The organism is Acinetobacter sp. YH12218 (assembly GCF_013417925.1).
GTDB lineage: Bacteria > Pseudomonadota > Gammaproteobacteria > Pseudomonadales > Moraxellaceae > Acinetobacter > Acinetobacter amyesii.
Window position 1 is genome coordinate 1 of record NZ_VPDB01000019.1, and the last position, 52,345, is coordinate 52,345.

At 40.8% G+C, this 52,345-nt stretch carries 63 protein-coding genes, 1 tRNA gene and 3 pseudogenes; 51 read left to right on the forward strand and 16 right to left on the reverse strand.

Features of this window, described 5'->3' with window-relative positions; all coding sequences use genetic code 11:
- The 5 genes and pseudogenes from FTV03_RS07280 to FTV03_RS07300 form a co-directional block, all read right to left on the reverse strand.
- On the reverse strand, positions 1–181 hold a 181-nt coding region (locus FTV03_RS07280; RefSeq protein WP_180040462.1), incomplete at its 3' end, for a helix-turn-helix domain-containing protein.
- Between the two features lie 45 nt (positions 182–226).
- Positions 227–361, reverse strand: a pseudogene (locus FTV03_RS07285) (hypothetical protein); the annotation flags it as partial.
- A 17-nt stretch (positions 362–378) separates the two neighbouring features.
- Positions 379–1,197: an NADPH-dependent 7-cyano-7-deazaguanine reductase QueF gene (gene queF / locus FTV03_RS07290; protein WP_111883994.1), complete on the reverse strand. Its 819-nt coding sequence runs from the start codon at positions 1,195–1,197 to the stop codon at positions 379–381.
- A complete protein-coding gene (locus tag FTV03_RS07295; protein ID WP_078190306.1) occupies positions 1,197–1,970 on the reverse strand; it encodes an ABC transporter permease in 774 nt (257 codons plus the stop codon). The genes queF and FTV03_RS07295 overlap by 1 nt, the downstream gene beginning before the upstream one ends.
- On the reverse strand, positions 1,967–2,902 hold the full coding sequence (locus FTV03_RS07300) for an ABC transporter ATP-binding protein (protein ID WP_168378014.1): 936 nt from the start codon (positions 2,900–2,902) through the stop codon (positions 1,967–1,969). The genes FTV03_RS07295 and FTV03_RS07300 overlap by 4 nt, the downstream gene beginning before the upstream one ends.
- 188 nt (positions 2,903–3,090) lie before the next feature.
- Here FTV03_RS07300 and FTV03_RS07305 point away from each other — a divergent pair.
- Together FTV03_RS07305 and FTV03_RS07310 are read left to right on the forward strand one after the other, a co-directional pair.
- Positions 3,091–3,166 (forward strand) — tRNA-Arg (locus FTV03_RS07305).
- A gap of 166 nt (positions 3,167–3,332) precedes the next feature.
- Positions 3,333–4,571, forward strand: a complete 1,239-nt coding sequence (locus FTV03_RS07310; RefSeq protein ID WP_111884028.1) for an integrase arm-type DNA-binding domain-containing protein — start codon at positions 3,333–3,335, stop codon at positions 4,569–4,571.
- Here FTV03_RS07310 and FTV03_RS07315 read toward each other — a convergent pair.
- From FTV03_RS07315 to FTV03_RS07350, 8 genes are all read right to left on the reverse strand, one after another.
- Positions 4,561–4,737 carry a helix-turn-helix domain-containing protein gene (locus FTV03_RS07315; RefSeq protein ID WP_111883997.1) on the reverse strand — a complete coding sequence of 59 codons (177 nt, stop codon included), beginning with the start codon at positions 4,735–4,737 and terminating at the stop codon, positions 4,561–4,563. The genes FTV03_RS07310 and FTV03_RS07315 overlap by 11 nt on opposite strands.
- On the reverse strand, positions 4,737–4,982 hold the full coding sequence (locus FTV03_RS07320; RefSeq protein ID WP_257220713.1) for a hypothetical protein: 246 nt from the start codon (positions 4,980–4,982) through the stop codon (positions 4,737–4,739). The genes FTV03_RS07315 and FTV03_RS07320 overlap by 1 nt, the downstream gene beginning before the upstream one ends.
- Positions 4,979–5,410, reverse strand: coding sequence for a hypothetical protein (locus FTV03_RS07325; protein WP_180040737.1), 432 nt, complete (start codon positions 5,408–5,410; stop codon positions 4,979–4,981). The genes FTV03_RS07320 and FTV03_RS07325 overlap by 4 nt, the downstream gene beginning before the upstream one ends.
- On the reverse strand, positions 5,407–5,598 hold the full coding sequence (locus tag FTV03_RS07330; RefSeq protein WP_180040738.1) for a hypothetical protein: 192 nt from the start codon (positions 5,596–5,598) through the stop codon (positions 5,407–5,409). The genes FTV03_RS07325 and FTV03_RS07330 overlap by 4 nt, the downstream gene beginning before the upstream one ends.
- 3 nt (positions 5,599–5,601) lie before the next feature.
- Complete coding sequence (locus tag FTV03_RS07335; protein ID WP_180040740.1) at positions 5,602–5,751, reverse strand: hypothetical protein; 150 nt, start codon at positions 5,749–5,751, stop codon at positions 5,602–5,604.
- Positions 5,748–5,972, reverse strand: coding sequence for a hypothetical protein (locus FTV03_RS07340; protein ID WP_180040742.1), 225 nt, complete (start codon positions 5,970–5,972; stop codon positions 5,748–5,750). Before FTV03_RS07340 ends, FTV03_RS07335 begins: the two co-directional genes overlap by 4 nt.
- Positions 5,969–6,286, reverse strand: a complete 318-nt coding sequence (locus FTV03_RS07345) for a hypothetical protein (protein WP_180040744.1) — start codon at positions 6,284–6,286, stop codon at positions 5,969–5,971. The genes FTV03_RS07340 and FTV03_RS07345 overlap by 4 nt, the downstream gene beginning before the upstream one ends.
- Positions 6,287–6,393: 107 nt before the next feature.
- Complete coding sequence (locus FTV03_RS07350; protein WP_180040746.1) at positions 6,394–7,035, reverse strand: LexA family transcriptional regulator; 642 nt, start codon at positions 7,033–7,035, stop codon at positions 6,394–6,396.
- A gap of 101 nt (positions 7,036–7,136) precedes the next feature.
- Between FTV03_RS07350 and FTV03_RS07355 the strand changes: the two genes are divergently transcribed.
- From FTV03_RS07355 to FTV03_RS07575, 45 genes and pseudogenes are all read left to right on the forward strand, one after another.
- The gene (locus FTV03_RS07355; protein ID WP_180040748.1) at positions 7,137–7,352 is read left to right on the forward strand and encodes a hypothetical protein; all 216 of its coding nucleotides are present in this window, start codon (positions 7,137–7,139) and stop codon (positions 7,350–7,352) included.
- Positions 7,353–7,365: 13 nt separating this feature from the next.
- Positions 7,366–7,869, forward strand: a complete 504-nt coding sequence (locus FTV03_RS07360; protein ID WP_178962200.1) for a phage regulatory CII family protein — start codon at positions 7,366–7,368, stop codon at positions 7,867–7,869.
- Positions 7,869–8,828 carry a primase-helicase zinc-binding domain-containing protein gene (locus tag FTV03_RS07365; RefSeq protein WP_180040750.1) on the forward strand — a complete coding sequence of 320 codons (960 nt, stop codon included), beginning with the start codon at positions 7,869–7,871 and terminating at the stop codon, positions 8,826–8,828. The genes FTV03_RS07360 and FTV03_RS07365 overlap by 1 nt, the downstream gene beginning before the upstream one ends.
- Complete coding sequence (locus FTV03_RS07370) at positions 8,825–10,723, forward strand: DUF5906 domain-containing protein (protein ID WP_180040752.1); 1,899 nt, start codon at positions 8,825–8,827, stop codon at positions 10,721–10,723. The genes FTV03_RS07365 and FTV03_RS07370 overlap by 4 nt, the downstream gene beginning before the upstream one ends.
- Positions 10,724–11,119: 396 nt before the next feature.
- Complete coding sequence (locus tag FTV03_RS07375) at positions 11,120–11,593, forward strand: hypothetical protein (RefSeq protein WP_180040754.1); 474 nt, start codon at positions 11,120–11,122, stop codon at positions 11,591–11,593.
- 146 nt (positions 11,594–11,739) lie between these two features.
- Positions 11,740–12,147 (forward strand): HNH endonuclease signature motif containing protein, encoded by a 408-nt coding sequence (locus FTV03_RS07380; RefSeq protein WP_178962207.1) that lies wholly within the window; start codon positions 11,740–11,742, stop codon positions 12,145–12,147.
- Complete coding sequence (locus FTV03_RS07385; protein WP_180040756.1) at positions 12,147–12,458, forward strand: HNH endonuclease; 312 nt, start codon at positions 12,147–12,149, stop codon at positions 12,456–12,458. The genes FTV03_RS07380 and FTV03_RS07385 overlap by 1 nt, the downstream gene beginning before the upstream one ends.
- On the forward strand, positions 12,455–12,727 hold the full coding sequence (locus tag FTV03_RS07390) for a hypothetical protein (protein ID WP_180040758.1): 273 nt from the start codon (positions 12,455–12,457) through the stop codon (positions 12,725–12,727). Before FTV03_RS07385 ends, FTV03_RS07390 begins: the two co-directional genes overlap by 4 nt.
- Before the next feature lie 249 nt (positions 12,728–12,976).
- Positions 12,977–13,150, forward strand: a complete 174-nt coding sequence (locus FTV03_RS07395) for a hypothetical protein (protein WP_180040760.1) — start codon at positions 12,977–12,979, stop codon at positions 13,148–13,150.
- Positions 13,151–13,447: 297 nt separating this feature from the next.
- Positions 13,448–13,951, forward strand: coding sequence for a terminase small subunit (locus tag FTV03_RS07400; RefSeq protein ID WP_180040762.1), 504 nt, complete (start codon positions 13,448–13,450; stop codon positions 13,949–13,951).
- 1 nt (position 13,952) lies between these two features.
- On the forward strand, positions 13,953–15,641 hold the full coding sequence (locus tag FTV03_RS07405; RefSeq protein WP_180040765.1) for a terminase large subunit: 1,689 nt from the start codon (positions 13,953–13,955) through the stop codon (positions 15,639–15,641).
- Positions 15,638–15,826 carry a hypothetical protein gene (locus FTV03_RS07410; protein WP_180040767.1) on the forward strand — a complete coding sequence of 63 codons (189 nt, stop codon included), beginning with the start codon at positions 15,638–15,640 and terminating at the stop codon, positions 15,824–15,826. Before FTV03_RS07405 ends, FTV03_RS07410 begins: the two co-directional genes overlap by 4 nt.
- 7 nt (positions 15,827–15,833) lie before the next feature.
- Entirely contained in the window at positions 15,834–16,448 is a 615-nt protein-coding gene (locus tag FTV03_RS07415) for an HK97 family phage prohead protease (protein WP_180040769.1), read from the forward strand.
- Positions 16,445–17,791: a phage major capsid protein gene (locus FTV03_RS07420; protein WP_180040771.1), complete on the forward strand. Its 1,347-nt coding sequence runs from the start codon at positions 16,445–16,447 to the stop codon at positions 17,789–17,791. Before FTV03_RS07415 ends, FTV03_RS07420 begins: the two co-directional genes overlap by 4 nt.
- Positions 17,792–17,861: 70 nt before the next feature.
- Complete coding sequence (locus FTV03_RS07425) at positions 17,862–18,080, forward strand: hypothetical protein (RefSeq protein WP_180040773.1); 219 nt, start codon at positions 17,862–17,864, stop codon at positions 18,078–18,080.
- Positions 18,081–18,090: 10 nt separating this feature from the next.
- On the forward strand, positions 18,091–19,365 hold the full coding sequence (locus FTV03_RS07430; protein ID WP_180040775.1) for a phage portal protein: 1,275 nt from the start codon (positions 18,091–18,093) through the stop codon (positions 19,363–19,365).
- Complete coding sequence (locus FTV03_RS07435) at positions 19,346–19,633, forward strand: head-tail connector protein (protein ID WP_180040777.1); 288 nt, start codon at positions 19,346–19,348, stop codon at positions 19,631–19,633. The genes FTV03_RS07430 and FTV03_RS07435 overlap by 20 nt, the downstream gene beginning before the upstream one ends.
- Positions 19,634–19,777: a hypothetical protein gene (locus FTV03_RS07440; protein WP_180040779.1), complete on the forward strand. Its 144-nt coding sequence runs from the start codon at positions 19,634–19,636 to the stop codon at positions 19,775–19,777.
- 104 nt (positions 19,778–19,881) lie between these two features.
- Positions 19,882–20,055, forward strand: a complete 174-nt coding sequence (locus tag FTV03_RS07445) for a hypothetical protein (protein WP_180040781.1) — start codon at positions 19,882–19,884, stop codon at positions 20,053–20,055.
- Positions 20,056–20,058: 3 nt separating this feature from the next.
- A complete protein-coding gene (locus FTV03_RS07450; protein ID WP_218950632.1) occupies positions 20,059–20,397 on the forward strand; it encodes a phage head closure protein in 339 nt (112 codons plus the stop codon).
- Between the two features lie 10 nt (positions 20,398–20,407).
- Positions 20,408–20,869: an HK97-gp10 family putative phage morphogenesis protein gene (locus tag FTV03_RS07455; RefSeq protein ID WP_180040783.1), complete on the forward strand. Its 462-nt coding sequence runs from the start codon at positions 20,408–20,410 to the stop codon at positions 20,867–20,869.
- The gene (locus FTV03_RS07460) at positions 20,866–21,222 is read left to right on the forward strand and encodes a DUF3168 domain-containing protein (RefSeq protein WP_180040784.1); all 357 of its coding nucleotides are present in this window, start codon (positions 20,866–20,868) and stop codon (positions 21,220–21,222) included. The genes FTV03_RS07455 and FTV03_RS07460 overlap by 4 nt, the downstream gene beginning before the upstream one ends.
- 74 nt (positions 21,223–21,296) lie before the next feature.
- Positions 21,297–21,776 (forward strand): phage tail tube protein, encoded by a 480-nt coding sequence (locus FTV03_RS07465; RefSeq protein WP_180040785.1) that lies wholly within the window; start codon positions 21,297–21,299, stop codon positions 21,774–21,776.
- Between the two features lie 5 nt (positions 21,777–21,781).
- Positions 21,782–22,219, forward strand: a complete 438-nt coding sequence (locus FTV03_RS07470; protein ID WP_180040787.1) for a hypothetical protein — start codon at positions 21,782–21,784, stop codon at positions 22,217–22,219.
- 50 nt (positions 22,220–22,269) lie between these two features.
- Positions 22,270–22,446, forward strand: a complete 177-nt coding sequence (locus tag FTV03_RS07475; RefSeq protein WP_218950633.1) for a hypothetical protein — start codon at positions 22,270–22,272, stop codon at positions 22,444–22,446.
- Between the two features lie 106 nt (positions 22,447–22,552).
- Positions 22,553–23,107, forward strand: a complete 555-nt coding sequence (locus FTV03_RS07480) for a hypothetical protein (RefSeq protein ID WP_180040789.1) — start codon at positions 22,553–22,555, stop codon at positions 23,105–23,107.
- 13 nt (positions 23,108–23,120) lie between these two features.
- Positions 23,121–23,300 (forward strand): hypothetical protein, encoded by a 180-nt coding sequence (locus FTV03_RS07485; protein ID WP_180040791.1) that lies wholly within the window; start codon positions 23,121–23,123, stop codon positions 23,298–23,300.
- 410 nt (positions 23,301–23,710) lie between these two features.
- Complete coding sequence (locus FTV03_RS07490; RefSeq protein ID WP_180040793.1) at positions 23,711–24,367, forward strand: ORF6N domain-containing protein; 657 nt, start codon at positions 23,711–23,713, stop codon at positions 24,365–24,367.
- Between the two features lie 88 nt (positions 24,368–24,455).
- On the forward strand, positions 24,456–25,169 hold the full coding sequence (locus FTV03_RS07495; protein ID WP_180040795.1) for a hypothetical protein: 714 nt from the start codon (positions 24,456–24,458) through the stop codon (positions 25,167–25,169).
- A gap of 115 nt (positions 25,170–25,284) precedes the next feature.
- On the forward strand, positions 25,285–25,623 hold the full coding sequence (locus FTV03_RS07500; protein WP_180040797.1) for a hypothetical protein: 339 nt from the start codon (positions 25,285–25,287) through the stop codon (positions 25,621–25,623).
- A 66-nt stretch (positions 25,624–25,689) separates the two neighbouring features.
- Positions 25,690–28,995 carry a tape measure protein gene (locus tag FTV03_RS07505; protein WP_180040799.1) on the forward strand — a complete coding sequence of 1,102 codons (3,306 nt, stop codon included), beginning with the start codon at positions 25,690–25,692 and terminating at the stop codon, positions 28,993–28,995.
- 24 nt (positions 28,996–29,019) lie between these two features.
- A complete protein-coding gene (locus tag FTV03_RS07510; protein WP_180040801.1) occupies positions 29,020–30,231 on the forward strand; it encodes a hypothetical protein in 1,212 nt (403 codons plus the stop codon).
- Positions 30,228–31,145 carry a phage BR0599 family protein gene (locus FTV03_RS07515; RefSeq protein WP_180040803.1) on the forward strand — a complete coding sequence of 306 codons (918 nt, stop codon included), beginning with the start codon at positions 30,228–30,230 and terminating at the stop codon, positions 31,143–31,145. Before FTV03_RS07510 ends, FTV03_RS07515 begins: the two co-directional genes overlap by 4 nt.
- A 9-nt stretch (positions 31,146–31,154) precedes the next feature.
- On the forward strand, positions 31,155–31,400 hold the full coding sequence (locus FTV03_RS07520) for a hypothetical protein (RefSeq protein WP_218950634.1): 246 nt from the start codon (positions 31,155–31,157) through the stop codon (positions 31,398–31,400).
- Positions 31,397–31,588: a hypothetical protein gene (locus FTV03_RS07525; protein WP_180040805.1), complete on the forward strand. Its 192-nt coding sequence runs from the start codon at positions 31,397–31,399 to the stop codon at positions 31,586–31,588. Before FTV03_RS07520 ends, FTV03_RS07525 begins: the two co-directional genes overlap by 4 nt.
- Positions 31,572–34,553, forward strand: coding sequence for a phage tail protein (locus tag FTV03_RS07530; protein WP_180040807.1), 2,982 nt, complete (start codon positions 31,572–31,574; stop codon positions 34,551–34,553). The genes FTV03_RS07525 and FTV03_RS07530 overlap by 17 nt, the downstream gene beginning before the upstream one ends.
- Positions 34,553–35,419 (forward strand): leucine-rich repeat domain-containing protein, encoded by an 867-nt coding sequence (locus tag FTV03_RS07535; RefSeq protein WP_180040809.1) that lies wholly within the window; start codon positions 34,553–34,555, stop codon positions 35,417–35,419. The genes FTV03_RS07530 and FTV03_RS07535 overlap by 1 nt, the downstream gene beginning before the upstream one ends.
- A 127-nt stretch (positions 35,420–35,546) precedes the next feature.
- The gene (locus FTV03_RS07540) at positions 35,547–35,828 is read left to right on the forward strand and encodes a phage holin family protein (RefSeq protein ID WP_034702970.1); all 282 of its coding nucleotides are present in this window, start codon (positions 35,547–35,549) and stop codon (positions 35,826–35,828) included.
- A complete protein-coding gene (locus FTV03_RS07545) occupies positions 35,825–36,571 on the forward strand; it encodes an N-acetylmuramoyl-L-alanine amidase (protein ID WP_180040810.1) in 747 nt (248 codons plus the stop codon). Before FTV03_RS07540 ends, FTV03_RS07545 begins: the two co-directional genes overlap by 4 nt.
- Before the next feature lie 3 nt (positions 36,572–36,574).
- A complete protein-coding gene (locus tag FTV03_RS07550) occupies positions 36,575–36,838 on the forward strand; it encodes a hypothetical protein (protein ID WP_180040812.1) in 264 nt (87 codons plus the stop codon).
- Between the two features lie 804 nt (positions 36,839–37,642).
- Positions 37,643–39,457, forward strand: a complete 1,815-nt coding sequence (atzF, locus tag FTV03_RS07555; protein ID WP_180007652.1) for an allophanate hydrolase — start codon at positions 37,643–37,645, stop codon at positions 39,455–39,457.
- Between the two features lie 19 nt (positions 39,458–39,476).
- Positions 39,477–43,076 carry an urea carboxylase gene (gene uca, locus FTV03_RS07560; protein ID WP_180040814.1) on the forward strand — a complete coding sequence of 1,200 codons (3,600 nt, stop codon included), beginning with the start codon at positions 39,477–39,479 and terminating at the stop codon, positions 43,074–43,076.
- 2 nt (positions 43,077–43,078) lie between these two features.
- Positions 43,079–43,768: a GntR family transcriptional regulator gene (locus FTV03_RS07565; protein WP_180040816.1), complete on the forward strand. Its 690-nt coding sequence runs from the start codon at positions 43,079–43,081 to the stop codon at positions 43,766–43,768.
- 159 nt (positions 43,769–43,927) lie between these two features.
- A pseudogene (locus FTV03_RS17940) lies at positions 43,928–44,329 on the forward strand (guanosine-3',5'-bis(diphosphate) 3'-pyrophosphohydrolase); the annotation flags it as partial.
- A 536-nt stretch (positions 44,330–44,865) separates the two neighbouring features.
- Entirely contained in the window at positions 44,866–45,003 is a 138-nt protein-coding gene (locus FTV03_RS07575; protein WP_180040818.1) for a hypothetical protein, read from the forward strand.
- A 30-nt stretch (positions 45,004–45,033) separates the two neighbouring features.
- Here FTV03_RS07575 and FTV03_RS07580 read toward each other — a convergent pair whose 3' ends face one another.
- Both FTV03_RS07580 and FTV03_RS07585 read right to left on the reverse strand, forming a co-directional pair.
- A complete protein-coding gene (locus tag FTV03_RS07580) occupies positions 45,034–45,729 on the reverse strand; it encodes a pirin-like bicupin family protein (RefSeq protein ID WP_180040820.1) in 696 nt (231 codons plus the stop codon).
- Between the two features lie 543 nt (positions 45,730–46,272).
- Positions 46,273–47,493: a L,D-transpeptidase gene (locus FTV03_RS07585; RefSeq protein ID WP_078191979.1), complete on the reverse strand. Its 1,221-nt coding sequence runs from the start codon at positions 47,491–47,493 to the stop codon at positions 46,273–46,275.
- Between the two features lie 205 nt (positions 47,494–47,698).
- On the opposite strand from FTV03_RS07585, the gene hemE reads away from it, so the two are divergent.
- The 4 genes from hemE to FTV03_RS07605 all read left to right on the forward strand — a co-directional run bounded on the left by hemE (position 47,699) and on the right by FTV03_RS07605 (position 52,206).
- Entirely contained in the window at positions 47,699–48,769 is a 1,071-nt protein-coding gene (gene hemE, locus FTV03_RS07590; RefSeq protein WP_180007657.1) for a uroporphyrinogen decarboxylase, read from the forward strand.
- Positions 48,770–48,809: 40 nt separating this feature from the next.
- Positions 48,810–49,601, forward strand: coding sequence for a DUF817 domain-containing protein (locus FTV03_RS07595; protein ID WP_180040834.1), 792 nt, complete (start codon positions 48,810–48,812; stop codon positions 49,599–49,601).
- 150 nt (positions 49,602–49,751) lie between these two features.
- Entirely contained in the window at positions 49,752–50,222 is a 471-nt protein-coding gene (locus FTV03_RS07600) for a DUF3015 family protein (RefSeq protein WP_078190276.1), read from the forward strand.
- Positions 50,223–50,331: 109 nt separating this feature from the next.
- Entirely contained in the window at positions 50,332–52,206 is a 1,875-nt protein-coding gene (locus FTV03_RS07605) for a DUF4105 domain-containing protein (protein ID WP_257220714.1), read from the forward strand.
- Between the two features lie 28 nt (positions 52,207–52,234).
- Here the strand turns inward: FTV03_RS07605 and FTV03_RS07610 are convergent.
- A pseudogene (locus tag FTV03_RS07610) lies at positions 52,235–52,345 on the reverse strand (IS701 family transposase); the annotation flags it as partial.

The following is a 52,345-nucleotide window of genomic DNA, read 5'->3' on the forward strand; positions in this document are numbered from 1 at the left end:
ATATTTGCTCTCTGCTAATTTTAGCTGGACGGCCAGGAATAGGTTTGTTTGTAGTGGACTTTTTCCAGTTCTGAATCGTCTGTATACAGATGTTAAAATGCTGTGCTGCTTTTCGCACAGACATTTCGTCTCGAATCATAATTTCTATGACTTTATCTTTAAAATCTTTTGAATATCCCATATCTCTATTGTTCTATAGTTTTTAGGATTTGGCTATAGTTGCACCAATGATTTCTTCATTAATCAGCAAAGCTGTTTTATCACGTAAAGGATAAAGTGGTTCACTCGAATTTTTTTTCGCGTGACCAGTTTGGATACTGCTTAGAAGTTCCTCAGAAGGAATAAAACCAAAAAATGGCATCACTAACCTCAATTTTTTTATTGTCGCGCCAATCGAATGGGGCGAGGCATCCATGTTAAATCCGATACACGACAAGGGTTGATATCCAATCCACCACGGCGTGTATAGGCAGCATATACCATCAGCTGACTTGGTTTTAAATGTTGCCAAATATCGGCAAACATTTGCTCCACACATTGTTCGTGGAAACCATTATGCTGACGGTAAGAAATAATATAAGCCAGAATACTACGATAACAAGGCTTAGTGCCTTTATACCTTATAAATACCGTTCCCCAATCAGGTTGACCCGTGACTGGACAGTTACTTCTTAATAAATGTGAATAAAGTTGAATTTCAACTTCTTCTTGCGCTGCATCTTCATCTAAAGAGAGTAAAGCTGCATTTGGATGATTTTCTAACTGGGTGGGTTCTAAGTCATCAATACAGATGCCTTGCGGTTTTGAAATTTCAACTTCATCAACATGAAATAGATCAATAGTCACAGCGGCATTGGCTGCAGCAGATAAGTCTTTTTCAACGGTTGCTTTAAACGCTGCCTGAGAATCAAATTTGGTAAAGTTCATACTATTAAAGTAGAGCTTTAAAGATTTCGATTCGATGAGGTTGTCTGAACTTGCAGGCAAAGTTAAACGGCCAATAGCGACTTGAGGCACACCAGAAGCATTTAACCAAGAAATTTCAAAAACATGCCACCAGTCTGTACCTTGGCGGATGCCTTCCACATGGGCATATTGTTCACGTGCAGTGGCACGTGCAATCGGAAACAGAATATCAGGTTGATATTCTGTTGGGTAGTTGGTGTCTTTGCCTAAAAGGGATTGTTCTACACTCATTATTCACGCATTCCTGAACCACGAGAAAGTAAATGATACGCCACGCCATAAAGTACAACGCAACATGCAGTAATAACTGTCAGTGAAATGCCGACATTCACATCGCTATGACCTAAAATACCGTAGCGGAATGCATTGACCATATACACAACAGGGTTGATTAAAGAGAGATTTTGCCAAAATGGACTCAGTGATGAGATGGCATAGAAAACACCGCCTAAATAAGTCAGCGGAGTCAGGACGAAAGTCGGGATAATCGAAATGTCGTCAAAAGATTTTGCATAAACAGCATTAATAAATCCGCCAAGAGAAAACAGTAGCGAAGTAATTAAAACTGTATATATAGTTACGAAGATATTGGTCAGGTGTAATTCAGTAAAAAATAGGCTCATGGCAGTAACAATAAAGCCGACTAAAACACCACGGCAAACGCCACCGATCACATAACCCCATAGCACCATATGTAACGGTACAGGGCTCATGATTAATTCTTCGATGCTTTTTTGAAATTTTGCACTAAAGAAACTTGATGACACATTGGCATAGCTGTTGGTAATGACTGCCATCATAATTAAGCCGGGTACGATGAACTGCATGTAGCTAAAACCACCCATTTGCCCAATGCGTGAACCGACTAAATTACCGAAAATCACAAAGTACAAACTCATGGTGATCGCCGGTGGAAGAAGGGTTTGCGGCCAAATACGCATGAAACGGCGAATTTCTTTATACACTAAGGTGTAGAGGGCAATACACAGTTGGTTAAAATTCATTGTGCTGCACCTTCAAGATTTTTTTCGACCATACGGACAAATAGTTCTTCTAGTCGGTTAGATTTATTACGCATACTTCGAACTTGAATACCTTGAGATTCCATGAGTTGGAATAAATCATTCAAGGTATGGCCTTTATCCATAGTGACTTCTAAGGTGACAGGATCTACTAAGTTGAAACGGACACCAATAATTTCTATATGGATCGGTTCAATGGGTTCGGCTAGATCGAAAATAAATGTTTCTTCATTCAACTGGCTGAGGAAACCTTTCATGCTGGTGTCTTCTTTAATCACACCACGATCAATAATTGCGATTCGACGGCACAACATTTCAGCTTCTTCTAAATAGTGTGTCGTTAAAATAATAGACGTACCTTTTTCGTTCATTTCTGTGAGGAAATCCCACATCGAACGGCGTAGTTCAATATCAACACCAGCAGTCGGCTCATCTAAAATCAGCAGTTTAGGTTCATGCATCATGGCACGAGCGATCATTAAACGGCGTTTCATACCGCCCGATAACATACGTGCTTGGGTACTGCGTTTTTCCCAAAGACCAAGCTTTTCTAAATATTCCTCTGCACGTTTCTCTGCTATCTTTTTAGAAATACCGTAATAACCAGCTTGAGTCACCAAAATATCAAATGTTTTTTCAAATTGACCAAAGTTAAATTCTTGAGGTACAACGCCCAAACACTGCTTTGCATGCGAGGGATGGGTATCTAAATTGTGCCCAAAAATTTCGACAGTGCCTGAAGTTTTACGGGTTAGTGAACTGATAATACTAATCGTGGTAGATTTTCCTGCACCATTGGGACCTAACAGTGCATAAAATTCACCTTCGGGTACTGTTAAATCAATACCTTTAAGCGCCTGAAACCCATTTTTATAGGTTTTTGACAGCTGCTTTAACGTTAGTGCATCAGTCATAAATAATTCACTCTATAAATAGTGTGAGTATTGTGCGATATCGGGGCAAATAAACCAAGTAAATCGTATGGAATTCTGCATTTTATAAATAGAACGTTGTATAAAGCTTAAGCAGAAAAAAGCCTAACATCTATATAGTTGCTTTACCTTACAGTTTTTTTTGTTATGATGTGCGCAATCCAAAATAAGCGCTCATAGCTCAACTGGATAGAGTACAGGTCTCCGAAGCCTGTGGCGTGGGTTCGAGTCCCGCTGAGCGCACCACTTACATATTTCAATACATACCAAAATAACCGCAAATCCTTATAAATACTGTATTATCGCTCCTTTCTTTGTTTCAACTTGTTCCATGTAGTACCGCTATAATCCGAATTTTTAGCAGTACATTTAGCAGTACAACATGGCAGCACTAAATAATGTACTACTAAACATGGCCAGAACTGTCGTAAGTCTCACTGATACCAGGATCAAATCAGAAATTACTAAACACAAAAAATCACCAGATAAGATTGTAAAACTGTCTGACGGTGGTGGTTTATTTCTACTTTTAGATAAAAAAGGTGGAACTTATTGGCGGTTTGATTATTTTAAGCCCATAACAAAAAAGAGAACCACGATTGGCATTGGTATTTATCCAGCGATGACGTTGGCGGAAGCGCGAAAACATCGTGAAGAGTATCGTGAGCTACTGTCACAAGGTATAGATCCATTCACGCATAAGCAGCAATTAGAAGAACAAGCGCGATTTGCGTTGAATAATACATTTGAAGCTGTGGCTCGCGAATTTATGCAAACAGAAAAACTGGCTGAATCAACGCGGCATCGTAATGAATTTGTTTATCAGTATTTATTCGATGCAATCGGGAAAAAACCGATTCATGAAATAACGGCCCGTCAATTATTAGATGTTTGTCAAATTTATGAGAAGCAAGGGAAATCTGAAACGGCAAGACGCATGCGCTCTAAAGCCGGTCAAGTGTTTAAATATGGATTGGTGCTTGGTCTTTGTGACAGAAATGTCGCATTAGATATTCAGGGATTATTGCAGCCACATCGGGCGACTCATCATGCTGCAGTAACAGATCCAAAATTGTTGGGTGAACTTCTAGTTGCGATTGATCAATACACAAAGCGTGGATCTATCGTCATGTGTTACGCATTGCGAATATTGCCACATGTTTTTGTGCGCCCTGGTGAATTACGTGCAGCCAAATGGGCGGACATAGATTTAGAAAATAGCACCTGGTCTTATACGCCGGCCAAAACAGAAAATGCGATTGGTACACAGTTAATAGTGCCTCTATCACACCAGGTAAAAAAGCTTTTTGAAGAACTCAAAATGGTGACTGGTAATAATGAATACTGTTTTGCGAATTATTGGGGAAAAACACGGCTTTTATCTGACAGTTCTATCAATAAAGCACTTAAAAATTTAGGTTGGGAAAATGGTGAAACAACAGGGCATGGTTTTCGTGCAACTGCTCGGACGTTGCTAGATGAAGTTTTAAAATTCCCGATTGAGCGTATTGAACAGCAGCTGGGGCATCAAGTGCGTGATATGCATGGACGTGCCTATAATAGGACAAAATATTTAGATGAACGTCGAGTAATGATGCAAGCCTGGTCAGATTATCTGGATAGCTTGAAAGAAAAAGCCCTTAGTTTATAAGGGCTTTTATTTGTTCTGCATATGCTTCCGAAAGTTTATCAGGTAATTTGACACGTACTGATCGGCCAAATTCAATTCGTTCAAGTTCACCGCGATCAAACATTCTATAAACTGTAGTGCGGCCAATATCTAAAAGTTTGCAAGTTTGACTAATCGTTAAAACCATTATTTAGCCTCCTTTTTATCCAGCAGCTGCGCAAGCAGTACTGCACCTGTACGAATGCGATTCACTAATTTCGTGACGTTAGCATCCTCGTAAGTCACTACATCATTTCGAAATTTAGGTAATGGTAGTTCTCGGCCAGCCTTTGAAAACTCATGATTAATATGCGCAACTATTTTATTTTCAAGCTTACGTTTGAAGTTGGGGTTTTGAAGCATTTCAATGTGAGTCATTAATTTATTTTTCATGCTGATGCTTCCTTTCTCAATTGCTTAGTGCGTTCACGGCATTCAACGCAGTGGCACTTTCCGCTTTTATATACTTTGTATACAGTCAAACCATGTAAATCACATTTACCCTCAAAATAGTTTTGACCGGCATCTAGAGCTTTGGTTTTGGCATCAAAGTTAAATTTGTGACGTTGCTGTTCTTTTGTCAGTTTCTTTTCAATAGTTTTCAATACTGGACGATTAACACTCACTGAACGTGTCATCATCTTCCGCATAGTTTCCTGACTTGTTGTATATGACTCAGGTTTCGATCGACTAACACCCGATTGGCCAAAAGGGATTTGTGTCACTTTGCCCTTAGCCTTAAGAAAGTCGTCGACTTGGTTAGCAAGGGCAATAGCTTTGCCCTGATTGATGTAAACATCATGTGCAAGATTCGAGTTCATTGATGCTCTCCCAATTCTTGAATCAAACGCGCTGCAGTAACACTGTCAACAGTCGCAGGAACGATATGGTTTCCCAGCATATGAAAGGTGATGACATGTGCATCATTGGTTTTGCGGTAGACCACATTTGTCATGTTTGCTAAATGGATCGTATGTTCTGCATTATTCAAATCAGTAAACTGAAGCATGTCTTATTCTCCAATTTTAGTTTTATGTTGCATTGCTTGCGCCTTCAGTTCACCAGCATGATTAATCATCAAGCGGAAAAATATTGACGCAGCCAAAACAGCGGGACAAACAATAAAAATGAACACGGCAACATGGCCATAATGTAAATTCATGGCACATACCCCACAGCGTCCACAGCATTGTTAAGGTGCTTGTCTTCATCAGATAGAGCAGCTGGAGTGTCTTGGATCAAACAATGACAGCATTGTTCGTCCGTATAATTTGGACATTTCCCTTGGCAAGCATGGCCACCTTTTTTTCGATGCAGTTTTGGCCATGAATCAATGACTGATTGCTCGGGTACGATGCTTTCAGGAGTAACTGATAAGTTCATACATACTCCTCGATCAATTGAGCACGCATAGCCTTTGCAACATCGTCAAGCCATTTAGCTTTTTCTGTTAAATCAATAAATTCGAAATTGATTGCAGCATCAATGAATGCATTTGCTTGTGCAATTGCAACTGTAAATTCGTGTTGATTGGTTGATTTGTAGATGCCGTGAATAGCGGTCTGTATCTGTGATACAGCACGTTCTTTGTAGAAAACAAAGTCTTTAATTTGGGGTAGACCAAAGTCGTCAGAGAGAAGACGACTAACAATGATTTGATCGAAATGATCATTTTTTTTGGGTTTTGCACTTTTCATAAAATAAACCTAAGCTTGATTAGATTGAAAATAATCTAACCTAGCTTAGGTTTTATGGCAATAATTATTTCTAAGTTTACTTAGAATATTTTATTTATATTTGATAATTAAAGAAATTTTTTCGAAGGTTCAAATCTACCTACATACTTTCCTTTATATAAGCAATTCTCTTTCAAATTTATGATATTGGGTTGGAAATTAGGATTAAGTGCTTGAAGATAAATATTATTGTGTTCACGTACTAAGGCCTTGAACGTGGCATCACCATCACATTGAGCGACAATCATTTCACCTGTTTGAACGGAATCAAAGTCTACATCAGGATCAATACATACATAATCACCATCTTTAAAATGTGGTGAATTGCTAGTTCCTTGGATAATCATATAGAAACTATTTTTACCTGCATTAGGTGGTGCTGGAAGCCATTGTTCTATTTCATAATTTTCTAAACAACGAATACTGGTCCAATTACCAGCTTGTACATAGCTAAGTACAGGGAGTAACCGGACTACTGGGCGAATATCACGCACAGATGGTTCTGAGCCTTCAACACCATATTTCAAATAATTAACTGTTGTATCAAGTACTTCAGCAACAGCCATTAAAGTCTGAAATTGTGGTTCATTAACATCACGTTCCCAATATCCAACGGTGACATCAGATACATCAACAAGATTTCCAAGTTTACCTTGAGTTAGTTTTTTACTTTTTCTCAATTTTTTGATTCTTGAGCCAAGGGTTTCCATGAGCTTTCCCATAAAAATAAATCTAAGCTATCTTAGCTATTGACGTTACGTTAAAACTTCGATTTAATAAATCTAAGTCAACTTAGATTTATTGGTGAATTATGAAACGCCGAGAAGCGTGCAATCTGCTTGGATGCAATCTTTTAGAATTATCAATCAAGCTAAATATTTCTGATTCTGCGGTCGCTCAGTGGGGTGATGATCGCGATATTCCAAAATTAAGGGAATATGAGGTATTGGAACTAGTCCGAATAAACAAAGCAGAAGCTATGTCAAATTTAGCTATGTCATCTGACTTAGAAAATATCCAAAATTAAGGACAAATTAGATATGAGTGATTTTTTATCAAATTTCGCTGCACAAAATGCTGTCTTGCCCTTGGATGTTGCGCTATATCGTGCTTGTAAAGATAGACATGGAAGTAAAGCCGCCATAGCTGAAATTCATGGGTTTAATCCAATGGTATTCAGCAAATGTGTTGATATACAAAATACGCAATATCATTTGCATCCTGAGCATGTCGAAGCAATTTTGAACTACACAAAAGACATCCGTATTTTGCAAAGTGCAGCTGCCGCGCATGGTAATGCAGTGGTTTACGAATTACCTGCCGTTATTGATATTCATGACACGGGTTTTTTGGCCAATATAGGTGCAATTTCAAACCGTGTAGGTGAATTATTCACAACTGTGAGTGATGCATTGAAAGATGGACGAATAGTCGATGTTGAATTGGCAAGCATTGAAAAAGATGCAATGTGTCTGATTGCAGCTGTGGCACAACTTAAAAAATTAGCCCGTCAAAAGGCAGAAAATGATGTGGAGACAAATTAATGGCTCTAACATTTGATCAAGTGCGTGATGCTGCAAATGGACTGTGGAAGTCAAAAATTTTTCCAGCATTTGGCATTCAGGTTCCTGCAACTAAAAATCAACATGGGCCATGCCCAATTTGCGCGAGAAATCCTTCAGCGTCCAATGTTTCTGGTCGATCTTCAGGCAAAGCAAGTAATGTGGACCGCTTCCGTTGTGATGATCAGCAGGGAAATGGTTCTTGGATATGTAATGTGTGCGGTGCTGGTGATGGTTTTTCACTTGTAGGTCATGCACGAGGTTGGGCTCGTAAAGAAGTTTTAAATGAAATTGGTACGGAGCTTGGGCTGAGTATAGAAGGTAAAACGAGTGAAGCTGACCGAAAAAGATGGCGAAAAGAAGCAGAAGAGCGTCGCAAACAAGCTGAATTAGATGAGCTAAAAGCTAAAGAAGCAGCAGCTAAACGTGCAGCACGTATTTGGGGAGCTAAATCTGTAGATCGTGATTGCCCGTACTTGGTACGCAAGCAGGTTCAAAACCATGGCTGTCGCATAAATGGCAAAGGAAATCTGATTGTTCCTTTGTTTGATAAAGACGGAAAAATTTGGAATATCCAAGAAATTCATGCGGATGGCCATAAGCCTTTTTTACCAGGCGGGCGAGTCAGCGCATGTTTTTACATGATTGGCCAGGTGACTCAGCAAGATCAAATTATCTGTATAGCTGAGGGCTATGCGACTGGTGCCAGCATTTATGAGGCGACCGGTCACGTCACGGTTGTGGCGTTTAATTCAGGAAATATAGACAAAGTGGGTAAAGAAATACGCATATTGCATCCGCATGCACGTCTTGTGTATTGCGCTGACGATGATAGCCATTCAACGCCACCTGATGCAGGCTTAAAAGCTGCGAATAAAGCTGTGGCTGCAACAGGCGGTATTGTAATTCTCCCCAAATTTAGTCAAGCGGTGAACGTATGAGTCAAGATGAAATTTTAGAGCAGCCACAATCAAATTCTCACCCATCTGACTTTAATGATCTGCATGTGAGTGAGGGTTTGCAGGTTGTACGGGAGCAGATCGCAAGCGGAATTTCTTCTCAATTTTCTGCTTTTGAAGTTCCCCCACACCCCCCTGAAATGGCAAGCCAAGATTCGGGGCGATTTTCAGCAGAGGATCAGGCATTTTTGGTAGAAGACGAGCCAAATACGCATAATCATGATGATTTTATGCTTGAAACGTATACCGAGCAGGACTTAGTCGAGCGTGAAAATCATTCTGGTGGGCAGCAGCAAGAGGGGGATGGGGAATCAGAAGACTTTGAGCGTCCAGATTTTACAGTTGAAAAATGTTTAAGTCGCTTCATGTTGGTGGAGGGTAAAACTGACGTATGGGATTCCTTCCGTAAAAAAACCATTAAAGCGGTTGCATTTACAAAAATGGTTGGAAAATCGGTTGCTGAGCGTTGGCAATCGCATCGCAATCGTAAAATGATTGATCAGGATACCTTAAAAACCGAAGTGGATAGTCAGACAGCAATAGAAATCACTGACTTGATTAAACGCTATGTGCATTTGGAGGGTACGCTAGAGTCTTGGGATACACTTCATCGTGAACGTGTTAAAAATGCAGCGATTCGAGAAGCATTTCCAAATCAATACGAGATCTGGTTTAAATCTCCGCATCGTCGCATGATTCATAATACTGATTTGGTATTTGACCCGACGAATTCATCTAAACCACATCAAATTAACCGGTTTACTGGGCTTGAGATCGTTGCAGCAACAGATCCTGATGCACCAGACATGTTGATGAACCGAAAAGACGCTTATGAAAAATGTAAAAGTTTTGACCAGTTATTGCGCCATTTGTGTGTTGGGGAGCCGCAGGCATACGGCTGGTTAATTCGATGGTTAGCATATCCGCTTCAACATAAAGGGGCCAAAATGGCCACGTCAATACTCATGCACGGTAATATTCATGGTGCAGGTAAATCGCTATTTTTTGGCGGCATTATGGAGAAAATCTACACAAAGTATCATAAGACCCTCGACCAGCGAGATCTGGAAAGCCAATATAACGACTGGGCTGATGAAGTGCTTTTTTTGCTGTTTGAAGAAATTGCAAATAATAAGACCAAGCACGGCATGATGGGATTTATTAAGCATTTGATCACTGGATCTAAGCTATCGATTCATCAAAAATTCTTGTCATCTATGCAACAGGCAAACCACATGAATACGGTATTTTTATCGAATCATACACAGCCTTTGCCAATTGAAGAAAATGACCGCCGGTTCTTGGTGCTGTATCCAAAGTCCACTGTACCGCAGGAATTATTAGACCAGGTTGTTGCGGATCTGGACGATAACGATGTGATAGAAGCATTTTATGCAACACTGTTACAAGTTGATTTGACAGGGTTTAATGCCCACACCAAGCCGCCAATGACCAAGGCAAAACGGGAAATTATTGAATATACACGGGCAGGTTATGACACGTTTATTGTTCAGTGGATCGCTGAAGAAACGGACTACCCCTACTGTACGTGTACGGTATCCCAACTCTATGACGCTTATCAAAAATGGTCCAAAAAAACCAATGAGCATATTGTTAGTCTAAAAAGATTTATGGGTGAAGCTAAAAAATATGGTGTGATCTCGACGGAGAAACAGGAGCATTGGCGAAAACCATCTCAGCCAGCAAATAAGCAGCAAAGTAAATTGGTGGTTATTGGAGTGATGCCTGAGCAGACAGAGGATAAGCTGGGAATTATGCGACCAACTGTGAAAATGGATTGGTATGGTGCAGACATCGAAAAATTTGACAAGACGTTACAGGGTGATAATAATGATGCTCCATACCCATCCCCATAATAATTACAGGGTTAAATGTGTACCATGTGTACCATCGTGTTTACCATTTATGACCAATGGTACACATCTGCAAGCCTTACCACATAACACTTTATTGTCCAATGTTTACCATGTGTACCATTGCGCGCGCACGCGCACACGGGAAAATTTTGCAGCCAGTAATTATGATTTAAATTTCTATTTCAAAAATGATTTAAAAAAATTCTCTTGCGTGAGAGATATTGTATTAATGGTACACATGGTACACATTTCTCTAAAAGCCTTAATATATAAGGCTTGTGTATGTGTACCATTTTTATACAACGATACACAAAAAACGCCAATGGTAAACATTGCATTCCAAGTATTTGTTTTTAATGTTTTTTCCATGTGTACCATTGTTGAGGGACGTTTCTAATGGAAAAATTCATGCGTTTACTCAATCCAAAGTCAATCAATTACGAAGCAGATCGCATTGATGGAGGCCAGCCATCAATGACAGCACAAGATATTCTGCTAGCAATGAGCTTCGCAAAACTGACTAAGCTACAAGACAACTTGATCCGCTTAAAATACTTTGGTGCAAACACCAAAGGCAATGTACAAATCTTTAGTGAAATTCTAGTTGGCAAGTATGAACAGCAGTTCACTGATGCGGGTGTGAATCAGATTTATCATCAGTCCATCGTGCTGATTGCATTGACCGAGTTTTGTTTGGTCCCTGCAAGTTATAAACCTACTGAGCGTGCACGTGCTTCAATTTGTGGCTGGAGTGATACGACTGTTAGAAATCATATGAAAATCTGTGTTGAGTACACACTTAAAGATTTGAATGCTGAGTTATCTTTTGGCGAAGATAAGATTTTTACCTGCATAAGTAAATCTAAGTAAACTTTGATATTGACTCAAAAGCAAAATGAGGTTAAATTTTACCACAATGGAAAACTCTAGATAAAAGCGCTGTAGTTCTCCATGGAACCGAAAGGTTCTTTAAACAAACTGCATGATTACCCCCTGAAAGTTCATGCAGTTTTTTTATGCCCGCATGTTGCACTGGTCGCAATCATGCGGGTTTTTTTATGGGATACGCAGACATGGGTAAAAAGAATCGAGCAGCTCACTGGCAGGAGCATGAGCAATCAGCCGACAAAGCTGAGAAGGCCAGAGCAAAACCGCTAAAAGATGACAAGGCCAAAGCATGGCGTAAAGCCTGTGCAGATTATCTACTGGCGAATCGATACTGCTATGACTGCACTAAGCGTGGTTATACAAGCCCAGCAGATCAGGTTGCGCACATTGATCAGCCTATCAGCCAAGTGAAGTTCTGGAACATCGATAACTGGCAGGCATTGTGTGAGCCATGCTTCCAGCGGATCACTGAGGGCAAGCCACTGACTGTTCAGGAACCCATACCTAAAGACGCAAAATTATATACGGTGAAGTAATGGCACGATTAACAAAGCTGGGTGGATCACTACCAACACTCAAGAGTAATCAACCGACCTTAGCCAAACAAGAAAACTATGGCCAAGGTCGTGGCGGTCGGCCATGGCGCCGGATCAAACGTGAAGTGCATGTACGTGATAACTGGACGTGCTGCAAGTGCCAGCGTGTATCCATGAACCTTGAGTGTGACCATATCGTAAACAAAGCCCAAGGCGGAACGGATGACATGGACAACCTGCAGTCGTTATGCAAGCAATGCCATGACCAGAAGACACAACAAGAAAGCAAACACGGGATGCAACGCAAATGACCAAGATAGCAAAGCTCATAGTACCTGGTGGTATAGGTGTGATGGGAACTCATGTTGAACTTGAAGATGGAACACGCTTGAAGGGTGTTCAGTCAATCAAATTGGTGGGTGGTGTTGATAACCCTATTTGGCGTATGACTGTTGAAGTCACGCCAGAGTTTATTGACCAGCTGCCAATTGATGCTGAATTGACCACAGACATTGGCAAGCTTAATGACTTGACCGATGACCAGCTTGCCCAGATCGGACTGAAACGAATCAAAGATTAAAAGAACATACAGAACCGGCACACGTTAGCTCGGTTCAATGTTGACAGCTCGGAATAGACGGCAAGTTCATGTGTAAGCAAAACCCATGATCTTCATTTACTCGACAGGATGTTGAGTCAAGGTGGGTATAAGATGGATTTGACTTTGGTGACGGCAAGCCATTAACACATCAGTTGGCCATAGTGAACGACTCTAATCCCTGTCGGCAACGGCAGGGATTTTTCATTAAATAATAACTTGGAGAACATTATGTTTAAGTTTGATCTTGGACAGAAAGTAAAAATTGGTATTTCAAAAAATTATGTAATTGTAACTGCTCGTGCTGAATACATTGATCGACCAAACCAGTATCTTTGTAAGCATTACGGTGAATCAGGTCTTCCTTCTTATGATTGGTTTGATGAATCCGATATCAGCTTATGACAGTTGATCTTCCATGGTCAGTTGTGACCATGGAAGACTATCGTGGAACATATATCGTGATTCATTTTATTAAAGTTTTCGTGGAACATTTTAATAAAATGAATGACTTGCATCATATTGGTGCGCATTTTACCCCGTGGGGGGTATCAAAATTTAAAAATTTCGGTCCCAGCGGACACCGCCCCCTAATCTCATTTGTAAAAAAATTCCTGATTTGAGCAAAAGTAAATAAACTTTTTATTCAAAATCATAAATTTAGGTTAATTTTTTTAAATATTCAGCATTGAAGGTGAAAATATGGCTTTGACTGAACAGATGAAAAAATTTGCTCATGCCAAACTAAAAAGTGATCCAGAGACTGGAAAGCAACTGTCAAACAAGCAAGCGGCCATTGAAGCGGGCTATTCTGAGAAGTCGGCTGGGTCGAAAGGCAGCCAGTTGGCCCAAAATCCCGAGGTCATTACCTATCTGGACGGGCTTTTAAAATCAGGGGGAGAGGGGGCGGCGGTCTTTGAATCTATGCCTTTGGGTGAAGCCGCGATACAAGCCGACTTCAAGGAGATGGAGAGTGTATCAAACTCTTTAGAGTTTTTGCGTTCAATTTATAAAAATGCACGTTTGGAACGTAAGGTGCGAATTGAAGCTGCCAAAGCTGCTTTGCCATATGAATTTGGCAAAGTCGGTGAAATGGGTGTAAAGCAAGGCCGTGAAAATGCGGCTGGTGATGTTTCTGAAAATGACGATGACTTTGCAACTGCTGGTAATCAACGTGCAGCTCGGAGTCAGCATAGAGTGAGTTGATATGTCTTCAATGTCCCCGATCTGGACAACAGCTTGCCCGGATTGGGAAAAGAAGATTCTTGCAAAAGAATCGCTAATTGCCTGCAAGCCGTTGTACCCAGATGAAGCCGAAATGGCTTTGAACGTTTTTAAAAAGCTGACATTGGTGGATGTTGCCGGAAAGCCGAAAGTAGGTGAAGTGACAGGTCAGTGGGTCTTTGACTTTGTTGGTGGTGTTTTTGGCGCTTATGATTACGAAAAAAATGAACGCTTAATCAACGAATTTTTCCTGCTCATTAGTAAGAAAAATACGAAATCCACACTTGCTGCGGGCATCATGCTGACTGCGATTATTTTGAATGATCGTCATTCTGCTGAATTTATTATTTTGGCCCCAACGAAAGAGGTTGCAGATAATTCATTTAAGCCGATTCGCGACATGATTCGTGAAGATCCAAAGTTGAATGCGCTGTTTAGCGTGTCAGAACATACACGAACAGTCACACATCGTAAGACCAAGGCAACTTTGGCAGTTGTAGCAGCGGATACCGGATCTGTAGGCGGAAAAAAAGGCGCTTATATTCTTGTGGATGAGCTTTGGATTTTTGGTAAACGTGCAAATGCTGAGTCTATGCTTGAGGAAGCGACAGGCGGTATGGCTTCTTTCCCGGAAGGTTTCCTGATTTGGTTGTCTACGCAGTCAGATGAACCGCCAGCTGGCGTGTTTAAAAAGAAATTGGATTATGCTCGAAAGGTACGTGATGGTGAGATTATCAATCCATCATTCTTGCCGTTGCTGTACGAATTTCCGCAAAGCATGATTGATGATGAAAGCTATCTGAACCCAGACTATTTCTACGTGACCAATCCCAACTTAGGGCGTTCTACCCATATTCGTTATTTGCTGAATAAGTATGAGCAGGCGAAAGAGAGTGGTGCAGATTCAGTTCAAATTTTCTTGGCGAAATATTTGAATGTCGAAATAGGAATGAACAAGCGTGCGGATCGTTGGGCAGGTGCAGATTTTTGGATGCTCTCAGCATACAAAGATAAACTTTTTGTAGAGTCAATATTGGATCTAAGTGAAATATGTACAGCAGGGTTCGATGGTGGCGGCCTTGATGATATGTTTGGTATGTCGATTATTGGTCGAGATAAACATGATCGTTCACTTTGGTATTGCTGGAATCGTGCTTGGGTGCATCCTATTGCTTTAGAACGTCGTCAAGAGAATGCTCCAGCTTATAAGGATTTTGAAAAAGAAGGTGATTTGGTCATCGTAAAGAACGTTGGTGATGATGTTCGTCAAGCAGCTCAAATATGTAAGCGTATTTATGATGCAGGCAAGTTTCCTGAAAAGGCTGCTATCGGTTTGGATAAATTGGGGATGCCTTCACTTCAAGATGGATTGTTGGAAGAAATTCCATTCGAGTTATTAATTGGTGTGCCGCAAGGTTATCAACTTTCGGGATACGTTCAAACAACTGAGCGAAAAGTTGCTGAAGGAAAGTTTCTGCATGCTGGACAGCGCATGATGAACTGGTGCGTTGGCAATGCGAAGGGTGTTTATCAGGGTAATGCAATGACGATTCGCAAGCAGGAATCAGGCAAAGGTAAAATTGATCCGTTAATAGCGACATTTAACGCGGTAGCGCTGATGTCAGCAAACCCAGAGGCTGCAGCGCAAAGTTATGGGGTATTTTTTGTATGACAAGAAATCAAAATATTCGACAGGAAATTCGTCACCAGCTGGCAATACAAAATCATTTAGGAGCCTGCACAACGACAGGTAAATCAGATAAAGAAATCGCTCACATTGATGAGCGATTTTTTTTGGCTTGTGAAAAGTTAGAAGCACTTCAAGCAGGCTTAAAGCGAAGTAAAACCAAGGAGTAGAAAAGCGATGAAGCTTGCTTACAGCTTACTCGAAGTCAAATCAGTCAATGATGAAGAGTGGAAGCTTGAAGGAATTGCAACGACACCGACACCTGACCGTGTTGATGATGTTGTGGAACCTAAAGGTGCACAATTCACGTTGCCAGTGCCTTTTTTGTGGCAGCACGACAAACGTCAGCCAATTGGAAATGTAACTGAAGCTCAAGTAACGGATGAAGGAATCAAAGTAGTTATTCAGCTTGTGAAACCAGATGAAGTTGAATCAGATGACTTGAAGAAGCGCCTGCAGGAAGCATGGGACAGTATTAAAACCGGGCTTGTGCGCGGTCTTTCAATTGGATTCCGAGGTCTTGAAGTTGCGGATATTCAAGGCACTTGGGGCTATAAATTCATTAAATGGGATTGGTATGAATTATCGGCAGTTACGATTCCTGCGAATCAGGAAGCAACAATCACTGGCATTAAGACACTCTGCCATCCCGATCAGACAACTAAACAAAATACTGAGCAGCAGGAAAAAACTCTGCCGTGTAAACCGCCCGTAGTCACGCAGCCTGAATCAAAACATTTGGTCGTGAAATTGGCTGAAACATCAAAATCTTTTGGAGTAAAACTCGTATGAAACTTGCTGAACAGATTGCAAAATTAAAGGCAAATATTAAGTCACATCAAGACCAAATTGTTGTGAAATCAGGTGCATCAATTTCAAAGGGCGTTACGCCGGATGAAGCAACTGAAGCTGAAATTAAAGGTCTTCAGGATGAAATTGCTGTGATGCAAAAAAATCAGGACCGTCTTGAAGCTATTCAGAAATCACAGGCTGCATTAGCTGACACCACAACGCCTGTTGACGGTAGTACTTCTGAAAAAGGGTTGAACTCAACCCAAGGTAAAACGGTGGTTAAAACTGAAAGCAATTTGCCTAAAGGTCACGGTATAGCGATGATTGTCCGTGCAAAAGTGGCATCGCAACAACTTGCTAAAAATCATAGTGAATATGTAAGTGCTAGCGATTTATTGAAATCTTGGAATGCTCCAGAAATTGTTCAAAATGTTGCAAAAGCGGTTGCGGGAACAACATCAAGTGATGAGTATTCAGCGCTAATACAAACTCAGAACTTAGTAAATGACTTTATGGATGTTATGCGTCCTCAAACAATTATTGGGCGTATTAAAGGCTTCCGTGAAGTGCCATTTAATATTACCGTTCCAACTAAAACTAGCGGCAGTATTGTGAACTGGGTAGGTGAAGGTAAGAAAAAACCAGTTACTAATTTAGTCATTGGTAAAACTTCCTTATCTTTCGCTAAAATCGCAGGCATCGTGCCATTTTCAGATGAATTAGGTAAGTTTTCAGATCCTAAAGTAGATGCAATGGTCATGCAGGATCTATCGGATTCCATTACTGGTTTTTCGGATGCTCAATTCTTACTACCAGCAAAAGCAGAGACTATTGAAAGCCCTGCGTCTATTTTACATGGTGTCACTCCGATCACGGCTGCAGGTTTGACAATAGATAACTTCCGTTCAGATCTGCGTAAACTGCGCGGTCAGTTTATTGCGGGTAATGTTTCGTTGACGGGATGTTACTACATCATGAGTGAGACAATGGCTAGCTTTATGTCTGATCTGATTGATGCTTTAGGGAACCCTGTTTACCGTGGTATGGATGCGCCAGTCGGTGAAAAAACCTTGAAAGGTTTACCGGTTGTTGAATCTGAATCTGCAGGTTCAATTATTGCATTAATTAAACCATCGGAAATCTTACTTGCGGATAATGGTGGTATTGATCTTTCAATTTCTTCAGAAGCGACTCTGGATTATAACGATGGAACAGATGACGTTTCTCTGAATTTATGGCAGCAAAACATGGTTGCTGTTCGTGCTGAACGTTACATCCGTTGGAAAAAGCGTCATGCTTTAGCGGCAGCTTGGATTGATTATTCGGGCCAAACCTTGCAGTAAATCATATTTAAATTTTGGTTGAAGGTAGCTAGAAATAGCTACCTTTTTTAATTACTAAAAAGGTGATGAAGTGGAAATCAAATATTTAAAAGATGCACCACTTGGTAAAAAAGGGCAAAAGGCAATAGTCCAGGATCATGAGGGAAAAGTTCTCATAGCATTGGGTTTTGCCAAAGAAATTAAATTGAAGCCATCTGTTGATTCTTCTGAAAATATAACTTTATTGAATCTGAATGGATCACCAGTAATTGATGATTTCGGAAGTGTCGCGCAAGTAGTGGTTAACTGAGGTTGAAAAAATGGGTCTTTTTAGCAAGATGTTTCGCAAAAAGTCTTTCTCTACAGTTAATAACGGTGGGTGGACTAAAATTTTTGAACCTTTCACTGGTGCTTGGCAGCGAAATATAGAGCTAAATCGTGAAGACCAGCTTTCATTTCATGCTGTTTTTGCCTGCATTTCTATCATTTCAAAAGATATTGGCAAGCTGCCTTTAGAATTACGCAAAAAAGAAAATGGGGTTTGGGTCAAAACCAAGGACGAAAACCTACCATTCTTTGAAAAGCCGAATCATTTTCAAACCATGCAGCAGTTTCTTGAGTATTACATCATTTCCAAAGAAACCCGCGGCAATACTTATGTGCTCAAGCTGCGAAATTTTAAAGGTGATGTAGAGCAGCTCATTGTATTAAATCCTGACAATGTGACGCCTTTGGTCAGTGATGAGGGTGATGTGTTCTACCGGATTGGCATTGATAAGTTGGCCAAACAAACAGAATCAATCATCTTACCTGCTTCTGAAATCGTTCATGACCGTTGGAACTGTTTGTATCATCCGCTGGTTGGAATTAGCCCTTTGGTCGCTTGTGGTTTATCAGCTTCGCAAGGGACGGCTATTCAAAAATATGGTGCCAAATTCTTTGGTAATAACGGTCGACCAAGTGGCATTTTGACAATGCCAGGAAAAATTGAAGAAGAAGATGCAAAGCGCATCAAAGAAGGCTGGGAACAAAATTATTCGGGCGAAAATATTGGGAAAACTGCAGTACTTGGTGGTGATGTGAAATACATTGCGATGTCTATGCCAGCTGCAGATGCGCAAATGATTGAACAACATAAATGGTCTGCTGAAATTTGCTGTTCTGTCTTTAATGTCCCGCCTTGGAAAATTGGCATTGGCAGTATTCCACAAGGGCAAAAAGTTGAAGACATGGAACGGATCTACCTGAACAGTTGTTTGCAAAGTCCGATTGAAGCGATTGAAAACTGCTTTGATGCAGCTTTTGACTTAAAAGCTAAAGGCTATGAAGTATTTCTTGATCTTTCAACTTTGCTTCGCATGGACAGTATGTCGCAAATGAACTTTTATTCGCTTGGCGTGCAGCGCGGTATTTTTGCACCAAACGAAGCGCGGGCAGTATTCAATTACGAATCTAAAACTGGCGGTGATACGCCATACATGCAGCAGCAAAACTATTCACTTGAAGCAATTTCAAAACGTGATTCGAAAGATGATCCCTTTGCTTCGGGTTCTGGCAAATCAAATGGAGAAGGTGATGGCGCTAACAGTGAATGACGTGGCTCGTCATCTTCGCTATGACGATGACGATATTGTGGCTTTAGACCTGCAATCCATTATGGACAGTGCAGAGCAAGCTGTAAAAGATCATGTGCTGACGAAATATGATGCTGAAAATAAGATTCAGCAGCGCGCTATTCTGATGATGTGTGGTTATTTCGATGAACATCGTGGAGTAAATAAAGACACGCCTTCAAATGATGGTTTTTTGCCGCAACCGGTGAAGGATTTATTGTCTCCCTATTACCTACCATTGGTGGTTTAGATGGATGAATTCATTAACTTCGTAAAACAAACACCGCAATATACCAATTTAGTTTTCATTTATGGTGAGCGCCTTTTTATACGTCGAAATGGCGTATTTGAGGTGCCAGCCATTGAATTGGCTTGGCTTGCTTGGAATAAATAATATGACTTGTTCAGGATGTGAGGCACGACGTGAGTGGATCAGAAAACACACCCAGCGCGCAAAGCTACGAATGCAAAAACTGCTGCAGCAGCTTGGTGCATCAAATGTTGGAAACAATAAACAACCAAAGTCAGCAGATCACAGCATTGATCAACAGCCACGCTGAGCAAAACAAAGTTTTGGCGCAAATTGTTGATCAAAATAACGATCTGATTGCTGAGCTTATACAAGATGATGAGGATAATGAATCTTCATTATCCGGATATTTGGATGGCTAGATTATGAATTTAGCAAGTGAATTACGCCATCGTGTGATGATTCAACAAAAAGGGCCTGATCGTGATGCAGATGGCTATCCGATCCCTGTAGTTTGGACTGAATACAAAAAACTCTGGGCTAAAGTGACGCATCTGTCCGGCAAGGATTTGATTGCGGCACAGGCGAATCAATCCAAAGTCGTTGGCCGCTTAAAACTGCGTTATCGTAAAGATATTAATACGACTATGCGCGTTGTTTATAAGGACCAAATTTACGCAATTGATAGCCAAGCCTTAGAAGACAACAATAGCGGCAACGAATACATGACTTTTTTACTTTCTCAGGGTACAGAGCACGCCTAAGGCGGGTGATATGTCAGTTGAATTTAAAATGAAAGGATTGGATGAGGTTAAGTCTAAATTAGATCGATTGGCCAATCCTAAAAAAGCAAAATCTATTGCACGTAAAGCAGCCCGTAAAGCAATGAATATTGTAAGAGATGCGGCTCGTACAAATGCAAAGTCAATTGATGACCCTGAAACTGTCGCAATGATTCATAAAAATATTGCAGTTCAGGCAGGGAAAACTCAAAGTGCTAACGATATTAAAATGCGCGTTGGTATTAGAGGAGGTGCAAGTCAAAACCAGCATTCAATCAGCACAGCTGGGTTGAGCGGTGGAGATACTCGGCACTGGCGTTATATAGAGTTTGGAACTAAATATCAGCCTGCCATTCCTTTTATGCGAATTGCATTTTTTAATAATTTTAATGCCGTGACAACCAAATTTGCTGAAGTGTTTAATGCAGAGCTGGATAAGGAGTTAGCATCATGACGGTTGAAATTTCACGAGCGCTTAAGGCGGATGATATTTTGGGGCCATTACTGGGTGTGCGTATTTTTCCGAATACTGCAGACTTGGATACACCTGTTCCATATATCGTTTTTCAGGGAATCGGTTCCGATCCTGAACATGCTATAGATTGTGGTGCAGTGAATGATAATAATCAGTATCAATTTTCGGTTTGGCATGACGATATTCAAGAAGCTGAAGAAATTCGTTCACGTGCAGTAAAAGTGTTAGAAAAAATAGGTTTTTTCTATCAAGGAAAGCATCCAGATAATGAAGATTATGAAACAAAACTGTTTGGCCGCGGCTGGGATATGAGTTACTGGTCGGGCGTATGAGTCATTAATTAATTTGTTTTATATACCACCGAAAGGTGGTTTTTTTATGCCAAAAATTTGAGGAGTAGCTACTCATGGCAGCACAAAAGAAAGGTGTTTTATCTAATGGTACAGCAGTGTGGATCGTCCATGGCACTGTACCGACATTAACCAAAATGGGTTGTATTAAAGCTTTGGTACTTGGTGATGATAGCGCATCAGAAGTTGACACGACTTGCTTGGAAGAAACCAGTACAAAAACTTCTGAGTATGGTTTGGTGACACCGGGTGAAGGTTCTATTCAAATTGATACTGATCCGAAAAATGGTTCACATATGAAATTGCTTGAATTGGCGGCGGCTAAGGAAAAAGTAGAAGTATATGTGGGTTGGTCGGATGGTATTGCAGAGCCAACATTAACTGGCAGTGATATTGAGCTTCCTGAAACACGAACTTGGTCAAGTTTTGAAGCAATCTTGCGAAAAGGCTCGCCAGTGTTTGCTGTAGATGCAATGGTGAATCACACGATTCCAATGAAGCGCCAAACTGAAGTGATTGATCAATTTAAGGTGTAGCCATAATGACTAAATTAACCTCAACTGATCTATTAGGGCTTTCGGAGAAAATTTCTACGGAGTTGGTGCCTAAAGAAATTGTATTTACCATTGATGGTAAAGACTACACAGCTGATATCGCTGTAAAACTTTTAAGCTTTGATGAAGCGGTAGATTTGACTCGCGGGAAAGATCTAACAGATATGCTTATGGCAGATCTGCATAAGCTTCGTGTGCAAAAAACTATTTATAATGCAGATACAAATGAACCGTGTTTTCCAACGCTTGAAAGTGTAGGTAAACCTGTTCCAGCCATTATTGATGCGATGTATAAAGCATCTGAAGCGGTCAATGATTTTACGGGAAAGCAGCAGATCAAGCACTTGAAGAAAATGAATTCTGGTGCGAACTCGTCAGCTGCGGAATCGGTGGAAACACGATCAGAGACGCAAAGCGAAACTTAGATAATGCTGAGCTTCAAATATGGAGAGCCTTTCGTAAAAAAAGAGGCTCTTTGTTTTTTGGTCGCAGAATAGAGCAAGGTTTTGGTAACTGGATGGCACACTACACGATGTTTAAAGTGAAAGATCCTGAAAGTGTTTCTGCTTTGGCCTATATGCCGCATGAAGATGTACCAGAAACGTCTTTTGAAGAAGAACGTATGAAAGCGATCAAAAAGAAATCAAGTTAACTTGGTTTCTTTTTTACTGAAGTTAACCAAGGCTTTTAATCACTTTATAAAGATTTTAGATTTTGTTATTGTTTGTAAGCAAAATAATATAATTTGAGGGGCAAGTTTGGAAATTTTACATTTTGATGAAGAGTCTTTAAAAGCGACAGCGCGTGTTTGGATTGATAACGGAATTGCATTAAATCTTGACGATGAACTCATTGAGCTTAATGAGCAATTTTTTGAACATATACAAGCTAGTAAGGCTTATGGGGATTATTTAAATCGCGAAAGTTTAACGACTTATATTGGGATACGAGAAAATGAATGCAGTACACCGAGCATAATTGCATCTGTAGGCTATCATCGTCGTGGTCGTGAAGTAACTGTAAAGATTTTTGATATTTATATAAGTCCTGAACTTGATAGTTTGCTAGATTCAGCTTATGATTCAAAATATGCTGAATATTTGATCTTTTTAGTTCAAAATTTCTTGCAACATTCTAATGTTCCTGGTAGTGCTACTAAAATCTACGCACGAACCGATTACAGTCAACAGTTCCTTCAGTTAATGCATGATGCAGCTGAAGGAATCAAAACAGAATTAGAGAAATCTGGTTTAGCGGTCGAATTTGAAGGCAAGCGTTGGCTTGCTTTCCGACGTAAACAAATGTCTGCTTAAATGGGTGGTAAATATGAAAGTCTTATCTTTGCAAAGGCATGTTCATTTAACAAAATCACAAGAAAAAGATGTTAATGACTTGGTAGCAAAAGTAATTACTAAAGCATGTAACAATATGCCAAGTATGCGTAATGTTTTACAAGGTGACATGCAACAAGTACTTAAGGATTCTCGAATGCGAAAAGCTTCATAAGTAACAAAAACCCTGCATTTGCAGGGTTTTTTACACCCTAAATATTAAGTTAACTTAATTTTATCCAAAAATATTAACTAAACTTAGATTTTGCTGTATATTGGCAAAAACCCGAAATGAAATTGACAAGATGTTCAATCCAAGCTACTTTAAAAAGGCACTAGCAAAATCTAGTGTTTGGATTGGACTCCAATTTTGTCAACAGGTCAAAATGACCGCTTTCGCGGTTTTTTATTGCCTATAGCTTTCTGCACCTTGCAGAAAAGCACCCGCTATGGTGGGTTAGGTGGGAGCACTTCGGTGCGCCAGCCCCTGTTGACTGGTAAGTCCAATCCTGCTTAATCCGCCACCCAAATTGCTTGGACTCAGTTTTGGTGGTGATTGTTCCTATATCAACAGGAGTATTCATCATGAGTACAAAAAATTCTGCATCTCAAAATCAAGTTATCCGTTTTAAAAATATTCCAGTTGTGTCGACTACACAACTTGCAAAGTTATATGGTGTTGAGGTTAAAAATATTAACCAAAATTACAACCGAAATTTAGGTCGCTTCATTGAAGGAAAACATTACTTCAAACTGGAAGGCGATGAATTAAGAGAGTTTAAGAAGCAACCCTCATTCAGAGGGTTGCTTTCAAATATGATTTCTCATTTAATTCTTTGGACTGAACGTGGTGCTGCACGTCATGCCAAAATGCTAGATACCGACCATGCCTGGGATGTATTTGAGCGTTTGGAAGACAGTTATTTTAAACCGCAAGAAAGTGCAGCACCTGCGGTACAGCAAAAAACACCGTACCGACAGACAGGCAATGATTTGTATTTGCCTAAAGCGGAAGGTCATTATTTTGTTGAGAATCAAAAGGACGGTACTTTGATTGTACGACGTGCCGATCAATACACCATGATCCGTCGGGCGCAGCTAGATGTAGTGAAAAAAGACTGCCAAACGATTATTCAGGAATTAGAGCTTTTTTCTAGGTCGCTGGAGCGATTGGGGGAAAGTTTAGAGCTGGATGCGGATCTGTTGCCAATTTTAGGTAGATTGAATTGGCGCGGTGTGTAATAAAATTAGTTTTCTGAATTAGCCATCCTTAAGGATGGCTTTTTTGTGTTCTCTTTGTTAGATTCATGTGAATAAAACAGGGGGTAATATGAAAAAAAGTATTTTAGCAATTGGTCTTTTTATATCAGCTTTTTCACATGCAGATCGGCCTTTAATTATTCAACAAGGTGCACCAATTCCTTTAGGTAATGAGGTTACTCCAATTGAAGAAACTAAGTTTCAACCTTTACAGCCTGCAAAATATAAAAATGAAGCAGAGCTTAATCATTCGCTAATGTTGGAGTATTCAGCACAAAAAGCTAAGTTTGAAAATAATATAGAAGAAGATTTGACAGGTTTTGGTATAGGGTATTCATCTTCACCACATAAAAATGGTGTATGGGGGAAGTTTGAATATCAGCAGAATAATGAATATGACGGTAAGGCTTATGAGTTTTCATTTGGCGGGCATTTAAACTTTATCAACTTAAATGGATTTTATGCTTTAGGTACGCTTGGTACAGGATTTAGCGTTTTAGATGCTGATGGGTTTGATACGTCTTCATATTGGACTATCCCTATTGGGTTGGAAGCAGGTTATACATTTACGCCGAATTTTTCACTCTATACAGGTATTGGTTATAAGTGGTCCTTCAATATTACAGGTGAAAAAGAAACCCGCTGTAATGATGGTACTTGGAGTGATAGTACTGGATCTGGGACTTGTTCTTGGCACGGTGGAATAGATTATGACTATAGTTCAAACTACATCGGTGACTATGATGGTGTAACTTATAAAGCTGGTCTACGTTATAATTTTTAAATTAAATGATTTTATTAAACCCTGCATTTGCAGGGATTTTTATGGTTTGAAATTAGATATGCCATCAAGAGTGGCAAATTCGGCAAAATATATGAAATTGGTTTAAAGGTTTAGCATGAAGAAAATTATTTTATTAGCATTTGTTGTGGGTTTAGTTGGTTGTGGGAAGTCAGAGGCTGAAAAAGCTAAAGCAAAAGCTGAAATGACTGAGATAAAAGTTAATAGACTGGGGCGAGAAAGAGTTCAGCAATTTCTCAAAGATGCAGACTCGGCAAAGTTTAGAAATGAGGTTGCGTATTGTGGTGAAGTTAATGCAAAAAATGGATTTGGAGCATTTACTGGATTTAAAAAATATATAGCTGCAAGTGAGCAAATTGTGATTATGGACGGTGATATCCCTGTGGCTCAATTCAATGAACTTTGGCAAAAACACTGTATTAGTTATGCAAAATAACTAATTTGCTACTTTATAAATATAAACCGCCATCTAGGCGGTTTTTTTACGCCTAGAGGAAAACATATGGCTACTAAGCTTGGAACATTAACGCTGGATTTAATTGCCAAAACAGCTGGTTTTACCGAGCCAATGAAAAAGGCCGGTGATACTGCAGAGCGCGAATCTAAACGTATTGAAAACAGCGCGGGTTCTGCGATTGAAATGATCAAAGGTTTAGGGGTTACAGCACTGGCAGGCTTTACTGTTGGTTCAGTGATCAGCATGGCAGATGAATATACCCAGATGGCAGCGCAGATCCGCAATGCAACCAGTAGTCAGCAAGAATATAACCAAGTTCAAGAACATCTTTTGCAAACCGCAAATACCACATACCGTCCTTTAAAAGAGGCGCAGCAGGTTTATTTAGATGTTGGTGGTGCTTTAAAGGCTTATGGTGAAACGACAGAGCGCTCTTTGCGTATTACAGATAGTCTGTCATTTTCATTTACGCATAATGCAACGGCTGCAGATAAAGCAGCCAGTGCAACTGATGCTTATATGAAAAGCATCTATAGCGGCAAAGTTTCAGGTGATGCTTGGATTTCAATCTTGTCTGCTGTTCCAAGTATTGTTGGAGATTTATCAAAGAGTTTAAATAAATCTGAAGCTGATATTTTGTCTATGGGTAATGCTGGAAAATTAAGCACAAAAGATTTAAATAATGCACTTGATGCAAGCCGTGAAAAAAGTGAAGCGCTGGCCAACAGTATGGAGAATAGTCTTGCTGATGGATTTACAGTGCTATCAAATGCTGTGACTGATTATTTAGGTAAAGCAAACGAATCAACTTCTGCGACTGGAATGATGGCTGGAGCATTGGGCATTTTAGCTGGAAATTTAGAAACTGTTGCAAATGTTGCGATGTTGGGTGGTGTGGCCTATTTGACAAAACGAATTGCTGAACAATCCGTCGCTGTTCGTGAAGCTATAATCGCATCTACAGCCAGAGCAGCTGCTGCAGAAGCAGAGGCTGCTAGTCAAGCTCGTCTATTGGCATTAGAGGTTCAGCGAAGCCGTCAAGCTGCTGCACAAACACTAACGGAACTTAATCTTGCACGAGCGGAAATGAATTCGGCAACAACACGTCAAGAACGTGCTGCAGCAACAATGCGTCTAACCCAAGCAGAAATTGCACACAACATAGCGATGAAGCAATCGGCTGCTGCTGTGGCAACGCAAGTAGCTGCAGAATCTGAACTTACTGCAGCACGCACAGCAAGTTCAAGGGCGTTGGCTTTAGTAGGCGGGCCGATTGGTGCAATCACTATCGGTGTGACTGCGCTGGCCGCTGGGTATATGTATTTAAGCAATAACTCAAATGAATCAACTAAGTCGTTGCGTGAAAACAATGAGGCTGTGGGTGATGCAATTGTTAAATACCGTGAACTAAATGGTATTCAGCGTGACGCCCAAATGGCTGCAGAACGCCAGAAGCTAGAAGAGCTTAATGAGGCATACCGAAAGGCATCTGCTGAACTCATGGTTTATGCCAGTAATATGGGCAATATGGGGGAAATTGTTACTGAATCTCAAGTTGAGTTATCAAAGTTATTTGCTGAATATAAGAAAACTGGTGATTTGGATGCATTCAATACTTCTGTTCAGAACTCAAGCAGGGTATCGCAAGATGCAAAAGACAAAACGGCAAATTTTGCAAAAGCTGTTTATGAGGCCGGCACTGAAGCAAAAACTCAAAAAGATTTTATTGCACAATTATCTGGGGAGCTAAACGGAACTGCAAATGCTGGCCATAATGCAGCAACAGGTGTGCGCAATTTAGCTTCTGCTCTGAATGAAGTAAACACGAAATTAAGTTCTGATGTTTTTTCGGCAAAACTGCAGAACGCATTTGAAAAGCAAGGGAAGTCAAGTCAATCTGCTGCTCGATGGACAGAAGTTTATAATGAGAATGCCAAGAATGGTTTTAAGGGTGTAACGATTGAGCAAAAGAAAATGCTTGACCAGCTTGATGCTGTAGATAAACAGCGTGAGGCTCGTCAAAAAGCCGCTCAAGCAGCAGCGAGTAATTCTGCCAAGTCATCAAAAGCAGCCCTGTCGCAACAGGCTAAAGATGCTAAAGAGGCAGAGCGTTTGAAGGAGCAGCAGGCTAATGCACGTGAGCGAATTGCGTATGAATTCGCAACTCGTGAGATGCAGATTGAAAAAGACTTAGCTGCTAAGATTGAGGAGATACGAAAAGCCAAATTTAGTGTAGGTGATACAAGTGGCTTTATTCAAAATGCTACGCAGAGAGCAAGCCTTGAAAAGCAACTTTATATTGAAATACTTGCTGCTGATCTAAATGAATGGCAAGAGACTGCGACGGAAAAACTTGACCGGCAAGTGAAAATTAATTCATTAAGAATTCAATTGGATTCTCAAATGAATGATGAGCTTAAAGAGCAAGCTTTAAAATCATTGGCTGATAAGAGTAATGCTGAAATTGAAAAAATTAGGATTGCTCAATCTAAGCAACTGCTCGAAGCAAAACGACACTGGATATCAGCTGCTGACTACGCCAAAGAATATTACGCATTAATACGAGAGGAGATTCTCAATACTGCTGAATATTCACCTGAGATGAAACAGAGCCTTGTTAAAGAGGCAAACTTCAATCAAGGTTTAGAATCAAACGCTGAGCGTGAACAGGTATGGGGAGACTACAAGTCCATGATGGGCTTGGATAAATCGCCATACCAAGAAGATATGGATCTGCTTGCTGAAGCACGTGCTCAGATGCTGATTACTGAAGAAGAATATCAGAACGCAAGGTTGCAACTTCAAGCTAAATCAACTGCTAGTTATATGGAGGGTATGCTTGGAGGTTTTGCAAGCCTAGTTGATGAAAACTCTAAAACGTACGCCGTATTATTTGCTGCACAAAAAGCTTTTGCTGTTGCGCAAGCAATGCTAAACATCCCAGCTGCTTATTCAAAAGCTTATGATGCTGTTGTTGGGACGCCTTATATTGGCCCGTATATTGCGCCCGCAATTGGAGCGGCAGCGGCAGCATTACAGGTTGCCCAAGCTGCAAGCATTAGGTCGGTAAATATTACAGGTATGGCCCACGATGGTATCGATAACATTCCGAAAGAGGGTACTTGGCTGCTGGACGGTGGTGAACGTGTGTTGAACCCTCAACAAAATAAGGATTTGACTAACTATCTTTCCCAAGCCCAAAACTCAAGTGGTCAATCCCAAGTAAACCTAAACCCGAACTTCGTTATTGTTGATGAGCGTGAAAGTCTGAGTGATTACTTATTCAGTCCTGACGGTACAAAAGCTTTTGTGAAGTTCTTTAAACGAAACCGTTCAGCCTTGGGTGTTTAACTCAGGGTTATTTTTGAGGACAAAATGAAAATACAAACCAAATATGGCGAAGTACACGTATTAACAAATTGCCCTCTGCTTGATTCTACCGAACGTCTTGAGTTTAAAACCGAGGTGCATGAATCGTTTGATGGTAGTGAAATTCGATACATTCAGCGTGATGCACCACGTCAAGTCTTGAGCTTTAATTATGTGAACATGCGTAAAGCCATGGGTGACATGTTCCATATGCTCTATGCAAATTTGCGTAAACAGTGGGGTATTCCGCTGCCACAGTTTCGACAGATTATTCCAAATCTTGAAGATAGCGACTTCATTATCATGGACACAACAGCACACCAAGCCGACCTTAGAGTCGGTTTTATTTTGCTTGAAAGTTCTGAAGGCCCTCAAGTTGCTGAGATTGTGAGCATTGGTCGTTACATCATTGTGCAAGAAGAAATTCGAGATCCTGAAACGCAAGAAATCATTCAAAAATTGATTACTGAGTATCAGGATGGCTTCCGACTTGCAGCCAATGTGACAGCAACCAATGCAGCAATCATGCCGCTACGGATCTGCATTATTGATGGCGATGCTTCAATTAATACGGGCGGATTTTGGTCTAGCTCAAGTGTAGTTTTTCGCGTGATTGCAGAAGATTCACCTGAATTTGAAGCTGATATGCCTGAGCAATTCCTTGGTGATGATATTTACTTCAAGCCGTTATTGTTGGATGGCAGCTCATTAGAAATGACACTGACGCAACATCAAAACATTGTTGATGGTGATGTTGGTGGCTTTCAGGATTTTACACATTGGGCCAAGCCACGATATTTAAAACCATTTAAGTCGTTACTACGTGACTGGAACCAATACACAGAGTATCGCAAGTTTTTGTTTCGTCGAATGGGGCGTTTTCAGGCATTTTGGATGCCGTTATATGAGAAGCATTTGAATATTCTCAATACTGGCAACATTACAACTTCACTCAGTACAAATACAAAGTATTTGCTTGAAGCGGATCGAAAACACATTACTGTGAAACGCAAAGATGGCACTTGGACAGCGCACACGATTACTGCAAAAACAGGCGGTTCACTCACTGTATCGCCAGCAATCAATGCTCAACGCAGCAACATCCAAACCATTTGCTATTTAGGCCTGCATCGGCTTGATGCGGACCAAATCGAATTTCAATTTTTAGGCGCACATAAAACGCAAGTCACAGTGCCAATTGTGGAGCTTTCATCATGAAAACGAGAGCAGAACTTTATCAATTTAAGCACGGTACTCGCACGTGGTATTTCACCAATCAGCGTAAAGTAATCACACACGCAGGTATTGAATATCTACCAATTCGCGGTCTTTCACGCACTGCGATTGAAGATGAAAGCATTGATAAGTGTGATACCGAAGTGACACTTCCGCAAATGAGCTTATTAAATGCGGAAGGTGAAAACCTTGCTGCAGTGTTTGCAGGGAAAATCTTTTATGGCGGTGTAACCGTCACAATCCTTGAGCTATATCAAAACGAAACGCTGGTACTGCATAAAGGCCGTGTGACGCAGCCGAAATTTGATGAAGATGCAGACACGCTGACACTGGTATGTGAAACAGGTGAATCGTACTTAAATCGCAATATTTTGACGCGTAAGTTTCAATCCTCGTGTCCAAACTCGATTTACGACCGCTGGTGTGGTCTGAATTTTAATAAATGGTCTTTTGAAGTCACAGTGACTGCGATCAATGACTTGACAGTGAGCTTTGCTGTTGTGCCTACACAAATGATTAATGAAGAAGGTAATCCGATTTTTGAGCAAATCCCTGTTTTAGATGAACTAGGTCAACCTGTTTTAGACGGTCAAGGCAATCCTACTTATGAAGATGGTGCACCAGTCATGGAAACCAAAGCATATCCTGCTGGATGGGTGAATTTAGGCCTGTTAGTGAAAGATGGTGTTTACACCACAATCACGGCGGGCGGTGGTAATTCTCTATCGCTATATCGTCAACATATAGGCTTAAAAGTTGGTGATGTGGTACGTGTTGCACCGGGTTGCGATCAGTCACTAAAAACCTGTCATGAAAAACTCAATAACAGCCTGAATTTTGCAGGGCATCCATTTATTCCAAGTCAAAACCCAATATATACGCAGCTGATTAAATAAGGGGGCTTTATGGTTATTGCACCATGGGTGATATACGCAATGCTTGCGCTGATGGTTGCAACAGCAGCATACAGCTATTACAACATGCGGAAAATGCAAAAAAAGAATAGTGCTTCTGCAAATCAGCTTGATGGAACAATTGCAGATGAAGGTACTTCATTTAGTGATATCGCAGGCAGTCCACACATGTATGGAAACATCACGCATATTTGGGGTCAAAAAACCACTGCAATCAAAAGCAAAGGTGGAAAATGAAAATTTATATCTCGGATTTACGGAAAGCCAAAATGTGTGCTCGCGGATCGCGGGCATTTTTTTTGGCTCAAGGTTGGGATTGGCAGGATTTTTTAAAGAACGGCATTGATCTCAAAACGGTCGAAAAAACCAATGATGCGATGGCGCAGCAAGTTGTGGAGTATGTAAAAAATGGGCGGAAGCAGTAAGCAGGTCGTTGGATATCGTTATTTTGCAAATTTCCTTTTATTTATTGGCAATCCGATTGAAAAAGTTCTTGGGATAAATTTTGATAAACGAGGATGGGAGACTGGAAAACGTGTACCCATGGGGACTAATGGGGAGCTTTGCTACCTCCACCTGCCAAACCTGTACGGTGAAAACGAAGGTGGTGTGAGTGGTGTGCTCAATATAAAGCATGGTTCAAAGATTCAAACTGTTGACTCTGCATACACAAAGTACATGAATTCAATTTCATTGCCAGCTTCAGCATATCCTTATCAATCCTACATTTCATTTAGTGGTAGTGAATTAGCTAGTCAATTTCAAGGCATGACTGATGAAGAGCTTCAAGATCTCGCAGATGAGTATGAAGATGGAATTGTGCCGGGAAAAGGTTTTTACGTCGGCAACTCAGGCTACATGAAAGAGATGTTGCTTTGGGTGAAGCGTACGCGAGTTAGAAATGATGGGCGTGAACAGTGGTACAAGGTTCGGGGGGATGGTGTAATTGTTTGTGAGATTGGGGCAATATGGATTAATGCGGCGGCTTTTGAGTCTGCCGTTTTGCCAAGACTTTACATCCCATCTACACATTATACAGAGTTTGATGGTGAAAAAAGTCAGACTGACTCGGAGACATATTTTAACGGGTCTTTATTAAATAGCGGCATCGGTACAGTCACAATAGGGGGGAGACTTAGTAAACATTTGAAGAGTCAAGCACTAAGAAGGTTTGAAAGTCGGATTTTTAAGAAAGATGACGTGTGGGAGATAAGAGGAACCGCGATATATACGGGCGATCTTACGCTAAATTTCGATGGTTTAACTATATTTTCAAATAATGACATTAGTACCTCCAGACACTGGATGGCGGAATTTACTGGATATATCATTGTTAAGCAAGATGGTGTGTTAGAGGTTGAGGGTGGTTGTGATGGAAATTATTTTAGTGACTTAAACGCTATTGCAAATGTTCATACATTCTCAGTGAGTTTTGAGTTGAGATTGAGCACCAAGCCTTATATTCAAATAAATACAGAACACCCTGATATAAATCCAATTCATAAAATTCGCGAGATTCTTACTGATGATACAGCAATGGGCAAGCCCGAATCTGATGTAAATGATATTAATTTCATGAAAGCGGCAGATCGGATTTGGAATGAAGGTCTTGGTATTTCGTGGTCAATCACTGAAAAATCATGCCTAGAGGCAATTGAAGAATTATGCGGACACATTGAGGCTGGTGTGCGTGTAAACCGTCAAACTGGATTGTATGAAATGGTTTTATTTCGTGATGATTGGTTTGAAGAAAATGAGATTTACACTATTGCTGTCAATAAAATTAAAAGTATGTCGCTTGAAGTTGCAAATGCGGATGAAGCAATTAATCAACTCAATGTGACTTACTACAATCGTGGTGCAATCAAAGATTCATCTTTTTCAATCGCTGAAAATGCGTCTATTCGCAACTTAAATGGACGTGTAAATGCTCAGGATGCAGATTTTCCATACTTTATGAATCAACGTAATGCTGCAATCGTAGCTCAATGGAAGTTGAAGCAAATGTCTTCACCCATATGGAAGGGCTCTTTCACAACTGCTGAGTACAATGCGCGAAAGTGGAACCGTTACGACCTTTTGAAATTATCTTGGCCACGAAAATGGCAAGGCACAATTACAGTTCGAATAATGAAAATTAACCTCGGCACGGGTGCTGATGTATCAATTGATTTTGTTGAAGTCACTCCGTATTCAAGTAATTTATCATCAGATATTGTGATTGATGAGCCGATTGATGTTGGTGTGCAGCCGCCTTTAGCATGTCCATACGAACCTTTTGAGATGCCTTATTATCTAGCAGTCATGGCACTTGGTCAGCGTCAAGTGGATGAGGAGTTGAGTTATGAAAATAACTTCGGCTTAGTCGGAGTGGTAGCTCAACAGCCACAATCCAATTCTCTTTATGCTGTGATGATGACGCACGACGGCACAGAAGGTGAGGAATGGCTTCGTGCTGCGACAATTAACTATGAGCCCACTGCCGAACTTGATCAGATCATTTCAAAAACCTCAACAAGCTTTACAGTTAAAAATAGTGCTGCGATTTCTGGGCTGCTGATCGGAACTCTAATTAAATGTGGAAGTGATTGGATTGGAACACCGGGTGAGTGGATGGTCTTTCAAGGTGTTGATGCATATACCGGTGTTGTGAGTGTGAAACGTGGTGCGCTTGATTCATTGCCGCAAGACTGGGGAATGGGCACAAAACTTTATTTCTGTGGTAGTGATGTAGCTTTCGACTCAACGGAATATGTAGCTGGTGAAGAAGTCCTTGTTTCTGTGCTCACAACAACTCCGTCAGGCATGCTTGAGCAGGAAGGCTCAATTGCTACTGAAATGAACGCACGTGCATTCAGACCATACCCACCGGCAAACGTGAAATTCAATGGAAATTATTTTCCAGAAACAATCGTTGTAACGAATGATATTGTTTTGACTTGGGTTGACCGAAATCGCTTGCAGCAAACAGGTGGTGCAACACTTGGATTTTTTGATACAGGCGTGACAGCTGAGAGTGGTGTTACGTATTCTTATGAGTTGATTTCTGAAAATTTTGTTTTGGATAGTGGAGTTAACATTGAATTAAACACCGCAACAATTGCTGCATCTGCATTGGTTCCGAACAAGCCACACACGCTAAAACTCTGGTCAGTGCGTGACGGATATGCTTCATATCAAATATTTGAACATTCATTCTTTGCTGAGTCAGCAAGTCTAATCTTAGCAGCATCAATAGATGATTCAGGCGTTGCTGGCAACACAGTTCCAGCTGCAAATATTACTGTTGATGTGGACACATCGCTGAAAGCTAATATGCAATTTAATGGGTCTGGTATTTCAGGAAAAGCAATACCAGGTGCGGTGATTACAATCGAGGTAGATGATTAATGACAACATACACAGGGGTTGCGGACGCAAATGGTGATTTCACCATCTCTTTTGGTGCCGAGAATTACAACGGTGGCGAGAAAATCACAGTCACCGCTGAAAAGAATACCGCAACAAAATCAATCGAATTGTACGCACCATCAGGGGTAGTTGGTGGGGGTGTAATCCAATTCACAGGGTCACTCAATGATTTCCCAAACAACATTGGCGCTGTAGAGTTGCATTTAAGTGGTTCAATTGGGGCTTACGCATTTGCCTCAAACAATGTGGGTGCAGTATGGCAGAAAGCAACAGGGCTGATCATTAAAAGTGGCGTAATATCAATTGAAAGTAATGCTTTTTCGAGTTGGGTCAATGCTTTATCTCTTGTGATACCGGATAGCTGCGTTTCAATTAAAAATTCAGCATTTAGGTCTTGGAGATCAGCATTAAGTTTGGTTATTCCCAACTCTGTAGTTGAGTTGGAAGCATATGCTTTCGAAGGGTGGTCTGCTGCGCTATCCTTTACGCTATCAAGTAATATTACTGCCATCCCAGCCAACTGTTTTCAGTCGTGGTTAGCAATTAAGAATATTGATATTCCTGAAGGTGTTTTGCAAATTGGCAGTCAGTCTTTTGCTGGTGCTACAGCCTGTTTATCTTTGTTATTGCCGTCAAGTTTGTTGAGTTGTACTAACAACTCTTTTCAAGGCTTAACGAGTTGCAATGAGATTACATGCTTTGCGACAACACCACCGACAATCACAAGTACGACTTTTAGTATACTAAAATCAACCTGCATTATTAAAGTTCCTGCCGGGTCAGTTGAAGCATATAAAGCAGCCCCAAACTGGTCTACTTTTGCAGCAAGAATACAAGCTATTTAATGCACCATCAGGTGCTTTTTTATTACCTTTATTACCAAAATTTAGGGGGCACAATGTCCAATGACTACTCATCCGATCCACCAGGGCTGAAAGGCTCTTTTTTATTGCCGAATTTATAGGGGGAATCATGCAGGAGCATGAAAAAACATTTTGGATGCTTGTCGTGATCGGGGCTGTCATTGGCCTGTCCAAACTTCTGGTATCTGAGGAAAGGCTAACTGTTCGACTTGTTTTAGGTCGGACTATTTTGGGATCGGCTTCATCCGTTTTGGCTGGTGGGGTCTTATTACAAATTCCGGATATTCATCCACTGGCTTTGATCGCAATTGCATCAGCTCTGGGAATTCTTGGAAGTACATTTATTGAAAACTGGCTTAAGAATAAGGCTGCGAATTGGAGTGTCAAATGAAATTAATTGAACAAAGTGCCTGGAAGTATCTTTCTGTAAAGCTCCCAATTTTGGGAGCTTTTTTATTACTTGTCATTATTCCGGCATTGCAATGGGCGATGGACTTTAAAGTAATCCCTGTTGAGTACCATGCCTACGTGACAGGTGGTGTTATGGTCTTTTTATCGTGGCTTGGTAAAAAGTGGTATCAGCCAAGTTTGCATCAGTCTTTGGGTTTTGTGGCTGTTACAGCAGGGCATAGTAATTCTGATCCTGGTGCAGTAAACGGCAAAATTAAAGAAGCTGACCTGGTGACTAATTTCAGGAATGCGGTTTCTTTTTATTTGCGTGAAGCTGGTGTCCAGGTCAAAAACGATGGTACTGGATCACAGAATGATCCGCTTTCATCGGCCATCAAGTTGATCAAAGGATCTAGTGTTGCGGTTGAATTCCATATGAATGCAGCGACTTCAAAACAGGCGAATGGCATTGAAACGATTGCTCTGCCAAAAGACAAGAAACTGGCACAGGATCTATCTGCAGTAGTAGCTTCAGCATTGGGTAGCCGTTTACGTGGTAATGATGGCTGGATTGATCAAAGCCAATCGGCCCGGGGGAGTTTGGGTTATATCAATGCCGGTGGTTTGATTGTTGAGTTAGGTTTCATTTCGAATGAAGCTGAATTGGCAGCATTCCAGGCACGCTATTGGATCGCAGCAAAAGCTGTGGCCAAAGTTCTAATCGAATATGAAAAAGGGGCATAACACATGGCTGCATTAACTATTGCAAGTGCACTTTCTCCGATTGTGGATGCTTATGGTGTTGGGCGTGAAATCGTTCAAACGACTGTCAATGCTATGGATGCAGCGGAAAAAGAGCGTGATTCAGGTGCCGATAAAAAGGCATGGGTATTGGCTTTCGTGAAATCATTCGTGGCGGATCTTGGCCAGAATTGGGAACGTTGGGCGAAGGTGATTATCACGTTTATTGACTTCGCAAAGTCCGTATTTAACATCAAGCGTTATTCTTAAGTGGTCCAATTTTACACATGCCCTCGGTCTTCGGACTGAGGGCATCTTTTTTGTTTGTCTTGCAACTATTTTGCAACTATTGATTTTTATAAAAAATATAAATTATTGAATGAATTGAAATTATTCTTTGTTTATTGCCAATCCATCATTGGACAGATAGGTTTCGGCTTTCTGGGAATTCAGGCGTATTTCTTGTGCTTGTTTAACGTGGGACTCGAACCCATGACATTTTATATTTTAGTAGTACATATAGTGGTATATTTCAAATATTGCTTAATAAAAATCATTAAAATACAATATATTAACTTTAAATTCTTATGCACGCTGAGCGCACCATTTTTTAGTTTTGATTGTTGAACTAAATTTTGCGAATCAATAGCTTTTATTATTACTACTTTTCTATTCAACCCGATCAATCTCAAAGCCCAATATTGCTTTAGCCATCATTGATGTATCTTTTTCTATATATAAAATTCAAAATATTTCTCAGTTCTTTTTATTCTAAGTTCAAAGTCATACAAAACATCTAAATTGAAAGCTTATAAAGAGTGAAAATAGAAAGTTCACTGTATTTATATCTGCATCTAAATGAAAAGAATCTATTGAAAACACGATTATAAAAGTCATGCACCAAAATAGTGGAGCTTGGAAACTTAATAGAACATTTATCCTTTTGTACTGGCTAAATAAAATAGGCAAATGATTGATAAAATATATTAAGATATTGAAAAATAAATAATAATTAGAGTTGGCATGATGTGTGCAACACAGTATTCAAACTTGGATACAAGAATGAGCACATCAATGAACTCAATAAAAACTTTAGGCTGGACCTTAGCGGAATGGAAAGCGGCCTACACGAATAACACAATTCAACTTGAAGACTTATATGCCTTGGTCGAGCAATTTGATCGCGTAGACCCAGCATGGATTTCCATTGCATCTATAGAGCAATTAACTTCTCAGATTAAAGCTTTAAAACAAATTGAAAATGCTACGGCCTTACCTTTATTTGGTGTGCCTATTGCAGTGAAAGATAATATTGATGTGGTGGGCTTTGCATCGACGGCTGCGTTTAAATTATTTACGGACATTAAAACTGAAGATGCCTCTGTGGTGCAGCGCTTAAAACAAGCAGGTGCCATCATTGTAGGTAAAACCAATTTAGATCAATTCGCTACTGGTTTAGTCGGTACGCGTTCGCCATTTGGTGCCGTGCCGAATACTGTTAATCCTGACTATGTAAGCGGTGGTTCAAGCTCTGGTTCAGGCAGTGTAGTAGCACGTGGTTTAGTCCCGATTGCACTCGGTACAGATACTGCAGGTTCAGGACGAATCCCTGCAGCTTTCAATAATATTGTCGGTTTAAAGCCGACCAAAGGTCGCTTTTCAAATACAGGCTTATTGCCTGCCTGTAAGAGCTTAGATTGTATTTCAATTTTTGCCTTAACCGTCGCTGATGCAACTGCAGTGGCAGAAGTTATGGAAGGTTTTGATGTAACCGACAGCTATTCACGTGTGAACCCAGCAACAGCGCCTGCAAAGTTCAGCGCACAATTAAAGTTAGCCATTCCAAAACAGTTAGAATTTTTTGGCGATGCTCAATCTGCTGATGCATTTCAGCAAGCACTAACTGAATTAAAAAACTTAGGTGCAGTACTAACTGAAATTGATTTCAGTCCTTTTGCAAAATTGGCTGCACAACTGTATCAAGGGTCATGGGTAGCAGAGCGTACGGCAGCCGTAGCTGAAATTTTAGACAGCCATGCAGATGACTTTGATCCAACAGTTTTAGAAATTATTCAAAAAGGGCAGCAGTACACTGCGGTGGATGCTTATAACGCCGAATATTTAAAGCAAGATTTGGCACGCCAAATTCAGCAAACCTTAGCGCAATTTGATGCTTTAGTGGTGCCAAGTTCGCCAACCATTCATACACTGGCTGAAATGGCAGAAGCGCCAATTGAAAATAATAGCCACTTTGGCACCTATACCAACTTTACTAATTTAGCTGACCTCAGTGCCATCGCTGTACCTACAGGCTTTCGTGCCGACGGGCTGCCTTTTGGAATCACATTCATTGCGCCGGCTTGGCACGATACGGCTCTAGCAGACTTTGCAGAAAAATGGCAAAACCACCTGCAATTACCGCTGGGTGCAGTAGCTAAAACATTGCCTGACGCAGCTTCAGTCATTTCTGCACCATCAGCACAGCATTTTCGTGTTGCTGTTGTAGGCGCACATCTCACAGGTATGCCACTCAATTTCCAACTGACAACACGCCAAGCCGTGCATGTTGAAACCACAACGACTTCTGCCGATTACGCCCTCTATGCACTGCCGGGCACAGTACCGCCGAAACCAGGTTTAGCGCGTCAGGAAGCGGGTCAAAAAATTATTGTCGAGCTTTGGGATATTCCAAAAGCACGCTTTGGTGAATTTGTCGCCGAAATTCCAACACCACTAGGTATGGGCAATGTCGAGCTTGCCGATGGACGTTGGGTGAAAGGCTTTATTTGTGAACCTTATGGCCTAAACGGTGCAAAAAATATCAGTGAATTTGGCGGCTGGCGCGCTTATATCCAATCACTGCAAGCAACAACAGCAAAATCAAATTAAAAAAATCGGGGAAATAATCATGTTTAAAACAGTTTTAATTGCAAACCGTGGTGAAATTGCTGTTCGTGCGATTCGTACTCTAAAAAAATTAGGTGTGAAATCTGTTGCCGTGTATTCAGAGACCGACCGTTATGCACAGCATGTGTTAGATGCAGATGTAGCGGTTTCACTTGAAGGTGTTAAACCTGCAGAAACTTATTTAAGTATTGAAAAATTGATTCAAGCAGCCAAACAAACTGGCGCTGAAGCAATATTTCCCGGTTATGGTTTTTTATCTGAAAGTGCCGACTTTGCCCGTGCATGTGAGGAAAATAACATTGCTTTTATGGGGCCAACGGCTGAACAAATTTTAGAGTTTGGTTTGAAGCATCGTGCACGTGAATTGGCTGCGGCCGCCAATGTACCCATGACACCAGGCACAGGTTTATTGGCAAGTTTGGATGAAGCACTCGCATCTGCTGCAGAGATTGGCTATCCAATCATGCTGAAAAGCACCGCAGGTGGTGGCGGAATTGGTTTAACCCGCTGTGATGATGAACAATCATTAAAAGATGCGTATGAAAGTGTAAAGCGTCTAGGCGAGCAATTCTTTAAGGATGCAGGTGTTTTCCTCGAACGTTTTGTCGATAAAGCCCGTCACGTAGAAGTACAAATTTTTGGTGATGGTTTAGGTCAAGTCGTTGCCTTTGGGGAGCGCGATTGTTCATTGCAGCGCCGTAACCAAAAAGTGGTGGAGGAAACACCAGCACCGCATTTACCAGAAGCGACCCGTCAAAAATTGCACCGTGCTGCAGTAGAGCTCGGTCAATTGGTGAAATACCGCAGCGCAGGCACAGTTGAGTTTATCTATGATGCTGCCCGTGATGAAGTGTATTTCCTTGAAGTGAATACCCGTTTGCAGGTTGAACATCCAGTCACTGAAATGGTGACAGGATTAGATCTGATTGAATGCATGCTCAAAGTGGCAGCAGGTGATGCTTTGGACTGGGAAAAACTCAGCAATATTCAGCCCAATGGCGCTGCCATTGAAGTGCGAATTTATGCGGAAGACCCAGTGAAAAACTTCCAGCCAAGTCCGGGTGTACTCACGGATGTATATTTTCCTGAAGACATTCGTGTGGATACGTGGGTATCTACAGGCACAGAAATTTCACAATATTTTGACCCGATGATTGCCAAAATTATTGTGCATGCCGCAGATCGAGACAGTGCGATTGCCAAGCTAAAAACAGCCTTGGCTGAAACCCGCCTGAATGGCATCAGCACCAACTTGGATTATGCGCATACCGTAGTGTCTGATGCACGCTTTGATAATATGCAAATCTGGACACGTCTGCTGGATGATTTTAAATACGTGCCAAATGTAATTGAAGTGCTGCAACCGGGTACACAAAGTACGATTCAAGACTACCCGGGGCGTGTCGGTTATTGGGATATCGGTGTACCGCCATCAGGCCCGATGGATGATTATGCATTTCAATTGGCCAATCAAGTTGTGGGTAATCCAAAATCGGCAGCAGGCTTTGAGTTTACCTTACAAGGACCAAGTCTTAAATTTCATGCCGATAGCATCGTAGCCTTAGCAGGTGCGCCATGTAGCGCGACTCTAGATGGTGTGAATGTCGATTTTTGGCAGCCGATCAGCATCAAAGCCGGGCAAACTTTGGCACTCGGACAAGTTGAATCAGGTTGCCGTACTTATCTTGCAATCCGCAACGGACTAAATGTACCTGAATATCTAGGCAGTCGTTCAACCTTTGCATTGGGTAATTTTGGCGGTCATGCAGGGCGAGTGCTGCGCGCAGGCGACATGATTAAAATGGTTAATCCAAGCCTGCCTTTAGATGGATTGGAAGTTGCAACAGCAGCACCGCAAGCTTTGGCAGCAGAGCGTATTCCAAGCTATGGCAGAGAATGGAAAATTGGCGTGCTCTATGGTCCACATGGTGCACCAGATTTCTTTAAACCTGAATATATTGAAGAATTTTTTGCTTCAACATGGAATGTACACTTTAACTCAAACCGTTTAGGTATTCGCCTAACTGGCCCGACACCAAGCTGGGCACGTGAAAATGGCGGTGAAGCAGGTTTGCATCCATCCAATGTGCATGACTGTGAATATGCTATTGGGGCGATTAACTTCACTGGTGATTTTCCAGTGATTTTGGCCAAAGATGGCCCAAGCCTCGGTGGCTTTGTTTGCCCAGTGACGATTGCCAAAGCAGAACTTTGGAAGATTGGTCAACTGAAGGCGGATGACAGCATCAGTTTCTACCCGATGAGTGTGGAACAAGCCAATGCCTTGGAAGTTCAGCAAATTGCCGATATCCAAAGCTTTGCTCAAGCACCTGAAAAGTCAGAGGTGGCAACTTTTGAATGCAAGCCTGAAGGGGTATTGGCTGTGCGTGAAGCAGATGCGCATGCGCCGAAAGCTATTTATCGTCAGGCTGGTGACAGTTATATCTTGCTGGAATATGGCGAAAATGTCCTCGACTTAGCATTACGCTTACGTGTTTATCGATTGATGCAACTCATTCGTGAAGCGAATATTGATGGCATTTTAGAGCTTTCACCCGGTGTCCGTTCACTGCAGATTAAATATGATGGATTGCGTTTCAGCCAAGTGAATTTAATTCAGTTCTTATTGGGACTTGAAAATGAGATGGGAGATTTGAGCCAAATCAAAATTCCATCTCGTATTATTCACTTACCGATGGCATTTGAGGATTCGGCCACTTTAGGTGCTGTAGAACGTTATCAAGAAAGTGTTTGTGCCAAAGCGCCGTGGTTGCCAAATAATGTCGATTTCATTCAGCGCATTAATGGCTTAGACAGCCGTGAGCAAGTCAAAGATATTATTTTCGATGCCAATTACTTAATTTTAGGCTTGGGCGATGTGTATTTAACCGCGCCTTGTGCTGTGCCAATAGATCCGCGTCATCGTTTGCTCAGCTCGAAATATAATCCTGCACGTACCTTTACTGCAGAAGGGACTGTCGGTATTGGTGGTATGTACATGTGTATTTATGGCATGGACTCACCGGGCGGGTATCAGTTGATTGGCCGTACATTGCCTATTTGGAATAAGTTTAAAAAGAACAAGCAGTTTGGCGATCAGCAATGGTTCTTACGCTTCTTTGACCAAATTAAATATTATGAAGTAACCGAAGCTGAACTTGATCAATTTCGTGCTGACTTTGCCAATGGTGTGGCTGAAATCAAAATTGAAGAAACAGAGTTTGATTTTGCAGCTTATCAAGCCTTTTTAGAAACAGAGAAAGACAGTATTGCCGAATTTAAAGCACAGCAGCAGCAGGCATTTACAACTGAAGTTGAACGCTGGAAAGATGAGTTCGATGCACCTGCGGAAATGGAAATCCTGCAAGATGATACCGACTATAGCCAATTTGCAGCCTTGAATGCGTCGATGACTGGCAACATTTGGAAAATTTTTGTCGAAGCTGGACAGTCTGTGAAGAAAGGCGATACTGTAGCCATTATTGAAGCGATGAAAATGGAGCTTCCAGTCTATGCCGATGATGACGGTATAGTGAAAGCGATTATCTGCCGTGCAGGACAAACGGTACATAGCGGTGAACCGCTGGTTTATATGGAATAAACATGACCACAACCACCATTGTTGGGAAAAGCTCAGACAACTTGTCTGAGCTGGTTTTCCAAAAAATAAAAAACGATATTTTTGATTTTCAGCTCAAACCAGGTGCACGTTTTACCGAATCTGAAATTGCAGAATTGTATGAAGTAAGCCGCACACCCGTACGGCAAGCTTTATATCGTTTACAGCAAGATGGTTATGTGAGGGTGCATTTTCGTAGCGGTTGGGAAGTGAAGCCACTCAATTTTAAAGCCTACGAAGAACTGTACGATTTACGGATTTTGCTGGAATGCTATGCCATTGAGCAGCTTTGCAAAATGGATTCAGACCAGCTCAAACAGGCTTTACAAGGCTTGGTAAATTTATGGTGTATTCCGCTTGAGCAGTATCTGCATGATTTAAAGACTTTATCGATGCAAGATGAAGCATTTCACTGTCAATTGGTTGAAGCAATTGGCAATAGTGAAATGGCGAAGGTGCATCGAGATGTCAGTGAGAAAATCCGTATTATTCGCCGTTTAGACTTTTCTAAAGATTATCGAATTGAAGCCACTTATGCAGAGCATCAACAGATTTTACAATTGATCCTTGGACATAATGTGATAGCGGCATTGGAGAAAATGCGCAGCCATATTCAGCAAAGTAAAGAAGAGGTGAAAAAAATTACTTTGGAAATGTTGGTACGAATGGCATAGAAGTATTTGCAAAAGATCTACCTCACGGAAGTCTTGGAAAACATGCATTTTATCGAGTCAAGTTGTGTCGTTCGGGTCGCGCTTAAAGCTAAAAATATCTGTATTCATTGGTTAATATGATGGAGAAAAATAAAAAAGACCACGAAGGGGAGATTCTTTATTTCAACTTTAGAAAACGCGATTTCTTTGGCGACTGAACGCCATTTCGGACAAGTCGATAAAGCGGGACAAGCCTATATTCAGCATCCACTTCGTGTGATGCAAAATGTGCAGCATCTTGATGCTAAAATCGTCGCTGTATTACATGACATTTTAGAAGATACTGCGACAACGACGGAGGAGCTTAGTGCTATGGGTTTTCAAGCGCATATTATTGACGCGATACTGGCACTGACTAAAACAGCAGGTGAGAACCGATTTCAAGCTGCGCAGCGTACCGCTAAAAATGCAATTGCTTGTGAAGTAAAACTCAGTGATTTGTATGACAATATGGATTTATCGCGCTTAACTTCGGTCACAGCAAAAGATCGACGTCGGTATCAACAATATGTCAAAGTTAAACGTAGATTAGAGCGTGCTCGGAGCGTCCATTTACATCTGATCGATTTAAATCTAACAACAGATTATCCGAGATTTCAATTTCAAAGTTCACAGCAAAATTTTCAGTATCTGCTCAATGCGATGTTTGATCTAGAGCATTCATTAGGTGGCGTTCAGATTGGAAGTCCACAGGAGTGGTGGATTTTATTTGAAGATGTCAGCGCATATTTTGCATATTGCCAAAGAAAGGGAGTGGTTCCCAAGCAGGCAACATTCTTAAATTTAATTTTAACCATAGATCGAGACTATTTCGGGGGTATCTTTCAAACTGAACAAGATCGGCAATTATTTTTCTCTATGTTTAACGTGTTTGTGCAAAATCATTTTTATCGCGTGGAAGCTGAAGGCTGATTAGATAGATTGCATCAGCAATAGAATAAAAACACCTTTGATTGATGAATTTTATCTAAATGTTGAGCTACTGAGCGTCATTTAAAAACATCTCAAAATGCTTGATTTCGAGATGTTTAAAGTGATTCCATCCATTGACATCTCCAATGAAACATGTGGCCATGCTTGCTGAACCTTATGCCTCAATCCTACATGGCATCATGGTGGCTGCTGGATTTATTATTCCGTCTTTAGTGTTGATGTGGTTATATAAACGCAGTGAACGCCTTAGCCAAGCTGCATAAAAAAAGCCCCCACATTTGAGGGCTTTTTCGTTATTTAACTTCGGGTAAATCAAACCAAATCACTTGAGCATCTTCAAGCGCTTCAATTTGGCTATCTTCTAAGAACGCAATTGCACCACCAGCTTCAACTTTATGTTCAGCAATTTGCACTGAACCTGAAATAACATGGATATAATTGATATGCTGCGTTGCATGGATGTCTAAAGATTGACCTTTCGTCAAAAATGCAGATTTAACTTCCGCCTGCTGACGAATATGCATAGCTGCATCGTCATTTGGACCGACAATTAAATGCCATTGATTGGGTTGTTCACGTGGATCACATTTAATTTGTTGATAGGTCGGTTCAGCATCACGTTCATTTGGAACGATCCAAATTTGTAGTAAATGCACATCTTCATCACCTTGGTTCATTTCGCTATGACGCACACCTGTACCTGCGCTCATGAGCTGCCATTCACCCGCAGAAATGCCACCATGGTTGCCCATACTGTCTTTATGCGTAATGGTGCCTTTTAACACACAGGTCAAAATTTCCATGTTGTCATGTGGGTGTTGACCAAAACCTTCATGTGCTGCAATTAAGTCATCATTAATTACACGAAGCGCACTAACGCCCATGTATTTCGGGTCATACCAGTTACCAAAAGAGAAGCTGTGTTTAGACTCAAGCCAGCCCATTTTTACGTGACCACGGTTTTCACTTGGATGTAAAAAAGCATTCATGGCATTCATCCTTATCTTAATTATTGAACATGTACCTATTTTAAGATTGAACTAAATTGGGATATATAGTTTTTTAGCGACAATTCATCCTATTTATGCAACGATCATTCGAGATAAAGTTTTTTAATTCACTGACGTTACTTTCGTAAAGATATTTTGCACGTTTAAAATGATTTTAGCCGATTCGACGGAGTCTTACATTTAGGGATTAAATTAAGGGAATAGCCTTCGGCTAGAGGTAGTCTTGCGAAACGATGTTTCTCATTAGGCAAAATAAGAAGCGTGCTTCGCAAGTAAAAATCTTGCGGTGCAGTGCACCTCACCGACAAAATTCGTTCACTACCGTCTAATTATTCAAAGTATCGCAAACCATTATTGATTAAAAGAAGTGCTGTCTCAAACATTTGTGGATGCCCTTAACGCGTATCGTTCCTTTTTTGTCAAATTGCGGTTCTAATGTTACGCAGTAACATTAAAATTCATGAATGCACAGCGATAAAAAAAGCCTGCACGAAGCAGGCTTTTTTTTAAATATGACTAAAATTATTCTAAGAATTTAACAGTCACACCAGATTTCACTTTCTTACCTAAGTCATTTGCATCCCAGTTGGTCAAACGAATACAACCGTGTGACGCAGTTTTAGAAATAGCAGATGGGTTCGGTGTACCGTGAATACCGAATGATTTTTTGCTCAAGCCAATCCAGATATTACCAACAGGACCATTTGGACCAGGTGGTAAAGACAATGGTTTTCTGTTGTTGCCTTGAACAAAGTTAGAAGGTGAGTAGCTGTACCAAGGGTTTGGTGCAACACCTGTTACTTTATATGTACCTGTAGGCGATGGTGTATCTGAACTACCAATCGTTGCCGGGAATGAACCGATCATTTGGTTGCGGCTATTAAACAAGTAAAGTTGTTTCGCACCTTTATGTGCAACGATCAGGTGAATATCTTCAGGAACTTCGTTACGAATATTCGCCACTAAGATTTTTTCACCAGCTTTTTTAAATGTCGCTTTTGGATTCAACTTTTTCAAAAAGTCTTCATCCATGTGGAATTTTTCACCTAACATTTCAGTCACACGTGTGTAGTACAAGCCTTTCATTTTTGCTTGTAATGCATAGTCGTGTGGAATTGATGCTGCATAAGGACCTTTCAAGTCTGCATCAGTCAATGTGTATTCAATGAATGCAGGTTTAGAACCTTGTTTCGCAATCAGCGCATCCCAAGTTTCTTTAGTTAAAGTCCCTGTAGGTTTCAACCCATTCATTTGTTGGAATGAAGCGATCGCCTTTAGGGTATTTTTACCACTGGTACCATCAATTGCACCCGGTGAAGCATGTGCATTATTGAGCATGACATGCGCACGTGCATAAACAGGGAATTGACCTTTACCAATGTTGTCATACCACTGAGCATTATTTAGGTCATTTAAACCCCAAGCAACTTTGGCAGCAGGCGAAGTTGATGTTGGAGTTGTAGCAGTCGCTGTAGCAGGTGCAGCACCGATGTCGGCTTTAACATCTTCTGATTGTTGCAAGCTGTCTAAAGTTTGCGATGCTTGGTTCAGATCTTCTTGTTCTTGAGCGCTAATCTGGCTAGTTGCAGATGAAGCTTCAGTCGCTAACGGATCAATGGGATCCTGAACTGCAACATTAGTCACTTTTTTTGGCGTTAATGGTTGTTCAGCAGTAGATGCGGCAATAGCTGTACCAGCAAATATGCAACTTAGGCTCAGTGCGAGCATGGTGCGAACGAACATGTAATTCAACCTTAAGAATTATTCATTTACTGTGTATTAAAAACTGGCTAAGTATTACAGAAAAAAAGTGGAGATGCAGTAGTTGTTTTGTGTAAATATCATTTTTGGCACTCAACATGATCGGTTTTTAAATGCTTGAGAAGTTATTATATTTACAACCTTTTTGATATGATGATGCGAATATCGAATTAAGTTGGGAAAGTGAATGACGACCTTAAAAAATGATCGTTTCTTGCGTGCCTTATTACGTGAACCGGTAGATGCAACTCCGGTTTGGATGATGCGTCAGGCTGGCCGTTATTTACCAGAGTATCGTGAAACACGTGCAAAAGCGGGTGATTTCCTATCCCTTTGTAAAAATACAGAATTTGCTTGTGAAGTTACTTTACAACCTTTGCGTCGTTATGACTTAGACGCAGCCATTTTATTTTCAGACATTTTGACTGTACCTGATGCGTTGGGTTTAGGATTGTATTTTGAAGCAGGTGAAGGTCCGAAGTTTCATAAAACTGTACGTACCGAACAAGATGTACTGAATTTACCTAAGTTTAATGCCAAATCAGACCTAGATTATGTCATGAATGCTGTGACTACGATTCGTTCAGCATTGGGCGGACAAGTTCCTTTGATTGGCTTCTCAGGCAGTCCTTGGACATTGGCAACCTATATGGTGGAAGGCAGTTCAAGCAAAGATTTTCGTTTTACGAAACAAATGATGTATGCACAACCTGAAGTGCTGCATGCTTTATTAGACCGTTTGGCTGTGGCGGTGACTGAATATCTCAATGCGCAGATTGATGCAGGTGCCCAAGCTGTACAAATCTTTGATAGTTGGGGTGGGGCATTAGCACACCGTGAATACATTGAATTTTCACTAAACTACATGCAAAAAATCGTGGCAGGATTACAGCGTGAAAAAGATGGACGCAAAGTTCCAGTGATTTTGTTTACCAAAGGTGGTGGTCAATGGTTAGAGCCAATGATTGCAACGGGTGCAGATGCCTTTGGTTTAGATTGGACTACGCCATTAAATGTGGCGCGTCAAACAGTTGCAGGCCGTGCAGCATTGCAAGGCAACTTAGACCCAGCAACATTGTATGGTTCGCCTGAAGCGATTGCGAAAGCGACGCGTGCCATGTTAGATGATGCATATGCCAACGGTGAAAAAACTGGTTATGTGGCGAACTTAGGCCATGGTATTACCCAGTGGGTAGATCCAACCAATCCGAAAGCCTTTATTGATACGGTACACGAATATAGTGCCAAGTATTTATAAGGCTTCAGGGAAATAGGTTTAGGATTCAACCGTGGTCAAGATGATAAAATCGTGTTTTGAGTTCTCTTATAAGGCAGCTTCGGCTGCCTTATTTGGGATATTACTGCTGATCGCTTTTGCTTTAACTGCAGCAATGGGAAGTCAGGAATATTTTGGCTTTTTCCGTTATGACTATTTATTGTTTTATGCACTGATCATTCAAGTGTGTTTACTCTGCTTAAAACTCGAGTCTTGGGCGGAAGCCAAAGTCATAGCACTGTTTCATATCCTTGCAATGGGGATGGAAATATTTCTGACCCATCCACATATTGCCTCATGGCAATATCCGCAGCCTGCGGTTTTCAAACTGCTGACCGTGCCATTGTTTGCAGGTTTCATGTATTCGGCGGTGGGGAGTTTCTTTGCACGTTCGTTACGTCTATATCAGGTATCGTTTAGTAACTTACCGCATTTTGGCAATATGCTGTGCTTAGCCGTTTTGTCATATCTTAATTTTATGACCAAATTTTTTGTGCCAGATATCCGTATGCTTTTGTTTGCTTGGAGTGTGGTGATCTTTTGGAAAACCAAGCTCAGTTTTCAATTACAAAATCATGTGATTCAGTTGCCTATGTTACCGGTACTGTTGATTTTGGCATTTTTGATTTGGATCGCAGAAAATATCAGTACCTTCTATCAAATTTGGTTATATCCAAGTCAGGTCGATGCATGGCATATGGTCGGTTGGGGGAAACTCGGTTCTTGGTATTTGTTGCTATTACTCAGTCTGGTTTTAGTACTCAAAATCCTTGGAAAACGTGATGAAAATGGTACTTGGTTGCTCAAAAAATAGTGAAAAAGAACGTATTATTTTTAGCCAAAAGTTTTAGATGAAAATGTTTTGCCTTATCTGAAAGATCAAGTTAATCTACAGGTGTGTAATCAAAATTACACATGTTTTAATAATTAAAAACAATGGAATAAAATTCCCTGGAGAAGTGCCATGTTAAAAAAATTAGCTTTAGTTGCAGTCGTTGCACTAGGTTCTACAGCTGCTTTTGCTGACCGTGACGTAGGTTGTGGTGTTGGTTCTCAAGTTTGGGCTGGTCAATCAGGTAAAATTCCTAAAATTTTAGCTGCGACTACCAACGGTATTTTTACTAACCAGTTACTTGGTATTACTTTTGGTACTTTAGGTTGTAGCGGTACTGGTACAGTGACTGCTCAAGCGGTAACATTTACCAATGAAAATGCTGAATCACTTGCTCGTGATATGGCGGTTGGTCAAGGTGAGAGCCTGAATGTTTTGGCTGAGCTTTTAAACATCCAATCAACAGATAAAGCACGTTTCTTTGCTGTGTCTAAAGCAAATTTTGCTGAAATCTATTCAGCTGAAAACCAGTCTTCTCTACAAGTACTTGCTTCATTACAAAGCGTAATGGCGAAAGATGAAGTACTTAAAGCATACGTTTAATCGATGCTTTCAAAACCCTGTCTCTCGGCAGGGTTTTTTATTATCTAAAATATATAAAAATGGATTTGAATATAACTGAATGAAATCAACTGCTTTATTTTGTACCTTTATGATTCCGAGCATCTTATATGCTCAGCAAGTTGTAGATCCAAACCTCTCTAAAACCGTAGAGCTACAGCGATATATTGAACTTGCACAATCAAAAAAACTGTCTGAACACATCAGTTGGCAACGACTTTTATATACAGATCATAAAGGACAAAGTGAAGTTGCTTTTTCAGGTTACTTTCTAGCTGAAAATGGCCGTCAAAATGCCCAAGCCGAATTAGAGGCAGATGTCGCTGCACTGTTTCAAACCGCCGAACATAATCAAGCCTTTCGTTGTCGTTTCCCTGCGCGTAGTCAGTGGTTGATGCAAGAATTATCCATCCGTTCAGAGCAGTTACCAGTAGTGAGTTGCCCTGAGTTTGATGAATGGTTTGGGAAAATTAAGCCGTATAAAGCGACATTAATTTACGCCACAGACTTTATGGGGAATCCAAGTTCTATGTTTGGACATACCTTGTTGCGTCTCGATCCGAAAGATCAGAAAGAGCTAAATTTGGTGTCCTATGCCATTAACTATGCTGCGACAGTTGCAGGTGAAGATAACTGGTCTTATGCATGGAAAGGCTTAACAGGGCAATATCCTGGTGAATATTCCTTGATGCCGTACTACCGAAAGGTGAAAGAATATGGTGATTTTGAAAGTCGTGATTTGTGGGAATATGAGCTAGCACTGACCGAGCAAGAAACCAGTTATTTGGTTAAACATCTTTGGGAAATGCAAAATGTCAGTTTTCCCTATTATTTTGCCAGTGATAACTGTGCATATCGATTATTGGGCCTAATGGATTTGGTTCGCCCGACACTGAATTTAACCGAAAAATTTAAAGTCGCTTCCATTCCTGTTGAAACGATTAAAGCGATCAATGATGAACAACTGATTCAAGCAGCGGTGTATCGTCCTGCATTAGAAACGCAGCTTTTATCACAAGCGCAGCAACATGGATATCGTTTAGCACGTGAAGCGCATAAGCTCGCTGAAATTGAACCTGATAACATGTCGACAGCAGTCGCTCAGTTTAATGAAGCAGAGCAAGCGAAAATATTGGAAATGGCGTACGACCATCTGTATTTATTACTGATTGGTCGAAAGGTGAGTGCGGAAGAAACGCAGCCTAAATTGCGTCAAATCTTGGCCTTACGTAGCCAATCTTCACAACCCAAACAACGGACTGAACCTAAGCAGCCAAGTCTAGACCCAGTCAATGGACATCATGCGCGAAATTTTTCAGCTACCGTGGGTGAAGTTCAAGGTGAAAAATATATCGAACTCGGGCATCGTCAGGCATATCATGACTTGATCGATCCGCAAGGTGGCTTTCGGATTGGTACGCAGTTGATGTTTTGGGATGGCTCGATCCAATATCGAGACGACCAACTCAAACTCAATCATTTTGATTTTTTATCGGTCAATTCTTACAACCCGATCACGCCATTTAAAACACCGCTAAGCTGGGGTTTTAATTTTGGCTGGCAGCAAGTGTCAGTAGATGCAGGTCAATTTAGCGAAACGGAACAACATGGTGTAGCTGAATTAAAAGCTCAATCTGGATATAGCTGGGCCAATCAGGAACGCACACATTTGTGTTATGTGCAGTCTCAAATGCAGGTGCAGGGCGGCAAGTCACTAGATGATGGATGGCGAGTGGGCCTTGGGCCGACATTGGGTTGCCAAAATATTTGGTCGGAAAAATTCAATAGTTTGGTTCAGGCAGAGCTTCCGTATTGGGAAGACACACATCAATGGAATCTGAAACTCGATGCTGAATTACAATATATCGTCAACCAACAAAATGCTTTAAAACTAGGCTATGAATACCAGCAGCAAGATGATCAAGATTGGAATAAATTGAAATTGAGTTATGTATTTTTCTATTAATTTTTAAGATAGTAGGACTTACGCACTATTATTTAAAGATTCTCTGTGGTAGCAGATGATTTTTATCGAGAATAAAGTCATCAATGAAGCTTTTGATAATTGGTCTAAATAATTTCTTCTGCCAACGATATACATTTTC

Bases quoted from the DNA above. Each gene is read 5' to 3' on its own strand.
- queF (WP_111883994.1), bottom strand. From the start codon at position 1,197: ATGAGTGTAGAACAATCCCTTTTAGGCAAAGACACCAACTACCCAACA.
- FTV03_RS07295 (WP_078190306.1), bottom strand. From the start codon at position 1,970: ATGAATTTTAACCAACTGTGTATTGCCCTCTACACCTTAGTGTATAAA.
- FTV03_RS07300 (WP_168378014.1), bottom strand. From the start codon at position 2,902: ATGACTGATGCACTAACGTTAAAGCAGCTGTCAAAAACCTATAAAAAT.
- FTV03_RS07310 (WP_111884028.1), top strand. From the start codon at position 3,333: ATGGCCAGAACTGTCGTAAGTCTCACTGATACCAGGATCAAATCAGAA.
- FTV03_RS07315 (WP_111883997.1), bottom strand. From the start codon at position 4,737: ATGGTTTTAACGATTAGTCAAACTTGCAAACTTTTAGATATTGGCCGC.
- FTV03_RS07320 (WP_257220713.1), bottom strand. From the start codon at position 4,982: ATGAAAAATAAATTAATGACTCACATTGAAATGCTTCAAAACCCCAAC.
- FTV03_RS07325 (WP_180040737.1), bottom strand. From the start codon at position 5,410: ATGAACTCGAATCTTGCACATGATGTTTACATCAATCAGGGCAAAGCT.
- FTV03_RS07330 (WP_180040738.1), bottom strand. From the start codon at position 5,598: ATGCTTCAGTTTACTGATTTGAATAATGCAGAACATACGATCCATTTA.
- FTV03_RS07335 (WP_180040740.1), bottom strand. From the start codon at position 5,751: ATGAATTTACATTATGGCCATGTTGCCGTGTTCATTTTTATTGTTTGT.
- FTV03_RS07340 (WP_180040742.1), bottom strand. From the start codon at position 5,972: ATGAACTTATCAGTTACTCCTGAAAGCATCGTACCCGAGCAATCAGTC.
- FTV03_RS07345 (WP_180040744.1), bottom strand. From the start codon at position 6,286: ATGAAAAGTGCAAAACCCAAAAAAAATGATCATTTCGATCAAATCATT.
- FTV03_RS07350 (WP_180040746.1), bottom strand. From the start codon at position 7,035: ATGGAAACCCTTGGCTCAAGAATCAAAAAATTGAGAAAAAGTAAAAAA.
- FTV03_RS07355 (WP_180040748.1), top strand. From the start codon at position 7,137: ATGAAACGCCGAGAAGCGTGCAATCTGCTTGGATGCAATCTTTTAGAA.
- FTV03_RS07360 (WP_178962200.1), top strand. From the start codon at position 7,366: ATGAGTGATTTTTTATCAAATTTCGCTGCACAAAATGCTGTCTTGCCC.
- FTV03_RS07365 (WP_180040750.1), top strand. From the start codon at position 7,869: ATGGCTCTAACATTTGATCAAGTGCGTGATGCTGCAAATGGACTGTGG.
- FTV03_RS07370 (WP_180040752.1), top strand. From the start codon at position 8,825: ATGAGTCAAGATGAAATTTTAGAGCAGCCACAATCAAATTCTCACCCA.
- FTV03_RS07375 (WP_180040754.1), top strand. From the start codon at position 11,120: ATGGAAAAATTCATGCGTTTACTCAATCCAAAGTCAATCAATTACGAA.
- FTV03_RS07380 (WP_178962207.1), top strand. From the start codon at position 11,740: ATGCCCGCATGTTGCACTGGTCGCAATCATGCGGGTTTTTTTATGGGA.
- FTV03_RS07385 (WP_180040756.1), top strand. From the start codon at position 12,147: ATGGCACGATTAACAAAGCTGGGTGGATCACTACCAACACTCAAGAGT.
- FTV03_RS07390 (WP_180040758.1), top strand. From the start codon at position 12,455: ATGACCAAGATAGCAAAGCTCATAGTACCTGGTGGTATAGGTGTGATG.
- FTV03_RS07395 (WP_180040760.1), top strand. From the start codon at position 12,977: ATGTTTAAGTTTGATCTTGGACAGAAAGTAAAAATTGGTATTTCAAAA.
- FTV03_RS07400 (WP_180040762.1), top strand. From the start codon at position 13,448: ATGGCTTTGACTGAACAGATGAAAAAATTTGCTCATGCCAAACTAAAA.
- FTV03_RS07405 (WP_180040765.1), top strand. From the start codon at position 13,953: ATGTCTTCAATGTCCCCGATCTGGACAACAGCTTGCCCGGATTGGGAA.
- FTV03_RS07410 (WP_180040767.1), top strand. From the start codon at position 15,638: ATGACAAGAAATCAAAATATTCGACAGGAAATTCGTCACCAGCTGGCA.
- FTV03_RS07415 (WP_180040769.1), top strand. From the start codon at position 15,834: ATGAAGCTTGCTTACAGCTTACTCGAAGTCAAATCAGTCAATGATGAA.
- FTV03_RS07420 (WP_180040771.1), top strand. From the start codon at position 16,445: ATGAAACTTGCTGAACAGATTGCAAAATTAAAGGCAAATATTAAGTCA.
- FTV03_RS07430 (WP_180040775.1), top strand. From the start codon at position 18,091: ATGGGTCTTTTTAGCAAGATGTTTCGCAAAAAGTCTTTCTCTACAGTT.
- FTV03_RS07435 (WP_180040777.1), top strand. From the start codon at position 19,346: ATGGCGCTAACAGTGAATGACGTGGCTCGTCATCTTCGCTATGACGAT.
- FTV03_RS07440 (WP_180040779.1), top strand. From the start codon at position 19,634: ATGGATGAATTCATTAACTTCGTAAAACAAACACCGCAATATACCAAT.
- FTV03_RS07445 (WP_180040781.1), top strand. From the start codon at position 19,882: ATGTTGGAAACAATAAACAACCAAAGTCAGCAGATCACAGCATTGATC.
- FTV03_RS07450 (WP_218950632.1), top strand. From the start codon at position 20,059: ATGAATTTAGCAAGTGAATTACGCCATCGTGTGATGATTCAACAAAAA.
- FTV03_RS07455 (WP_180040783.1), top strand. From the start codon at position 20,408: ATGTCAGTTGAATTTAAAATGAAAGGATTGGATGAGGTTAAGTCTAAA.
- FTV03_RS07460 (WP_180040784.1), top strand. From the start codon at position 20,866: ATGACGGTTGAAATTTCACGAGCGCTTAAGGCGGATGATATTTTGGGG.
- FTV03_RS07465 (WP_180040785.1), top strand. From the start codon at position 21,297: ATGGCAGCACAAAAGAAAGGTGTTTTATCTAATGGTACAGCAGTGTGG.
- FTV03_RS07470 (WP_180040787.1), top strand. From the start codon at position 21,782: ATGACTAAATTAACCTCAACTGATCTATTAGGGCTTTCGGAGAAAATT.
- FTV03_RS07485 (WP_180040791.1), top strand. From the start codon at position 23,121: ATGAAAGTCTTATCTTTGCAAAGGCATGTTCATTTAACAAAATCACAA.
- FTV03_RS07490 (WP_180040793.1), top strand. From the start codon at position 23,711: ATGAGTACAAAAAATTCTGCATCTCAAAATCAAGTTATCCGTTTTAAA.
- FTV03_RS07495 (WP_180040795.1), top strand. From the start codon at position 24,456: ATGAAAAAAAGTATTTTAGCAATTGGTCTTTTTATATCAGCTTTTTCA.
- FTV03_RS07500 (WP_180040797.1), top strand. From the start codon at position 25,285: ATGAAGAAAATTATTTTATTAGCATTTGTTGTGGGTTTAGTTGGTTGT.
- FTV03_RS07505 (WP_180040799.1), top strand. From the start codon at position 25,690: ATGGCTACTAAGCTTGGAACATTAACGCTGGATTTAATTGCCAAAACA.
- FTV03_RS07510 (WP_180040801.1), top strand. From the start codon at position 29,020: ATGAAAATACAAACCAAATATGGCGAAGTACACGTATTAACAAATTGC.
- FTV03_RS07515 (WP_180040803.1), top strand. From the start codon at position 30,228: ATGAAAACGAGAGCAGAACTTTATCAATTTAAGCACGGTACTCGCACG.
- FTV03_RS07520 (WP_218950634.1), top strand. From the start codon at position 31,155: ATGGTTATTGCACCATGGGTGATATACGCAATGCTTGCGCTGATGGTT.
- FTV03_RS07525 (WP_180040805.1), top strand. From the start codon at position 31,397: ATGAAAATTTATATCTCGGATTTACGGAAAGCCAAAATGTGTGCTCGC.
- FTV03_RS07530 (WP_180040807.1), top strand. From the start codon at position 31,572: ATGGGCGGAAGCAGTAAGCAGGTCGTTGGATATCGTTATTTTGCAAAT.
- FTV03_RS07535 (WP_180040809.1), top strand. From the start codon at position 34,553: ATGACAACATACACAGGGGTTGCGGACGCAAATGGTGATTTCACCATC.
- FTV03_RS07540 (WP_034702970.1), top strand. From the start codon at position 35,547: ATGCAGGAGCATGAAAAAACATTTTGGATGCTTGTCGTGATCGGGGCT.
- FTV03_RS07545 (WP_180040810.1), top strand. From the start codon at position 35,825: ATGAAATTAATTGAACAAAGTGCCTGGAAGTATCTTTCTGTAAAGCTC.
- FTV03_RS07550 (WP_180040812.1), top strand. From the start codon at position 36,575: ATGGCTGCATTAACTATTGCAAGTGCACTTTCTCCGATTGTGGATGCT.
- atzF (WP_180007652.1), top strand. From the start codon at position 37,643: ATGAACTCAATAAAAACTTTAGGCTGGACCTTAGCGGAATGGAAAGCG.
- uca (WP_180040814.1), top strand. From the start codon at position 39,477: ATGTTTAAAACAGTTTTAATTGCAAACCGTGGTGAAATTGCTGTTCGT.
- FTV03_RS07565 (WP_180040816.1), top strand. From the start codon at position 43,079: ATGACCACAACCACCATTGTTGGGAAAAGCTCAGACAACTTGTCTGAG.
- FTV03_RS07575 (WP_180040818.1), top strand. From the start codon at position 44,866: ATGAAACATGTGGCCATGCTTGCTGAACCTTATGCCTCAATCCTACAT.
- FTV03_RS07580 (WP_180040820.1), bottom strand. From the start codon at position 45,729: ATGAATGCTTTTTTACATCCAAGTGAAAACCGTGGTCACGTAAAAATG.
- FTV03_RS07585 (WP_078191979.1), bottom strand. From the start codon at position 47,493: ATGTTCGTTCGCACCATGCTCGCACTGAGCCTAAGTTGCATATTTGCT.
- hemE (WP_180007657.1), top strand. From the start codon at position 47,699: ATGACGACCTTAAAAAATGATCGTTTCTTGCGTGCCTTATTACGTGAA.
- FTV03_RS07595 (WP_180040834.1), top strand. From the start codon at position 48,810: ATGATAAAATCGTGTTTTGAGTTCTCTTATAAGGCAGCTTCGGCTGCC.
- FTV03_RS07600 (WP_078190276.1), top strand. From the start codon at position 49,752: ATGTTAAAAAAATTAGCTTTAGTTGCAGTCGTTGCACTAGGTTCTACA.
- FTV03_RS07605 (WP_257220714.1), top strand. From the start codon at position 50,332: ATGATTCCGAGCATCTTATATGCTCAGCAAGTTGTAGATCCAAACCTC.